The sequence below is a fragment of the Caballeronia sp. LZ043 genome, from assembly GCF_031451075.1.
GTDB lineage: Bacteria > Pseudomonadota > Gammaproteobacteria > Burkholderiales > Burkholderiaceae > Caballeronia.
On record NZ_JARUXT010000001.1, the window covers coordinates 2,716,500 to 2,773,107 of the forward strand.

General features: G+C 64.6%; 54 protein-coding genes, 1 tRNA gene and 2 riboswitches (1 of these 57 running past the window's edge). Of the genes, 24 read left to right on the forward strand and 31 right to left on the reverse strand.

Going from position 1 to position 56,608, the window contains the following annotated elements; all coding sequences use genetic code 11:
* From QCE64_RS12445 to fliE, 4 genes are all read right to left on the reverse strand, one after another.
* Positions 1-1,054 (reverse strand): flagellar hook-length control protein FliK (locus QCE64_RS12445; protein ID WP_310003968.1); only part of this gene is annotated, 1,054 nt, incomplete at its 3' end.
* A gap of 109 nt (positions 1,055-1,163) precedes the next feature.
* Positions 1,164-1,493, reverse strand: coding sequence for a flagellar protein FliT (locus tag QCE64_RS12450; RefSeq protein WP_309810684.1), 330 nt, complete (start codon positions 1,491-1,493; stop codon positions 1,164-1,166).
* 29 nt (positions 1,494-1,522) lie between these two features.
* The gene (gene fliS, locus QCE64_RS12455; protein ID WP_309810687.1) at positions 1,523-1,942 is read right to left on the reverse strand and encodes a flagellar export chaperone FliS; all 420 of its coding nucleotides are present in this window, start codon (positions 1,940-1,942) and stop codon (positions 1,523-1,525) included.
* A gap of 237 nt (positions 1,943-2,179) precedes the next feature.
* Positions 2,180-2,548 (reverse strand): flagellar hook-basal body complex protein FliE, encoded by a 369-nt coding sequence (gene fliE / locus QCE64_RS12460; RefSeq protein ID WP_310003970.1) that lies wholly within the window; start codon positions 2,546-2,548, stop codon positions 2,180-2,182.
* 297 nt (positions 2,549-2,845) lie between these two features.
* Between fliE and fliF the strand changes: the two genes are divergently transcribed.
* The 6 genes from fliF (at position 2,846) to QCE64_RS12490 (ending at position 9,832) form a co-directional block, all read left to right on the forward strand.
* Positions 2,846-4,621 carry a flagellar basal-body MS-ring/collar protein FliF gene (gene fliF, locus QCE64_RS12465; RefSeq protein ID WP_309919108.1) on the forward strand — a complete coding sequence of 592 codons (1,776 nt, stop codon included), beginning with the start codon at positions 2,846-2,848 and terminating at the stop codon, positions 4,619-4,621.
* Entirely contained in the window at positions 4,611-5,606 is a 996-nt protein-coding gene (gene fliG / locus QCE64_RS12470; RefSeq protein ID WP_309919111.1) for a flagellar motor switch protein FliG, read from the forward strand. Before fliF ends, fliG begins: the two co-directional genes overlap by 11 nt.
* Positions 5,593-6,285: a flagellar assembly protein FliH gene (fliH, locus tag QCE64_RS12475; protein WP_404984622.1), complete on the forward strand. Its 693-nt coding sequence runs from the start codon at positions 5,593-5,595 to the stop codon at positions 6,283-6,285. The genes fliG and fliH overlap by 14 nt, the downstream gene beginning before the upstream one ends.
* Before the next feature lie 65 nt (positions 6,286-6,350).
* Complete coding sequence (gene fliI / locus QCE64_RS12480; RefSeq protein ID WP_309811739.1) at positions 6,351-7,862, forward strand: flagellar protein export ATPase FliI; 1,512 nt, start codon at positions 6,351-6,353, stop codon at positions 7,860-7,862.
* Positions 7,863-7,926: 64 nt separating this feature from the next.
* Positions 7,927-8,382, forward strand: coding sequence for a flagellar export protein FliJ (gene fliJ / locus QCE64_RS12485; protein WP_309810704.1), 456 nt, complete (start codon positions 7,927-7,929; stop codon positions 8,380-8,382).
* A 37-nt stretch (positions 8,383-8,419) separates the two neighbouring features.
* Entirely contained in the window at positions 8,420-9,832 is a 1,413-nt protein-coding gene (locus tag QCE64_RS12490; protein ID WP_310003972.1) for a flagellar hook-length control protein FliK, read from the forward strand.
* A 132-nt stretch (positions 9,833-9,964) separates the two neighbouring features.
* On the opposite strand, the gene QCE64_RS12495 is transcribed toward QCE64_RS12490, so the two are convergent.
* Positions 9,965-10,915, reverse strand: a complete 951-nt coding sequence (locus QCE64_RS12495; protein ID WP_310003974.1) for a hypothetical protein — start codon at positions 10,913-10,915, stop codon at positions 9,965-9,967.
* Positions 10,916-11,219: 304 nt separating this feature from the next.
* Between QCE64_RS12495 and QCE64_RS12500 the strand changes: the two genes are divergently transcribed.
* The 10 genes from QCE64_RS12500 (at position 11,220) to QCE64_RS12545 (ending at position 17,790) form a co-directional block, all read left to right on the forward strand.
* Positions 11,220-11,579: a hypothetical protein gene (locus tag QCE64_RS12500; RefSeq protein WP_310003976.1), complete on the forward strand. Its 360-nt coding sequence runs from the start codon at positions 11,220-11,222 to the stop codon at positions 11,577-11,579.
* A 184-nt stretch (positions 11,580-11,763) separates the two neighbouring features.
* On the forward strand, positions 11,764-12,666 hold the full coding sequence (locus tag QCE64_RS12505) for a trypsin-like serine protease (RefSeq protein WP_310003978.1): 903 nt from the start codon (positions 11,764-11,766) through the stop codon (positions 12,664-12,666).
* A 237-nt stretch (positions 12,667-12,903) separates the two neighbouring features.
* Positions 12,904-13,392, forward strand: a complete 489-nt coding sequence (fliL, locus tag QCE64_RS12510; RefSeq protein ID WP_309810727.1) for a flagellar basal body-associated protein FliL — start codon at positions 12,904-12,906, stop codon at positions 13,390-13,392.
* A 24-nt stretch (positions 13,393-13,416) separates the two neighbouring features.
* Complete coding sequence (gene fliM / locus QCE64_RS12515) at positions 13,417-14,415, forward strand: flagellar motor switch protein FliM (protein WP_309898259.1); 999 nt, start codon at positions 13,417-13,419, stop codon at positions 14,413-14,415.
* Positions 14,408-14,842, forward strand: a complete 435-nt coding sequence (fliN, locus tag QCE64_RS12520; protein ID WP_309919123.1) for a flagellar motor switch protein FliN — start codon at positions 14,408-14,410, stop codon at positions 14,840-14,842. Before fliM ends, fliN begins: the two co-directional genes overlap by 8 nt.
* Complete coding sequence (fliO, locus tag QCE64_RS12525; protein ID WP_309919125.1) at positions 14,839-15,345, forward strand: flagellar biosynthetic protein FliO; 507 nt, start codon at positions 14,839-14,841, stop codon at positions 15,343-15,345. Before fliN ends, fliO begins: the two co-directional genes overlap by 4 nt.
* A 338-nt stretch (positions 15,346-15,683) precedes the next feature.
* On the forward strand, positions 15,684-16,391 hold the full coding sequence (gene fliP, locus QCE64_RS12530) for a flagellar type III secretion system pore protein FliP (protein ID WP_404987361.1): 708 nt from the start codon (positions 15,684-15,686) through the stop codon (positions 16,389-16,391).
* 10 nt (positions 16,392-16,401) lie between these two features.
* Positions 16,402-16,671 carry a flagellar biosynthesis protein FliQ gene (gene fliQ, locus QCE64_RS12535; protein WP_310003982.1) on the forward strand — a complete coding sequence of 90 codons (270 nt, stop codon included), beginning with the start codon at positions 16,402-16,404 and terminating at the stop codon, positions 16,669-16,671.
* A gap of 8 nt (positions 16,672-16,679) precedes the next feature.
* Positions 16,680-17,474 (forward strand): flagellar biosynthetic protein FliR, encoded by a 795-nt coding sequence (gene fliR / locus QCE64_RS12540; RefSeq protein WP_310003984.1) that lies wholly within the window; start codon positions 16,680-16,682, stop codon positions 17,472-17,474.
* 136 nt (positions 17,475-17,610) lie between these two features.
* Positions 17,611-17,790 (forward strand): hypothetical protein, encoded by a 180-nt coding sequence (locus QCE64_RS12545; RefSeq protein ID WP_310003986.1) that lies wholly within the window; start codon positions 17,611-17,613, stop codon positions 17,788-17,790.
* A 120-nt stretch (positions 17,791-17,910) separates the two neighbouring features.
* Here QCE64_RS12545 and flgL read toward each other — a convergent pair whose 3' ends face one another.
* The 12 genes from flgL to flgB all read right to left on the reverse strand — a co-directional run bounded on the left by flgL (position 17,911) and on the right by flgB (position 30,066).
* On the reverse strand, positions 17,911-19,146 hold the full coding sequence (flgL, locus tag QCE64_RS12550; protein WP_309919134.1) for a flagellar hook-associated protein FlgL: 1,236 nt from the start codon (positions 19,144-19,146) through the stop codon (positions 17,911-17,913).
* Positions 19,147-19,156: 10 nt separating this feature from the next.
* Positions 19,157-21,097 carry a flagellar hook-associated protein FlgK gene (gene flgK / locus QCE64_RS12555; protein WP_309919137.1) on the reverse strand — a complete coding sequence of 647 codons (1,941 nt, stop codon included), beginning with the start codon at positions 21,095-21,097 and terminating at the stop codon, positions 19,157-19,159.
* A gap of 350 nt (positions 21,098-21,447) precedes the next feature.
* On the reverse strand, positions 21,448-22,200 hold the full coding sequence (locus QCE64_RS12560) for a flagellar regulator YcgR PilZN domain-containing protein (protein ID WP_309919140.1): 753 nt from the start codon (positions 22,198-22,200) through the stop codon (positions 21,448-21,450).
* Between the two features lie 302 nt (positions 22,201-22,502).
* The gene (gene flgJ / locus QCE64_RS12565; protein ID WP_309919143.1) at positions 22,503-23,555 is read right to left on the reverse strand and encodes a flagellar assembly peptidoglycan hydrolase FlgJ; all 1,053 of its coding nucleotides are present in this window, start codon (positions 23,553-23,555) and stop codon (positions 22,503-22,505) included.
* A gap of 16 nt (positions 23,556-23,571) precedes the next feature.
* A complete protein-coding gene (locus QCE64_RS12570) occupies positions 23,572-24,699 on the reverse strand; it encodes a flagellar basal body P-ring protein FlgI (RefSeq protein WP_309919147.1) in 1,128 nt (375 codons plus the stop codon).
* Positions 24,700-24,701: 2 nt separating this feature from the next.
* The gene (locus QCE64_RS12575) at positions 24,702-25,409 is read right to left on the reverse strand and encodes a flagellar basal body L-ring protein FlgH (protein WP_310003989.1); all 708 of its coding nucleotides are present in this window, start codon (positions 25,407-25,409) and stop codon (positions 24,702-24,704) included.
* 76 nt (positions 25,410-25,485) lie between these two features.
* Positions 25,486-26,274 (reverse strand): flagellar basal-body rod protein FlgG, encoded by a 789-nt coding sequence (flgG, locus tag QCE64_RS12580; protein ID WP_309919153.1) that lies wholly within the window; start codon positions 26,272-26,274, stop codon positions 25,486-25,488.
* A gap of 35 nt (positions 26,275-26,309) precedes the next feature.
* Positions 26,310-27,062, reverse strand: a complete 753-nt coding sequence (gene flgF, locus QCE64_RS12585; protein WP_310003991.1) for a flagellar basal-body rod protein FlgF — start codon at positions 27,060-27,062, stop codon at positions 26,310-26,312.
* Positions 27,063-27,095: 33 nt separating this feature from the next.
* Positions 27,096-28,349, reverse strand: a complete 1,254-nt coding sequence (gene flgE, locus QCE64_RS12590; protein ID WP_309919155.1) for a flagellar hook protein FlgE — start codon at positions 28,347-28,349, stop codon at positions 27,096-27,098.
* 43 nt (positions 28,350-28,392) lie between these two features.
* On the reverse strand, positions 28,393-29,118 hold the full coding sequence (locus QCE64_RS12595; protein WP_309919158.1) for a flagellar hook assembly protein FlgD: 726 nt from the start codon (positions 29,116-29,118) through the stop codon (positions 28,393-28,395).
* A gap of 23 nt (positions 29,119-29,141) precedes the next feature.
* Positions 29,142-29,567 carry a flagellar basal body rod protein FlgC gene (flgC, locus tag QCE64_RS12600; protein ID WP_035499295.1) on the reverse strand — a complete coding sequence of 142 codons (426 nt, stop codon included), beginning with the start codon at positions 29,565-29,567 and terminating at the stop codon, positions 29,142-29,144.
* Positions 29,568-29,586: 19 nt separating this feature from the next.
* Positions 29,587-30,066 (reverse strand): flagellar basal body rod protein FlgB, encoded by a 480-nt coding sequence (gene flgB, locus QCE64_RS12605; RefSeq protein WP_309931312.1) that lies wholly within the window; start codon positions 30,064-30,066, stop codon positions 29,587-29,589.
* Positions 30,067-30,331: 265 nt separating this feature from the next.
* Here flgB and flgA point away from each other — a divergent pair, with 265 nt between their 5' ends.
* From flgA to flhA, 5 genes are all read left to right on the forward strand, one after another.
* Entirely contained in the window at positions 30,332-31,621 is a 1,290-nt protein-coding gene (gene flgA / locus QCE64_RS12610) for a flagellar basal body P-ring formation chaperone FlgA (RefSeq protein ID WP_310003993.1), read from the forward strand.
* Positions 31,622-31,811: 190 nt separating this feature from the next.
* Positions 31,812-32,138, forward strand: coding sequence for a flagellar biosynthesis anti-sigma factor FlgM (flgM, locus tag QCE64_RS12615; protein WP_404987363.1), 327 nt, complete (start codon positions 31,812-31,814; stop codon positions 32,136-32,138).
* Between the two features lie 112 nt (positions 32,139-32,250).
* The gene (locus QCE64_RS12620; RefSeq protein WP_309919168.1) at positions 32,251-32,685 is read left to right on the forward strand and encodes a flagellar protein FlgN; all 435 of its coding nucleotides are present in this window, start codon (positions 32,251-32,253) and stop codon (positions 32,683-32,685) included.
* Between the two features lie 206 nt (positions 32,686-32,891).
* Complete coding sequence (gene flhB / locus QCE64_RS12625; protein WP_309810790.1) at positions 32,892-34,100, forward strand: flagellar biosynthesis protein FlhB; 1,209 nt, start codon at positions 32,892-32,894, stop codon at positions 34,098-34,100.
* Complete coding sequence (gene flhA, locus QCE64_RS12630; RefSeq protein WP_309919173.1) at positions 34,097-36,202, forward strand: flagellar biosynthesis protein FlhA; 2,106 nt, start codon at positions 34,097-34,099, stop codon at positions 36,200-36,202. The genes flhB and flhA overlap by 4 nt, the downstream gene beginning before the upstream one ends.
* On the opposite strand, the gene QCE64_RS12635 is transcribed toward flhA, so the two are convergent.
* From QCE64_RS12635 to QCE64_RS12675, 9 genes are all read right to left on the reverse strand, one after another.
* Positions 36,203-36,676, reverse strand: coding sequence for a hypothetical protein (locus tag QCE64_RS12635; RefSeq protein ID WP_310003995.1), 474 nt, complete (start codon positions 36,674-36,676; stop codon positions 36,203-36,205). It abuts the gene before it with no gap.
* Positions 36,677-37,174: 498 nt separating this feature from the next.
* Positions 37,175-38,563: an L-serine ammonia-lyase gene (locus QCE64_RS12640; protein ID WP_309919179.1), complete on the reverse strand. Its 1,389-nt coding sequence runs from the start codon at positions 38,561-38,563 to the stop codon at positions 37,175-37,177.
* A 19-nt stretch (positions 38,564-38,582) separates the two neighbouring features.
* Positions 38,583-39,689, reverse strand: a complete 1,107-nt coding sequence (locus QCE64_RS12645) for an alginate lyase family protein (protein ID WP_404987334.1) — start codon at positions 39,687-39,689, stop codon at positions 38,583-38,585.
* A gap of 115 nt (positions 39,690-39,804) precedes the next feature.
* Complete coding sequence (gcvP, locus tag QCE64_RS12650) at positions 39,805-42,732, reverse strand: aminomethyl-transferring glycine dehydrogenase (RefSeq protein ID WP_310003997.1); 2,928 nt, start codon at positions 42,730-42,732, stop codon at positions 39,805-39,807.
* A gap of 60 nt (positions 42,733-42,792) precedes the next feature.
* On the reverse strand, positions 42,793-43,173 hold the full coding sequence (gene gcvH / locus QCE64_RS12655) for a glycine cleavage system protein GcvH (RefSeq protein WP_309810807.1): 381 nt from the start codon (positions 43,171-43,173) through the stop codon (positions 42,793-42,795).
* 87 nt (positions 43,174-43,260) lie between these two features.
* On the reverse strand, positions 43,261-44,385 hold the full coding sequence (gene gcvT, locus QCE64_RS12660; RefSeq protein ID WP_310004000.1) for a glycine cleavage system aminomethyltransferase GcvT: 1,125 nt from the start codon (positions 44,383-44,385) through the stop codon (positions 43,261-43,263).
* Positions 44,386-44,498: 113 nt separating this feature from the next.
* A riboswitch (glycine riboswitch) is annotated at positions 44,499-44,631 on the reverse strand.
* A gap of 9 nt (positions 44,632-44,640) precedes the next feature.
* Positions 44,641-44,743: riboswitch (glycine riboswitch) on the reverse strand.
* Between the two features lie 124 nt (positions 44,744-44,867).
* Positions 44,868-45,260, reverse strand: coding sequence for a hypothetical protein (locus tag QCE64_RS12665; RefSeq protein ID WP_309919186.1), 393 nt, complete (start codon positions 45,258-45,260; stop codon positions 44,868-44,870).
* The gene (locus QCE64_RS12670; RefSeq protein ID WP_310004001.1) at positions 45,257-46,048 is read right to left on the reverse strand and encodes a hypothetical protein; all 792 of its coding nucleotides are present in this window, start codon (positions 46,046-46,048) and stop codon (positions 45,257-45,259) included. The genes QCE64_RS12665 and QCE64_RS12670 overlap by 4 nt, the downstream gene beginning before the upstream one ends.
* A 169-nt stretch (positions 46,049-46,217) precedes the next feature.
* Entirely contained in the window at positions 46,218-47,261 is a 1,044-nt protein-coding gene (locus tag QCE64_RS12675) for an oxidoreductase (protein WP_309919191.1), read from the reverse strand.
* Positions 47,262-47,435: 174 nt separating this feature from the next.
* Between QCE64_RS12675 and QCE64_RS12680 the strand changes: the two genes are divergently transcribed.
* Complete coding sequence (locus QCE64_RS12680) at positions 47,436-49,523, forward strand: UvrD-helicase domain-containing protein (protein ID WP_310004002.1); 2,088 nt, start codon at positions 47,436-47,438, stop codon at positions 49,521-49,523.
* Positions 49,524-49,610: 87 nt separating this feature from the next.
* On the opposite strand, the gene QCE64_RS12685 is transcribed toward QCE64_RS12680, so the two are convergent.
* Positions 49,611-50,501 (reverse strand): c-type cytochrome, encoded by an 891-nt coding sequence (locus tag QCE64_RS12685; RefSeq protein WP_309919197.1) that lies wholly within the window; start codon positions 50,499-50,501, stop codon positions 49,611-49,613.
* A 350-nt stretch (positions 50,502-50,851) separates the two neighbouring features.
* Between QCE64_RS12685 and QCE64_RS12690 the strand changes: the two genes are divergently transcribed.
* Positions 50,852-50,927 (forward strand) — tRNA-Arg (locus tag QCE64_RS12690).
* 15 nt (positions 50,928-50,942) lie between these two features.
* On the opposite strand, the gene QCE64_RS12695 is transcribed toward QCE64_RS12690, so the two are convergent.
* Positions 50,943-51,935, reverse strand: a complete 993-nt coding sequence (locus QCE64_RS12695; protein ID WP_310004003.1) for an aromatic ring-hydroxylating dioxygenase subunit alpha — start codon at positions 51,933-51,935, stop codon at positions 50,943-50,945.
* A 308-nt stretch (positions 51,936-52,243) separates the two neighbouring features.
* Between QCE64_RS12695 and QCE64_RS12700 the strand changes: the two genes are divergently transcribed.
* Positions 52,244-53,257 (forward strand): GGDEF domain-containing protein, encoded by a 1,014-nt coding sequence (locus QCE64_RS12700; RefSeq protein WP_309919203.1) that lies wholly within the window; start codon positions 52,244-52,246, stop codon positions 53,255-53,257.
* Between the two features lie 60 nt (positions 53,258-53,317).
* Here QCE64_RS12700 and QCE64_RS12705 read toward each other — a convergent pair whose 3' ends face one another.
* The 3 genes in view from QCE64_RS12705 to flhF are tightly spaced (at most 18 nt apart) and all read right to left on the reverse strand, a layout consistent with a single transcriptional unit that may run on beyond the window.
* Positions 53,318-54,049: an RNA polymerase sigma factor FliA gene (locus QCE64_RS12705; protein WP_309898321.1), complete on the reverse strand. Its 732-nt coding sequence runs from the start codon at positions 54,047-54,049 to the stop codon at positions 53,318-53,320.
* 18 nt (positions 54,050-54,067) lie between these two features.
* On the reverse strand, positions 54,068-54,985 hold the full coding sequence (locus QCE64_RS12710; protein ID WP_310004005.1) for a MinD/ParA family protein: 918 nt from the start codon (positions 54,983-54,985) through the stop codon (positions 54,068-54,070).
* Positions 54,978-56,608, reverse strand: partial view of a flagellar biosynthesis protein FlhF gene (flhF, locus tag QCE64_RS12715; RefSeq protein ID WP_309931329.1) — the 3' portion only. Its footprint extends 181 nt past the window's final position; the window shows 1,631 of its 1,812 coding nt (coding positions 182-1,812); its start codon lies beyond the right edge, outside the window; the stop codon is at positions 54,978-54,980. Before flhF ends, QCE64_RS12710 begins: the two co-directional genes overlap by 8 nt.

Genomic DNA, 56,608 nt, shown 5'->3' on the forward strand with positions numbered 1-56,608 from the left:
AGACAGCCCCGCCTCCTGCGCGCGCCGCACGATCATCTCCGCGCCCATGCCGTAGCCCTTCGCGACCCCGCGCGGCGTCGTCCAGCGAGCGGTGATCCCGCGGTTCGCGGGCAATCTCCCACTCGAAGCGCGTGCCGGGCCAGGCTTCGCCCTGCCAGCGGAACTGCTGGTTCGCGAGCACGTCGAGCTGCTGGCGCACGACATTAAGCGTGGCCGGATGAATGCCCGCATCGGCCGACGCCTGCAGCGCCGAGTTGTGTTCGCTCGGCCGCGCGGCCGGGGCCGACGCGGCGCTCGTGCCGTATGCGTTGTTCGCGCCCTGTGAACTCGACAGCATCGCCGCCGGCGCATCGCGCACCGACGCGGCGAGCGCGGCCGCCTGCTGCGGCGTCTGCGGCGTCGCGACGCCGCGCGCGGGGAAATCGGGCAGATCGGGCAAATCGGGGGAATCCGCGGCGGCGGCTTGCGGCGCGCGGGCGTCGTCGAGGCCGGTGTCGCCGGTGGCGGCCGGGCTCAAGGCATCGCTGACGAAGTCGAGCGGCAAGGCGCGCGTGCGGGCGTCGACGCGCGCCTGCGGCTCGTTGCCGAGCGACGCGCTGCTGCGCTGGCCCGCCAGCCATTGCACGAGGTGCGATTCGTAGAAGAGTCCGCTTTCGTCGACGGTCTTCGCCAGTTCGGTGGCGAGCACGCCTGCCGGCAGCGGCGGCAGATTCTGCGTCGCGGCGCGCGCCGCGGCGACCGCGGCGGCGTTGGAGGAGAAAGCGGTGTCGAAGAGTCCGGTCGAAAGCGCCGCGAACGCGCTGGCGGGACGGGGCGGCGTCGGCCAGAGCGGGGCGTCGCCGGTGACGGGCGGCGTCGCGCCGCCGAAACGGGAAATCACGTCGAGCGTGCGCGCCACGCTGGAGAAAGCGGTCTGGGTGGACGGCGCCGGCGCCAGGCTGGCCTGCGGCGCGCCGCCGACGAGCGACGTATCGGCCGGCGTGCCCGTCTGTCCGACGCTCGCGCCGGTGACGCCGCTGCCGCTTACGCCGTTCGGCGCGCGAAGGGCGGACATCAGGAGCTCGGTTCGGTTGGCGAGCAAGCTTGCGATCGCAGTATCGAGTCCACTCATGCCCACATCCTCAAGTACGCTGTGACCGGCTTCCGGCCAGGCGCAGTTGCGCTCAGCGCAGTCCCATCATTTTTTTCAGTACGCGCGCCGGGCTGTTGACCGTGAACAGCGCGGACAGGCGCGCGAGGCTCGGCGACGTCAGGTCGCGGATCGCGGCGTCGTCGGCCAGGATCTTCTTGACGAGATCGAGCTTGCGGGCGCGGGCGCTTTCATCGAGCTCCGAGCCGGAATCCACGTCCTTCAGCTGCTCGATCAACTCGCGGTAGGTGCCTTGCAACGTCTTCAGTTCGCTCCATTCGCCGCCGCGCGCGGCCACGAGCATCTGGCCGGAAACCGCCGCAATGGCTTCGTAGTGGGCGAAATATTCTTGGGTCATCTTCATTCTTTCGAGGCAATCGACGCAGCCTTCCGTCATACGGGCGCCGCGGTCATTTGAGCCACTTCCGGTGCGATGCCCACCCACGCCTCTTCGAGCGTCGCGAGCAAGTTGTCGACTTCCACGAGCATCGTCTCGTCCTGCTTCAGGTTCGCTTCGAGCAGCCGGCGCGACATATACGTATACAGCGCGTCCAGCCGTTCGGCGATCTCGCCGCCCGCGTCCTTGTTGAGCGCCTGCTGCAAGCCGCTCTCGATGATGCTGATGGCCTTGCCGATCGCCATCCCCCGACCGCCGATGTTCTTCTGCTGGATGTGCATGCGCGCCTGCGCGATGGCCTGGCGCGCGCCCTGATACAGCATCGTGATCAGCCGGTGCGGGCTCGCTCCCATCACCCCTGTCTGGACGCCCACGCGCGCGTAGGCGTTGGCTCCGGCGTGTCCTGGGGAATACATCTCTTGCTTCTCCTTTTACGATGCCCTGCTGCGATCCGCTGTCTGTCCGGTTTCGGGCCTGCTGCAAACCGGCGCCGGCGCCCGATTCGCTCGCCGGGGCGAGCGAATCGTCGTTCGCCGTGCTGTTATGGGGGTTATCGGAGGAACGCGGCAAAGCTTTAGGACGCAAGGCTCAGGAGGCGGCGACAGGATCGGAAGAGAGACCGTGAACGGTTCGATTCCAGGCTTGACTGCGCGTCAGACCGAGATCTGCATGACGTCGTTATAGGCCGAGACGAGCTTGTTGCGCACCTGCAGGCCGAATTGCAACCCGACGTTCGCCTTCTGCATGTCCACCATCACGTCGTTCAGCGACACGTTCGGCGAACCGATTTCAAACGCATGCGCCTCGCCGAGCGCCTTGGTCTGGTTGTCACTGATCTTGTCGATCGAGGTTTTCAGCGCGTCGGCGAAGCTGCTCACGCTGGCCGCGCCCGACTGGCCGCCTGTGACGGCGCCCGTCGCCACGTTAGCAGCGCCCGCGGCGGACGTTCCGCCGGCGGCCTGCGACGCCATCGACTGGATGGAGGAGAGCGCGTCCGAGAGCGGATTGATCGGAAAGTTCATGTTGACTCCGGAAATCAGTGATAAGCCGGCGGACCGCGTCCGAAGGCGGGACGGCCCGCGCCGCACGGGAGCGGTGGCCTGGGTTCGGCGCCGCCATGACGGAGGTTCACCGAGTACGAAAAAGCTTAGCAGCGGGTGTCGTTTCAAAGCGCGGGAAGAACGGGGGAAACCCCGCTCTATTCGCTGAATCAAGTTGCAATCTTCTGCGGATAATCCCCATCGTTAAAAGTCCACTGCCGCCGTTCAAGAAGCCCGGCGGCCGCGGTGGAAGCGAAAGATTCGGAGCCTCGACGCTAAATGGAAACGCCCAATAACTCACTCATCACGCCCGATGCCAGACTGGGCCTGGCGGGCGCACAACCCGGCACAGCCGGAACGGCAGGCCCGGGCCTCGCAGGCGGCGCCGACTTCGGCGGCTTCGCGCAGCGCGTGCCGATGCTCAACCAGTTCCGCTCGAACCCGCGGGTGCCGCTGATCGTCGCCGTCGCCATTCTGGTGATGGTCGTCGCGGGCCTCGTCATGTGGTCGCGCCAGCCGGACTACCGCGTCCTCTTCTCCAATCTCTCGGACCGCGACGGCGGCGCAATCGTTGCCGCGCTCCAGCAGGGCAATATTCCCTACAAGCTCTCCGACGGCGGCGGCGCGATCCTCGTCCCGGCCGAGCAGGTTCACGAAACCCGCCTGCGCCTCGCGAGCCAGGGCCTGCCGAAGGCCGGTTCGGTCGGTTTCGAACTGATGGACAACCAGAAGTTCGGCATCAGCCAGTTCGCCGAGCAGGTCAACTACCAGCGCGCGCTCGAAGGCGAACTGGAGCGCACCATCGGGTCGATCTCGTCGGTGAAGTCGGCGCGCGTGCATCTGGCCATTCCGAAGCCCAGCGTGTTCGTGCGCGACAAGGAACTCCCGACCGCCTCCGTGATGGTCAACCTGTATCCGGGACGCGTGCTCGACGAAGGCCAGGTGCTGGCGATCGCGCACATGGTGGCGTCGGGCGTGGCGGACATGCCGGTCAAGAACGTCAATATCGTCGATCAGGACGGCAACCTGCTCACCAGCCAGAGCGTCGCCAACGGCCTCGACGCCTCGCAGCTGAAGTACGTGCAGCAGATCGAGCACAACACGCAGAAGCGCATCGACGCGATCCTCGCGCCGCTGTTTGGCGCCGGCAACGCCCGCTCGCAGGTCAGCGCGGACATCGATTTCTCGAAGCTCGAGCAGACCGCCGAAAGCTACGGCCCGAACGGCAACGCGCAGAACACCGCGATCCGCAGCCAGCAGTCGAGCGAATCGAGCGAAACCTCGGGCAGCGGCGCATCCGGCGTGCCGGGCGCGCTCTCGAACCAGCCGCCGCAAGCCGCCTCCGCGCCCGTCGATGCCGCCGCGTCCGGCGCAGCCGGCGCGGGCGCGAAGTCCACGCCGAAGAACGAGCGCAAGGACACCACGACCAACTACGAAGTGGACCGCACCGTGCGCCACTTCGAGCAGGCGACCGGCGGCATCAAGCGCCTGTCAGTGGCGGTGGTCGTGAATTACGAGAAGAAGGTCGACGCCAAGGGCAACGTGACGATGACCCCGCTCGCCGCCGACAAGCTCGCGCAGGTGCAGCAGCTCGTGAAGGACGCGATGGGCTTCGACGACAAGCGCGGCGACTCGGTGAACGTGGTCAACAGCGCGTTCTCCGCCGACCTGAACGTGACGCCGGACGTGCCGTGGTGGAAGACGCCGGAGTCGATCGGCATGGGCATCCAGGCGGCGAAGTACCTGGGCATCGGCATCGTCGGCCTGTTCCTGTACTTCAGCATGGTGAAGCCGGCGATGCGCCGTGCGTTCCCGCCGCCGCCCGAAATGGCGCCGTCGCTGGCCGCACCGGACGAACTCTCGCTGCTCGACGGCCCCGCGGCCGGCGGCGACAAGAAGGACGATGAAGACAAGGATGCCGAGGTGAGTCTCCTCGGTCACGAAAGCAAGAAAGCCAAATTCGATCGCAATCTCGACTACGCGCGCATGGTCGCGCGTCAGGACGCGAGAATCGTTGCGACGGTCGTCAAGAACTGGGTGTCCGATGAACGCTGAAGGCCTGAATAAAGCCGCGCTCCTGCTGATGTCGATCGGCGAGGAAGAAGCCGCCGAAGTTTTCAAGTACCTCGCACCGCGCGAAGTGCAGAAGATCGGCGCGACCATGGCGGCGTTGAAGAACGTGACGCGCGAGCAGCTCGACAACGTGCTGACCGAATTCGTCAGCGAGGCGGAGCAGCACACGGCGCTGTCGCTCGATTCGAGCGAGTACATCCGCTCGGTGCTGACCAAGGCGCTCGGCGAAACCAAGGCCGGCGCGCTGATCGACCGGATCCTGCAGGGCAGCGACACGAGCGGCATCGAAGGCCTCAAGTGGATGGACTCGGGCGCGGTCGCGGAACTGATCAAGAACGAGCATCCGCAGATCATCGCGACGATCCTCGTGCACCTGGACCGCGATCAGGCGTCGGAGATCGTCTCGCTGCTGACCGACCGCCTGCGCAACGACGTGCTGCTGCGCATCGCGACGCTCGACGGCATCCAGCCCGCCGCGCTGCGCGAACTCGACGACGTGCTGACCACCCTCCTCTCCGGCAGCGACAACCTGAAGCGCGCGCCGATGGGCGGCATCCGCACGGCGGCCGAGATTCTCAACTTCATGTCGAGCAACCATGAGGAAGGCGTGATCTCGAACGTCCGCGAGTACGACGCGGAACTCGCGCAGAAGATCATCGACCAGATGTTCGTGTTCGAGAACCTGCTCGACCTCGAAGACCGCGCGATCCAGCTGCTGCTGAAGGAAGTGGAGTCCGAGACGCTGATCGTCTCGCTAAAGGGCGCGCAGCCGGCGCTGCGCCAGAAGTTCCTGTCGAACATGTCGCAGCGCGCCGCCGAACTGCTTGCGGAAGACCTCGATTCGCGCGGTCCGGTGCGCGTGTCGGAAGTGGAGCAGCAGCAGCGCAAGGTCCTGCAGATCGTCCGCAACCTCGCGGAAAACGGCCAGATCCAGCTGGGCGGCAAGGCGGAGGATGCGTATGTCTGACGCCCGCGCGCACAAGGGCCCGGACAAGGCTCCGCTCTCGGCGTACCAGCGCTGGGAGATGGCGTCCTTCGATCCCGTCAACGTCAAGGTCGACAACAGCGCGGCGGAACAGGCCGCGCTCGAGACGCATCTGCGCCGCGTCGAGGAAGACGCGCACGCACAGGGACTCGCCAAGGGTCACGTCGCGGGCCAGGCGCTCGGCTATCAGGCCGGCTACGAACAAGGCCAGGCGAAGGGTTTCGAAGACGGCCGCAAGGAAGCGCTGGCGCAGGCCGCGCGTCTCGCCGAAATCGCGGACAGCTTCAAGACCGCGTTGCAGGCGGCGGATGCGGCCATCGCGGAAGCGCTCGCCGAACTGGCGGTCGATATCGCGCAACAGGTCGTGCGCCAGCATCTCGCGCTCGATCCGACCGCGCTGGTCGCGGTGGCGCGCGAGGTGATCGCGGCGGAACCGGAACTGTCGGGCGCGCCGACGCTGATCGTCAATCCGGCCGACATGCCGGTCGTCGATGCCTATCTGAAGGATGAACTCGAAGGCGCCGGCTGGACCGTGCGTCCCGACCCGATCGTCGAGCGCGGCGGCTGCAAGGCGCATGCGGCGACGGGCGAAGTCGACTCGACCAATGTATCGCGCTGGGAGCGCGTCGTGGCTGCCCTCGGGAGACACAAGCCGTGGTAAATCAACCCGCATCGTCGGCCGTGCATCCGCACGCACATTCGCACGCCCACCCGCACGCGCACCGCATCACGCAGGACGGCCTGAGCGCGCTCGAACAGGAACTCGCGCGCGCGTCGTTCGGCCCGCTCGCCGCCGATGAAGCCGCCGACGAGCCCACGCCCGAGGAACTCGCCGCGCGCACCATCGCCGAACTCGCCGATATCGCCGGCAATCCGCACATCGACGCGTGGCGCGACAAGCTCGACGCCCTGCGCACGCGCAGCGCGCTCGCCAAGCCGCTGCGTCCGTGCGGCCGCCTGACGCGCGCCGCCGGCCTCGTGCTCGAAGCGGTCGGCCTGAAGATGGGCGTCGGCTCCGAATGCATGATCGAGCTGCCGCCCGGCAGCGCGATTCCGAGCGCCGAAGCCGAAGTCGTCGGCTTCTCGGGCGACAAGCTGTTCCTCATGCCGACCACCGAAGTGGCCGGCCTGCTGCCGGGCGCGCGCGTCTATCCGCTCGAAAGCGCGCCGATCAACGATCCGATGGCGGGCGCCAAGCGCCTGCCGGTCGGCTGGGAAATGCTCGGCCGGGTGGTCGATGCATCGGGCCGTCCGCTCGACGGTCTCGGTCCGCTCAACGCGCGCGTCGACGCGCCGCTGTCCGCACCGGTCATCAACCCGCTGAACCGCGAGCCGATCCACAAGGTGCTCGACGTCGGCGTGCGCGCGATCAATTCGCTGCTGACCGTCGGACGCGGACAGCGCATGGGCCTGTTCGCGGGTTCGGGCGTCGGCAAGTCCGTCCTGCTCGGCACGATGGCGCGCTACACGAGCGCGGAAGTGATCGTGATCGGGCTGATCGGCGAACGGGGCCGCGAAGTGAAGGAATTCATCGAGCAGATCCTGGGCGAAGACGGCCTCGCGCGCTCGGTGGTGGTCGCCGCGCCCGCCGACGTCTCGCCGGTGCTGCGCATGCAGGCCGCCGCCTATACGACCTCGCTGGCCGAATATTTCCGCGATCAGGGCAAGCACGTGCTGATGCTGATGGATTCGCTGACGCGTTACGCGATGGCGCAGCGCGAGATTGCGCTGGCCATCGGCGAGCCGCCCGCGACCAAGGGTTATCCGCCGTCGGTGTTCGCGAAGCTGCCGGCGCTTGTCGAGCGGACCGGCAACGGCCCGGAGGGCGGCGGCTCGATCACCGCGTTCTACACCGTGCTCACAGAAGGCGACGACCAGCAGGACCCGATCGCCGATTCGGCCCGCGCGATTCTCGACGGCCACATCGTGCTGAATCGTTCGCTGGCGGAAGCGGGTCACTATCCCGCGATCGACATCGAACAGTCGATCAGCCGCGCCATGACCTCGCTCATCGACGACCGTCATCTCGAGCGCGTGCGCCTGTTCAAGCAGATGTTGTCGCGTTACCAGCGCAACAAGGACCTGATCAACGTGGGCGCGTACTCGAGCGGCCGCGACCAGCTGCTCGACCGGGCGATCGCGCTGTATCCGCGCATGGAGTCGTTCCTGCAGCAGGGTTTCAGGGAGCAGGCGCCATTCGAGCCGAGCATCGAAATGTTGAATCAACTTTTCGAATAGTTTTCGACTAGTATCCACTTTATTAGTCAGACAAAAACGAAAGACCATACGGGACCGTCACGCCATGTCCAAGAATCTGCCGATCAACACCCTCATCGAACTCGCGGGCGAAGAACTCGACGCCGCGACGAAGAAACTCGGCAAGCTCCAGCAGGAGCGAAACGACCTCGAAGCGCAGCTGAATTCGCTCATCACCTATCGGGACGAGTATCACGCTCGCTTCACCGCTTCGGCGCAGCAGGGCACCACGGCGCAGACGCTGCGCAATTTTCAGGCGTTCGTCGACACGCTCGATTCGGCGATCGCGCAACAGCGCACGGCGCTGTTGATGGCCGATCAGCGCATCGAAGCCGCCAAGCCGGACTGGCGCATGAAGAAGCAGAAACTCGGCAGCTACGAAGTCCTGGCCGCGCGCGGCGAGGCGATGCTTGCCAAAAAGGCGGCGCGCGTCGAACAGCGCGAAGCCGACGAACACGCGGCCAAGATCCTGCGCATGCGCGCCGAGCGCGCGTCGTCCTGACCGATCAAACATTCCCACCGATTTCCAGAGGCTACGCATGTCCTCCGTTTCTCTCCTTGGCGCGCTGTCGGGCGCCTCGTCTTCGAGCAAGACCACGGCGCAGCGCGTGGCGAGCGCGGGGGCGTCGTTCGGCCTGACGCTGCAGGGCATCACCGACCGCGCCAACGCCGACGCACAGGCCGCCCGCGCGCTGGCCGACTCGGCGCAGCAGTCGGACGACACGTCGAGCGTGCACGATGCGCCCAAGCCGGACGACCGGTCCGACGCGGCATCGAAGAGCGCCGACGCCACCGATGCGCAGGGCGCGTCGCAAACCAATCAAGCCGATGCGGGCGCGAAGACGGGCGCAGCGGCTCGTCCGGGCAAGTCCACGACGGCCGATGCATCGAAGCCGGCCGCGCAATCCGCAGGCTCCGCGCAGGATGCGGCGGCGGCCTCGCAGGCCAAAGCCAAGGCGCTCGCGGATGCAGCCAATGCCGACGATGACACTGACCCGACGCTCACGGGCCTGACCGATGCGGCCGCCGCCGCTGCGACGAGCGCCAGCGACGACACGAAATCCACCGACGGCACGCAAAAGAGCGGCGATGCGAAATCGGCGCAGGACGCCTTGCAGGCGGCGCTTGCTGCGCTGAACCAGCAGACGCCCGCCGCACTGCCGGTGAACGTCGCGACGGGCGCGGCCGGTGCGGCGCGCGAAGCCGGCAAGGAGGGGGACGAACAGACCGGTCTGTTCGCGAAGGGCGGCAAGGGCGCGGGTCTGATCGGACTGTCTTCGGCGGCAAATGCAAGCGCCGACGCCCACGCGGCTACCGCGCAGACCGATGTCGCGGCGCTCGCCGGCGGTCAGGCAGCGACGGCAATGCCCGCCGATGCCGCGACCGCCGCGTACAAGCAGGCAGCAGACGCCGCTGCCCACGCGGTGGCGATGCAATCGGCGACGGGCAGTTCGGCCTTGTCCGGCACGCAAGGCTCGATGGCGGCTTCCACCAGCGCAGCAATCGCGCCGCATGTCGGCGCTTCCGGCTGGGACGATGCGTTCAGCCAAAAGGTCGTGTTCGTGTCGAAGTCCGATCAGCAAAGCGCGGAACTGACGCTCAATCCGAAAGACCTGGGACCGCTGCAAGTCACGCTGCAGGTTTCCGAGAATCACGCGCACGCGTTGTTCGTGTCGCAGCATGCGCAGGTGCGGGAAGCGGTCGAAGCCGCGATGCCGAAGTTGCGCGAGGCAATGGAAGCGAACGGCATCAGCCTCGGCAGCGCGTCCGTTTCCGATGGCTCGGCGTTCGCGCGGCAGTCGCAGCAGCAAAGCGGTGACGGGCGTTCGGGATCTGGGAGCGGGCGTGGTACGAGCGGGATTGGCGGTGTCGGCGGTATCGACGATGGAGGCACGGCCAGCGTGACTGTGCCGGTACGGCGCACGGTAGGACTGGTCGATACGTTTGCGTGACCGGGCCAGGTCGCGTCGGGGTTGCGGCGCGACGCTTACTTCCAGCCCTCTCGATTGCTGCTGAAGTCGACAAACATCCGGTGATCAGTGAAGAAGCCGATGCCGATGATGGTTCTCTGCGACTTCGCGCGATCAGAAAACCGGGTGACAAAGGGCGGCCTCTCCTCCGCCCGATAGCTGTAGTTGAACGGCGAGTCCGCCAGCGTCAAGGTTTCCGCAGCGACTGCGGGAACGCCGCCCCTGGGGCACCGAGAATCTCATGATCGGCGTGCCGGAATCAAACAGGACCTTGGTCTTGAAACTCGCGCCGGAGTCGGAGTCGCTGATGGTGAAGCCGGCCACGTTGGGGACGCATGCCGTCACACCGTGGTCCGATCCAGTCATTCTACGGGGCGGCGGACAGATCAACGGTATGGATGCATAAGCTTGCTCGTCCGTCTCACTCAGTCCCACCGTCAACGCCGGTTGAAAACTGCATCCCGTCATCGTGGCGGTAATGGCGCATTTCGGATCGAGCGCCGCATTGCCGAGCGAGAAGCCCGCATTCACGCCTGCAGCGTCATTCAGGTAGCGCAGCACGCTCACGAAGTCGCAGCCGTTCGCATTGATGGACTGCAGCGAGCAGATGTTCAGGCTGCCAGATGGGGCGGCACCAGGTGCCAGGACAGCGCTGGCAGCGGGGTCGATACCGAACGTGCCGTGCCACGCCAGGTGCAGCGGTCGGCCATTGCTGTCGAGCGTTCTATAGCTGAACAGGACTGGCATCAGATTCGTGGTCAGTTCGCCATGCCCGCCGAACCTCACCGTGGCGAAACCGATATTGCCGTAGTCGGTGTGGGCGCCGCCGCCGAAGATCTTGGATACCTGCACATTGGTTACGGTGATGCCGTGATAAGTCAGCGTGTTCTGCCCGGGCGGAAACACGAATCCGTCGGTGCTGACCATGGTCACGGGAAATACGTCCTGTGCGTCGATGATCATGCCGGCCGAACCGGTGTCCAGCACCAGCGGGGATGGCGCTGGCAGGGTTTCTGAACCAAGTGCGATTACCGGAATGATGAGCCTGCTCTGTGGCTTGTCCAACGATCCGCCCAACAATGATCCGTAGACCGTCACCGCGGTCGGCTTCGTGACAGTGCTTCCGCCTGTCACACCCTGCACTGTGCCGGGCGCGTTCTGAACGGCTGGTGCTGACGCAGGCGCGGGCGCGGATGCTGGCGTCGGCGGCGACGTTGGTGCAGACGCGGGTTCCGATGCAGGCGCCGGTGCAGAGGCAGGCGTCGGTCCTGACGCAGGCGCAGTCGGACCGCTCGAAGTCGACGGCCCGGTGCTGGCGGCCTGCGGCGAGTTGCTGCTTCCGCCGCACCCGGCCAAGGCCAGGACGAGCATGAGGATCAAGGCGAAAAACGGCGTGCGTCCCGGTGCGTTTCTTTTCATGGTGGCGTTTAGTCAGCGTAGCAAGCTAATCAGAACCGGACGCCAGTCACGCCCAGACCGATTGCTTTCACGTTGCGGCCTATCAAAATCCGTCGCGCGTCTCAAATTAAAATGTTTCGAAAAATTTCAAGGCGGTAGCGGCGGGGAATTGTCGAACTCTCAATTCTTTTTTTTCCTTCAAGATAGAACAGAAGCTCGCCGATTTGATCGACTAGTCCGTTTGCTTGATCCGGTATTGGCGAACGCCTTTCACGCCCGTGCAATGGGCTTTTCCATATACTCATTGCTGTCGAAGGCGCTGCTCCAGTAACGCTCGCAGGCGCGATTGTTTCGAATCCGCATCGCCTGACGCATTCGTTTCTGCGTGGCGAATATTGAGCAGATCTAGAAAACCCATCTGATCCAAGGCGGCCCGAGAAAATCCTGACGTTTTGAAAGTGAAAGGCGCGCTTAAAATTGCGCCTGAATTGAATCAACCAAATACTCATTGACTCATGTTGAAATCAAGGCTCAAAGTATTTTCATTCATTGCATCCGCGTTATTTTCCGGATTAACGCACGCAGCCGCGACTGATTATGCAGGCGCTTACGTCAAGCTCAACGTCAATAACAGTTATCTTTGCGCGGGTGCGCTCGTCAGCAGTGACGTCGTGATTACCGCGGAGCATTGTCTGACCGAACCAAGCTCGGTGACATCGATCAGCGTGTCATACGGCAGCGCGTTCTCTTCTTCCCAGGAAGCCGCGTCCACTGCGGAAAACACAGGCTGGGTAAGAATCCCTGGCATCGATGTCGCGCTCATCAAACTGCAGCGTCCGGTCTCGTCGAGCGGGACGCAGACTCTGAAACTTCCCCAAAAGTGCCCGTCGCCCAAGATCTCGGATTTCGCGAACGATCCTGTGGTGGTGTATCGCCAGACGCCGCAGTCTCTGATCGTAGCCGGCGCCTTGCAGCTTTTCGGAGCCGCAATGTTGCCGCAGAGCGAATACGTCACAACACCGATTACCTTCAACAGCGTCGGCCCGAATTCTCTACTTGCGGGTACTTATTGGGCGGTGCAAACAGTCTGGTTCTATGGCGACTCCGGCGGACCGCTCGTCGATAGCAACGGCATCCTCGTGGGCACGGTCAGCAACGGCGGTCTGCCGCTGGAATACGCCGCCGCGACCTGTACGGTTTCAGACTACATCCAGGCTGGCATCACCGCGTTCGATGGAAACGCCTCGTCGGATCCGGCGACTACAACGACCCGCGCCGCTTCGGGCACCACGACCCAGTCGCCCTTCGGATCCGCACCGCAATCCACATCCGGCACGACGCAAAGCTCGTCATCGGCGCTCGCCAGCATCATCGAGGCGCTTGCCAACACCTTCTCCAGCCTGTGGAGCGGTTCGTGACGTCTGGCCGACCTGACCAGGCCTGAAGCGCGGGGCGGCCACGCACCGCCCCGCACCCTCCTCCCTTCCCCCAAATAGCCAAAAGTTTTCCGTCAAATCCCCGTTAACCGGTCTAACCACGCCCGACCCAAGGGCTCCATCAATCAGATGGAATAGCCCCTAATCCCCCCTCTGTTCGACCCATCGCTTTACACCGCGATAGCCAACAATTCACCCTATCGAAAGAGGCACGCATTCATGGCTACCACGACCGCAAACCAGCAACCCATCGTTCCCGCCAAGGGCGGCAAGTTCAAGAAGATCCTGATCATCGCCATCGGCGCGATGGTTCTGCTCGGCGCGGGCGCAGGCGGCGCCTACTTCTTCCTCGGCAAGAACCATGGCCCGGCCAAGCCCGCTCCGGAGCCGCCGCCCGTGTTCTTCCCGCTCGATTCGCTCACCGTGAACCTCCAGTCCGACGACGGCACCATGCACTACCTGCGCGCGGGCCTCACGCTCAAGCTGCACGACGAGAAAGTGCAATTGCTGGTCACCGAGCACATGCCCGAAGTCCGCAGCCGCGTGCTGCTTCTGCTTTCGGGCAAGCGTCCCGACGACCTCGCCACCGTCGACGGCAAGAAACAGCTCGCCAACGAACTGCGCGCCGCCGTCGAAACGGCCGCGAGCACCGCTGAAAAGCCGGTGCGCGTCGAGGAAGTGCTGTTCACCGAGTTCGTCGTTCAGTAACGCCGCATCAGCGAGTAAAAGTTCATGGGCCACGAAGAGTTCATGTCGCAAGAGGAGGTCGATGCCCTCCTCAAAGGCGTCACCGGCGAAATCGACCAGGTCTCCGACGAGACCAAACCCGTCGGCGTCCGTCCCTACAACATCGCGACGCAGGAACGCATCGTCCGCGGCCGGATGCCCGGCCTCGAAATCATCAACGACCGCTTCGCGCGCCTGATGCGCGTGGGCATCTTCAACTTCATGCGGCGTTCGGCGGAAATCTCCGTCGGTCCGGTGAAGGTGCAGAAGTACAGCGAATTCACCCGCAACCTGCCGATCCCGACCAACCTCAACCTGGTCCACGTGAAGCCCTTGCGCGGCACGTCGCTGTTCGTGTTCGACCCGAACCTCGTGTTCTTCGTGGTCGACAACCTGTTCGGCGGCGACGGGCGCTTCCATACGCGCGTCGAGGGACGCGAGTTCACGCAGACCGAGCAGCGCATCATCAGCAAGCTGCTCAACCTGGTGTTCGAACATTACGCGACCTCGTGGCGCAGCGTGAAGCCGCTCCAGTTCGAATACATGCGCTCGGAGATGCACACGCAGTTCGCCAACGTCGCGACGCCGAACGAGATTGTCATCGTGACGCAGTTCACGATCGAATTCGGCTCGACGGGCGGCACGCTGCACATCTGCATGCCGTACTCGATGATCGAGCCGATCCGCGACGTGCTGTCCTCGCCGATCCAGGGCGAAGCGCTCGAAGTGGACCGCCGCTGGGTGCGCGTGCTGTCGCAGCAGGTGCAGTCGGCGGAAGTGGAACTGACGGTGGACCTTGCTGAAATCCGCTCGTCGTTCGAGCAGTTGCTGAACATGCGCGCCGGCGACGTGCTGCCGATCGACATCCCCGAGCATGTGACGGCGAAGGTGGACGGCGTGCCGGTCATGGAATGCGGCTACGGAATTTTCAATGGGCAATACGCGCTGCGCGTGCAAAAAATGGTCAGCGCGAGCGATACGATGAAGGAAGGTGGATATGAGTGATCTGATGCAGGAAGGCACGTTGCCCGGTGCGGACGCCAAGGCCGACGACGCCATCATGGACGACTGGGCCAGCGCCCTCGCCGAACAGAACGGCAACGAAACGCCGGCGGTGGCTACGGCCGGCGTGTTCCAGCCCTTGTCGAAGGCCGCGGCGCCGTCCACGCGCAACGACATCGACATGATTCTCGACATCCCCGTGCAGATGACGGTGGAGCTCGGGCGCACGAAGATTGCCATCCGCAACCTGCTGCAACTCGCACAAGGTTCGGTCGTGGAACTCGACGGCCTCGCCGGCGAGCCGATGGACGTGCTGGTCAACGGCTGCCTGATCGCTCAAGGCGAAGTGGTCGTCGTCAACGACAAGTTCGGCATCCGCCTGACCGACATCATCACGCCGTCTGAACGCATCCGGAAGCTGAATCGATGAAACGCGTGGTCGCCGCGCTGCTTTTCGCCGCGCCTCTTCTCGTGCATGCCGCCGACATGAACGCGGTGAATCACGCCGCGCAGATCGCCTCGGGCGTCGGCGCGGGCACCGCGGTGCCGTCGCTCGGCTTCGGCGCCGTGTTGCAGACGCTCGTCGGACTCGCGGTCGTGATCGGCTTCGTGTTCGGCTGCGCGTGGCTCGCGCGCAAGTTCGGCTATCAGGGCGGCAAGCGCAGCGGGCTCGTGAAAGTGGTGGGCGGCGCGTCGCTCGGCAACAAGGAACGGGTTGCGGTGATCGAAGTGGGCGATACGTGGCTCGTGCTCGGCGCCGGTCCCGGCAACGTGCGCCTGCTGCACACGATGCCCGCCGGATCAGCGGACGCGGACGGCATCGGCGTCCCTGTTCCGGGCGCGGCACAAACCGTGTCCGGCGGCTTCGGCCAGCGGTTCCGCGACGCCCTCGCCGGCGAAGCGAACAAGCGCCTGCAGAAGTTCGTCAAGTAACGCGCAGGTCATCGGCATCGGGCGTGCTCCGCGAGGACCACGCCCGATGCGCGTTTACAGTCTCGCAGCCTCGTTTGCAATAGAACGAGTTAGCGCGGGTTTTCCCCTCTGTTCGCGTCATCGTCGCGCCCCCGGATAGTCAACAATTCAGCCTATCGAAAAAGGCAGGATTTCATGGCTATCACCTTCATCGTTTTCCACGGTCAGCGCTTCGTCGATGTCCTTGCGGGCATCGCGGGCAAGCGTCTCAAGCAGTTCGTCGGCGGGAGCAAGTAATGCGGGTCAGTCGCAACATCGTGCGCGGCGTGAAGCTCGCGCTTCCGGTCGTGATCGGTCTGATGCCGTATCTCGCCTTCGCACAAAGCACGGCGGGTCTCCCCGCGTTCAACACCAGCCCCGGCCCGAACGGCGGCACGACCTATTCGCTCAGCGTGCAGACAATGCTGCTGCTGACGATGCTCTCGTTCCTCCCCGCGATGGTCCTGATGATGACGAGCTTCACGCGCATCATCATCGTGCTGTCGCTGCTGCGCCAGGCGCTCGGCACGACGAGCACGCCGCCGAACCAGGTGCTCGTCGGCCTCGCGCTGTTCCTCTCGTTCTTCGTGATGTCGCCGGTGCTCGACAAGGCCTACAACGACGCCTACAAGCCCTTCTCCGAAGGCCAGATCACGATGGATCAGGCCATGACGCGCGGCGTCGCGCCGTTCAAGCAGTTCATGCTGAAGCAGACCCGCGAGGCGGATCTCGCGCTGTTCGCCCGCATCTCGCACGCCGCGCCGATGAACGGCCCCGAGGACGTGCCGCTGTCGCTGCTGGTGCCTTCGTTCGTCACGAGCGAGCTGAAGACCGGCTTCCACATCGGTTTCACGATCTTCATCCCGTTCCTGATCATCGACATGGTGGTGGCGAGCGTGCTGATGTCGATGGGCATGATGATGGTGTCGCCCACCACGATCGCGCTGCCGTTCAAGCTGATGTTGTTCGTGCTCGTCGACGGCTGGCAGTTGCTGATCGGCTCGCTCGCGCAGAGCTTCGTTTCCTGAGGATCGACAGATGACGCCCGAATCCGTCATGACGATGGCCCATCAGGCGATGTATGTCGCCTTGTTGCTGGCCGCGCCGCTGCTGCTCGTCGCGCTGGTCGTGGGTCTGGTGGTGAGCCTGTTCCAGGCCGCCACGCAGATCAACGAATCGACGCTCTCGTTCATTCCGAAGCTGATCGCGGTGGCGGTCACGCTGGTGATCGCCGGGCCCTGGATGCTCTCGACGCTGCTCGACTACATGCGTCACGTCTTCACCATCACGCCCGTGATCACGGGCTGAGCGCCTCGATGTTCTCCGTCACCTATGCGCAACTGAACGGCTGGCTCACGGCATTCCTGTGGCCGTTCGTGCGCATTCTCGCGCTGATCGGCACGGCGCCGGTGCTGAGCCACATGGCGATCCCGATGCGCGTGAAGATCGTGCTGGCCGCGTTCGTCGCGCTGATCATCGCGCCGACGCTCGGCGCCATGCCGCAGGTGACGGTGTTCTCGTCGGCGGGCATCTGGATCATCGTCAACCAGTTCCTGATTGGCGCGGCCATCGGCATGACGATGCAGGTTGCATTCGCCGCTGTGGATGCGGCGGGCGAGTTCATCGGCCAGCAGATGGGCCTCGGCTTCGCGATGCTCTACGATCCGCGCGCCGGCGGCAATGCCGTGGTGGTGTCGCGCTATCTCAACACGCTGGCGATGCTCGCCTTCCTCGTCTTCGACGGCCATCTGCAGCTGGTCAGCGCGCTGGTCTCCACATTCCAGAGCGTGCCGGTGGATGTGAACGTCGTGGCCTCGGCCGCGCATGCGCAAGGCTGGCGCGTGCTGGTGGGTTATGGCGCCAGCGTCTTCTCGACGGGCTTGCTGCTCGCGCTGCCGATCGTCGCCGCGCTGCTCACCGCCAATCTCGCGCTCGGCATTCTGAACCGGGCCGCGCCGCAGATCGGCATCTTCCAGGTCGGCTTTCCGGTGACCATGCTGGTCGGCTTGTTGCTGCTGCAACTCATGGTGCCGAACCTGATGCCCTTCTTCCAGCGCATCTTCGACGTGGGGCTCGGGCAAATCGGGCGAATCGCCGGCGCGATGCACTGACGCACGCATCGACATGTTCCGGCTCATGCCGTCAGGCAACGATATCTCGGAATTCCCGTAACGCCTTCGACGTTGGATCGCTGTAGTCTGCCGCCTGACGAAATTTCTATCGTCCAATTCTTATAAGGAAGCAGTCATGCACCAACGTCATTCAGTCACGATGCAGAAGATCGATCGAAGCCAGCTTCGCTATTCGCTGGTGTCGGGAGGCGCGGCGAAGACCACCAACGCCGTCACGCAGAGCAACATCGACGGGAACAACGTCATCGTGCTGCAGGGCGAAGTCTCTCGAGGCAATTCGAAATCCCGCGTCTGATCGCTCCCTGGTCCGGCAGGCGGGGTTAAGAGCGCACCCGCCTGTCGCGCGCCAATAAAAAAGGAGCATCGCGCTTCCGCGATGCTCCTCAAGATCAAGGTCCGGCAAAAGCCGCCCCAATCAACTCCCGATGTAATCGAACAACGACATCTTCTGGATCTGCGAGAACGCCATCTGGGCTGCTTGCAGCGAGGTCTGCGTCAGCTCGTACTGGCTGATCGCCGACACCAGGTCGATGCTCGTGAGATTGGCGATGTCGCTTGCCGTCTGCGTCTGGCTGGTCTGCATCGACGTTTGCGTCGATTGCACTTCCTGTTCACGCCCGCCCACGACCGTCTGCGCCGCCAGCACATTATTGAACGTGTTGTTGACCTTGGTTCCGGCCGTGCTCAATGCGTTCGTCAGCGCAGCTTGCGCGCCCGGCGTGCCGGTCGGCTGCTTGAGCGCCGCCACGATGTTGTCGAGCGTCGCGAAGATATCGTTGTTATCGGTGGCCGCCGGCTGCACGCTGAACGTGTCGCCGTCGCCCGGCGTGCCGTCGATGGTCACGCTCTGGCCGCCCAGCTTGATGTCCGTCTTGCCGGTATAAGCCACGTTGGTCGGCAGCGTGTTGTCGGGCGGCGTGGATTCGACCGAATAGGTCGTCGTGCCGTCCGTTTGCGACACCGCGAAGGTGATCTTGTATTGGCTCGCATTGCCGGCGTTGCTGGCGTCGGTCACGCTCACCGCGCTGACCGTGCCGGTACCGGTGTTCTGGCTGCCGGCGCTCGAGACGGGATCGCTTTCCGTCGGCGAGACGCTCTGGAAAATCGACACGCCCGTGTCGCCCACCGAAATCGAACGGCCTTCGCTGATCTGCACCGAGCGCTGGCCGAAGTCGCCCGAATAGGTCGTGCCGACACCCGACGAATTGTTGGTGAACGGCGCCGTGCTGCCCTTCAGGCCGGAGAAGATGTAGTTGCCGTTGCTGTCCGTGGTGTTCGCGAGACCGAAGAGCTGATCGCGCAAGCCCTGGATCGCGGTCGCGACCGAGGTGCGGTCCGCATCGGTGAGCGAACCGTCGCCGGCCTGCACGATCTTGGTCTGGATGCTTTGCAGGACCGTGCTCACGGTGCCGAGCGTGGAGTCTTCCTGTTGCAGCGAGGACAGCGCGGTCGTCTGGTTCGTGCTGTATTGCGCGAGCGCGCCGCTCTTCAGGGTCAGCTGCACGGCCTGGGCGGCGCCGAGCGGATCGTCGGACGCCGTGAGGATGCGCTTGCCCGACGAGATCTGCTGATACATCGACGCGAGCGTGCTTTGCTGGTCGCTCATCGAAGCGACGTTCATGTTGAAGTACTGGGAACTGGAAATACGCATCGCGTTTGCCTCAGTTGAACATGCCGAGCAGCGACTGGAACAGCGTCGCGGCGGTCTGGATCACCTTGCTGTTCGCTTGATAGAGCTGCTGATACTGAATCAGGTTGGCCGCTTCCTCGTTCAGGTTCACGCCCTGCACCGATTGCTGCGCCGTCGTGGCTTGCGAGAGCAGCGCGGTCTGCGCCGTGCTCGTCGCCTTGAGCTGGTTGGTCTGGTTGCCGATCGTGTTCACGTAGTTCGCGTACGAGCTCGTAAGCGTGTCGGTGCCGCCGTTGAACGACTTGGTCGAGACCAGGTTGGACATCGCGAGCGCGTTGCTGCCGTCGCTCGTGCCGCCCTTGTTCTGCGCGATCGTGAACGCGTCGTTGTCCTTCGGCGTGCCGCTGATGGTGGCGGAGATGCCGTTCGCCGTGACCGTCATGCCGTTCGACGCGTTGTACGGAATGGTCGTGCCCGCCGTGTAGCTGGTGCCGCCGACCGTCACATCGACGCTCGACGTGAAGCCGCCCGCCGACGCGCTGTACGTGAGCTTGATGTCCGACGGCATCGAGTAGCCGGTCGTGACCGTCGCCGACGAGATCGTCGCCGTGCCGGTGTTCGAGCTGCCCGCCGAGGTCACCGCCGGCGAAGCCGCGGCCACTGCGGCGCCGTTGGTCGTCGTGAGCTTGAACGCGTCGAGTGCGGCGCGCGTCGGCTGGATCGTGAACGAGTCGCCCTGCTTCACATCGGCGGCGGCCGGCACGGTGATCTTCAGGCCGTTGATGGTCTTGTCGGTGCCGGGATCGATCGTGCCGAGCGAGTTGCCGGTTGCCGGATCGGTCACGTTGAAGGTGGTGCCGTTGTAGGTGACGGCGAAGTCGTTGGTCGGCGGCTGCGTGCCGTCGACGATCGACGCGCTCACGGTGCCCGTGCCCTGGTTGCGCGCGTTGGTGACGATGTTCGGGCTGCCGGCCGCGAACAGGTCCGTGCCCTGGACACCGTTGAGGTCGAGGCCGAGCTTGTTCTGGCTGTTCAGCTGGCTGCTGAAGCTCGTGGCGATGGCGCCGAGCTGCGCTTCGGCCGGGTCGAGGGTCTGCGAGCGGAACGAAATGAGGCCGCCGACCACGCCGCCCGTGAGGGCCGAATCGTCGATGTACTGGGTGTTCGCGGGCGTCTGCGGCGAGCCGTCGCGGCTCTGGAAGGCGACGGTCAGCTCGCTCGGATCCGACGGCGAATTCACCGTTTGCAAGCCGTATTGCGTATTGCCGACGACGAGCGGCTGCCCGTTGCCGATGAACACGTTGTAGCTGTTGCCTTGCGACACGACCTGCACGCCGATCATCGAACTGAGGTTCGTGACGAGCTGATCGCGCTGGTCGAGCAACTGGTTCGGCTGCTGGCCGCCCGCCGTGGCGACGTCGATCTGCTTGTTGAGATCCGCGATCTGCTGCGAGTAGCTGTTGATCTGCGAGACCGCGCTCGTCAGCTGCGTGTTGACGCTCTGGCGCAGCTGGTCGTATTGCTCGCCCGCCGAATTGATCTGGTCGGCGAGCGTCTGCGCGCTGCTCATCAGCGACTGACGCACGGCGGTGCTGCTCGCCGAGTTCGCGACGGACTGCAGGCCGGAGAAGTAATTGGTGATGCCCGTTGCGATGCCCTTGGTCGGATCGCCCACGAGATTGTTGAGCTGCGAGATCAGCGAGTAGTACGTGCTCGCCGCGCTGCTCGACGCCTGCGTGTTGTTGACCTGGGTCGTCAGGTACTGGCTGTATTGACGCGTGACGGTCGTCGCCTGCACGCCATTGCCGAGATAGCCGGAACCGGTGTATTGGCCGGCCGCTTCCTGGTACTGGACCTTTTCGAGCGTATAGCCGGGCGTCGCGGCATTGCTGATGTTCTGACCCGTCGTCGTCAGGCCCCACTGGGCCGCATTCAGACCCGAAAGACCAATGCTGAAAATATTATTGGACATGCGTGAATCCTGTTGAGGCGGCGTGGAATCGAGCGCTGCCGCATGATTGCCTTGTATATCGGCCGGACGCCGGGGAAATTGAGCTTCACGCGTGGCTCGCATCGGGTTATCGGAGTGATCTTGAATTCGATGCAAACGCTGGACGCTTGTCGCGATGGGAAATTATCGACGGCCGATGTCAATCGCTATTGAGCGAAGAGCGCGGAGTTTACAGGTCAATTCTGCTGATTCGACGTGCGGTCGTTCAGATGGCCCATGAAAGACGATGCCCCTGGGCAAGACGGCAGTTGCCTGCCGCCCCGCACAGGGGCATGGAGCTGAATTACTCAGCCAGTTACGCCGCGAACGCGTTACTTCGCCAGCGAGCGCCGCTTCATCTCGAGCTGCGTGATCAGCCGTTGCAGCGTGTTTTCCGCCGATCCCGGCATCGACGTGAACTTGAAGCCGATCGTATAGCGGCGATCACCCTTGGGCGTCGTCGATTCGCGATGCGACACCAGCATCATGTCCAGCGTGACCTTGCCGTTCGCGCTGAAATGCAGTTCGGCATCTTCCAGCACGATGCCCATCTCCAGTCCCGCGACACGCTCATCCGTCGTGCGCAGCGCGACGCCGCCCAGCGAAAGGTCGTGCACCTCGAAGCGGAAACGCTCCCCGTCCGGAAGCACGCCCGTGCAGATGTAAGGATCGAGCACCGGCGCTTCGACGCGGAAGTACTCGCGCCGCTGCATGTAGTAGAGCACCGTGGGGAACTCGACTTCGAACGCGGGCCGGCCGTCGAAGACGGTTTCGCGCGGCCGGGCCGTGGTGAACTCGACGCGCACGCCTTCGGGCGCCGCATGAAAAACGAGCTTTTGTGCCGCCAGCACGCCGCGATTCTGTTCCGCGACGCCGCCCCAGTCGAAGGTGAAGCGATGCGCCGTCACATCGACGTCAAGCAGGCGGGTGACGATCTGGCCGTCGCCGTATTGCGCGGTGAGGAAGTCACCACGATTGGCGAGATTGCGCAGCGCAACGCCGATTTCCAGCGGATTGCGCCGTCCGAAATCAACGATCGGTGCAACATCATCGTCGGCAACGTCATGTTTTTGATTGGTGTTCATGGTGCTGGCCGTATTCTCTGTGCTCGCGCATTGCCCTTATCCCCGAACGCCGCGCGTCGCTCCAGGCCCCTATTGGTCCGGAACTTCGATTATTCAGGTTAGCGGCTTGCAGTTTTAAAAGTTTAGGGTTTGCCGGCGCAAAAAGTATGTGGTGCGCCGTCCCTTCGAACGTAAAACGTTTGCCGTCGCCCCAAGGCCGAACAATTGCATCTCGCCAGGATGTAGACGACAAACGCCGCCTTCCCAGCAAGAAGGCGGCCGCAACCATCGGGTGATTGAGCGCGAAGCCGCGCCCTGTTGCGTCAGACGATCTGTCGCATGATCGAGATGAGTTTCTTCGCGTATTGCGGATCGGTCGCGTAACCCGCTTTCTGCATGCCGTGCGCGAAGCCGGCCACGTCGCGGGACGCCTGGATCACCGGCGCGTAACGCGGGTTGGTGCTGATGACGCTGGCGTAGTCGGTCAGCGCGTGCTCGTACGAATCGTAGGCGCGGAACTTCTCCACGACCTTCTGCGGCCGGCCGTTCACGTATTCGGTCGTGACGGCATTGACCGTCTTGCCGGTCCAGTCCTTCGTCGCCTTGATGCCGAAGATGTTGTGGCTCGTCGAGCCGTCGGCGGCCTTGATCTCGCGCTTGCCCCAGCCGGATTCCAGCGCCGCCTGACCGATGATGAAGCGCGCCGGAATGCCCGTCGCCGCGCTCGCGGCCTGCGCCGGCGCAGCCAGACGGTCGACGAACGCATTGACCTTGTCCGAACCGTTGCCGCGCGCGGGCGGTTCGAGCGAATCCGCCGCCGAGTAGCCGCGGCCGGCGAGCGTGCTGTTCTTGTTGGCTTGCGCCGCCGCATACGCCTTCGCCATGGCGTTCATGGCCGCGAGATTGCCCGCGTTGGCATCGAGATCGCCGCCGCCCGACATGCCGCCGAGCGCCTGCATCGCGTTCATGGAGCCTGCCGCGCCGGCGCCGCCCGCGGCGTTCGCGCCGGTCTGCGTGCCGGAATTGCGCATGAGCTGCTTGAGCATCATGTCCGCGACGCCAATGCCCTTCGACGACATCTGCTGCGAAAGCTGCTGGTCGAGCATCGACGTGAACGACTTCGTATCGTTCGATTCGAACGGGCTGTCGGAAGGCGTCGCATCGCGCATGCTCTTCAGCATCATCTGCGTGAAGACGGCGTCGAACTGCTTCGCTGCTTCCTTGAGTCCCTGCTGCGGATTCGCGCCGGCCTGCGCGCGCAATGCGTCGAAACCTTGCGTGTCGAGCGCGAAACGGTTCGAGAGATTCGAGAGTCCGCCGCTCGTATCGGTCGATGCCAGCGCGCTGCTGGCGATTCCGTTCGGGTTCGCGTTCATGGGTTCTTATTCGTTATTAGATGATTTCGAGGTCGGCGCGCAAGGCGCCGGCGGCCTTCATCGATTGAAGGATCGAGATGAGGTCGGCCGGCGTCGCGCCGAGCGCGTTGAGCGCCTTGACGACTTCGGCGAGATTCGCGCCTGCGTTCAGCATCTTGAGCGCGCCGCTGTCCTGCTTGAGCTGGATCGACGACTCCTTCGCCGCCACCGTCTGCCCGTTCGAGAAGGCATTCGGCTGGCTCACTGCCGTCTTCGTGTTGATGACGACCGACAGATTGCCGTGCGCCACGGCGCAGTTCTGCAGCGTGACCATCTGGTTCATGACGATGGAGCCGGTGCGGGCGTTCAGGATCACCTTCGCGGCGGCCTGCGCCGGATGCACGTCGATGTTCTGCAACTGCGCCATGAAGGACACTTGCTGGCTCGGGTCCTGCGGCGCGCGCAACTGGATGGTGCGGCCGTCGAGCGCGAGCGCGGTGCCCGCGCCGAACAGGTTGTTGACCGCAGCGACGATGCGCTGCGTCGTGTCGAAGTCCATTTCACGCAGTTCCATCTGCATGACGCCGCCCTGCTGCTGCAATGCCGAAGGCACCGCCCGCTCGACGATCGCGCCCGCCGAGATGCGGCCCACCGCCAGCTGGTTCACCTGGACCTTGCTGCCGTTCGCGCTCGCGCCCGCGCCGCCGACGACGAGGTTGCCCTGCGCCATCGCATACACCTGGCCATCGGCGCCCTTCAGCGGCGACATCAGCAAGGTGCCGCCGCGCAGGCTCTTGGCATTGCCGAGCGAGGACACCGTGACGTCGATCGCTTCGCCGGGGCGCGCGAACGGCGGCAGCGTCGCGGTCACCATCACGGCGGCGACGTTCTTCAACTGCATGTTCTGCGTGGTGGCCGAGTTCACCGTGATGCCCAGGTTGCCGAGCATGTTGGTGAGCGACTGCGTCGTGAACGGCGTCTGCATGGTCTGGTCGCCGGTGCCGTCGAGGCCGACGACGAGACCATAGCCGATCAGCGGGTTGTCGCGCACGCCCTGGAACGAGACGAGGTCCTTGAGACGTTCGGCATGCGCGTGCGGCACGGCGCCGAGCGCGACGACGGCTGCGGCGAGCGAGAACGAGATGAAACGAAGAAGCGGATTCATGATCAGAACGGCGCGACGTTGAGGAAGAAGCGTTGGAGCCAGCCCATGTTCTCCGCTTCGTCGATGTAACCCTTCGCCGAGTATTCGATCTTCGCGTCGGCGACTTGCGTGGAGTAGACGGTGTTGCTGCCCGAGATGGTCGTCGGGTTGACGACGCCCGAGAAGCGCACGAATTCGTTGCCCTGGTTGATGAGCATCTGCTTCTCGCCGCTCACCATCAGGTTGCCGTTGGGCAGGACTTCCGTGACGGTCACGGTCAGCGTGCCGCTGAACGTGTTGGCCGCGCTGGCGCCGCCCGTTGCGGTGAACTTGTTGGCGCCGGTGGCCGAGAGCGTCGTGTTGTTGAACAGGCCGCCGAAAATGCCCGGCGTGGTCGGCACGGCGAAGGCCGCGTTGCTGCCGCGGTTGGTGTTCGCCGCCGAGGACTTCGTCGCGTTGACGTTTTCCGAGATCACGATGGTCAGGATGTCGCCCATGTTGCGCGGCCGCTGGTCTTCGAACAGCGGGCGGCCCGCATAGCCGGCGTTGTAGATCGCGCCGGGCGAACGCGTGCCGGTGGGCGGCTGCGGCGGACGCGCGGTCATCGGCTGCTGGATGATCGGCTCTTTCGGCACGAGGCCGCATGCGCCGAGCGCCGCGCCGAAGGCGGCAACCGTGGCGAGGCGCGAGGCATGGAGCGAAGCGCGCGCGATGAGGTGAAATGACGACATCGTGATAACTCGTATGAAGCGAAAGATGCGTCAGTGTGACGTCATCTTTCCGATTCTCATCCGTCGAATAAAGGGGTTAAACCTGCATTTGCGAGAGCGTCTGCAACATCTGGTCGGACGTGGTCACGGCCTTGCTGTTGATTTCGTACGCGCGCTGGGTCTGGATCATGTTCACCAGTTCCTGCACCACGTTGACGTTCGACGCTTCCACATAGCCTTGCTGCAACGAGCCCGCGCCGTTCAGGCCCGGTTGTGACACGTTCGGCGCGCCCGAGCTGCCCGTCTCAGAGAACAGGTTTTCACCGCGCGCTTCGAGGCCGGCCGGATTGATGAAGGTCGCGAGCTGGATCGCGCCGACCGTCGTGCTGGCCGACGTGCCCGACTGCGTGATCGACACCGTGCCGTCCGAACCGATCGTGATCGACGTCGCGTTCTGCGGAATCGTGATCGCCGGATTCACCTGATAGCCGCTCGACGTGACCAGCTGGCCCTGCGCATTCGTCTGGAACGAGCCGTCGCGCGTGTAGGCGGTCGTGCCGTCGGGCATCGTCACCTGGAAGAAGCCCTGGCCGTTGATCGCGACGTCCTTCGAGTTGCCCGTCTGCTGCAGGTTGCCCTGCGTGTACAGCCGTTCCGTCGCGATCTGCTGCACGCCGGTGCCGAGCTGCACGCCCGAGGCGAGTTCGGTCTGTTGCGTCGAATTCGCGCCTGGCTGGCGGGTGGTCTGGTACAGCAGGTCCTCGAACACCGCGCGCGAACCTTTGAAGCCGTTCGTGCTCACGTTGGCGAGGTTGTTCGAGATGGTGTCCATCTGCGCCTGCTGCGCATTCATGCCGGTCGCGGCGATGTAGAGAGAGCGATTCATGTTCTTTCGTGTCCTGTGGTGCTGGCGTGCGCCGCTTAGCTGAAGTTGAGCAGCTTGTTGGCCGACTGTTCGTTCTGGTCGGCCGATTCCATCAGCTTCGTCTGCATCTGGAATTGCCGGGCGTTGGTGATCATCGAGACCATCGCGGAGACGGGGTTCACGTTGCTGCCCTCGAGCGCGCCGCCGGCCACGACGACATTCGGGTCCGCGTCGGCGGGATCGCCGGTCGCGGTGCGGAAGAGCCCGTCGTCGCCGCGCGTGAGCGTCGCCGGATCGGGATTGACGAGCTTCAGCTGATCCACCACCGCGATCGCCGTCGGCGGGTCGCCCGGAATCAGCGCCGAGATCGTGCCGTCATGACCGATTGTCACTTCGGCGCCCGGCGGGATCGACAGCGGACCGCTGTTGCCGATCACCGGCAGGTCGCTCGCGTTGACGAGCTGGCCGTTCTGATCCACGTGCAGGTTGCCCGCGCGCGTGTAGGCCTCGCTGCCGTCCGCCGCCTGCACGGACAGCCAGCCCTGGCCCTGGATCGCGACATCGAGCGGATTGCCGGTCTGCTGGACCGGCCCCGCCGAGTAGTCCGCGGTGGGCGTCGACGACAGCACGAAGGTGCGCGTCGAGCCGTCGGCGGACTGGTTCTCGAACGACATCGGCACCTGGCGGAACGCAGCGAGTTGCGCCTTGAAACCCGTGGTCGACGTGTTCGCGAGGTTGTTCGCCACGACGGCCTGTTGTTCGAGCGCCTGGCTGGCGCCGGTCATCGCGGTGTAGATCAGACGGTCCATGAATCGCTTCCTTCGAGCCTATGCGTGCGCTGCTTACAGGTTGATCAGCGTCTGGTCGACGGTCTGCTGCGTCTTGATCGTCTGCGCGTTCGCCTGATAGTTGCGCTGCGCGGTGATCAGGTTCACGAGCTCGCTCGTCAGGTCCACGTTGGAGTTCTCCACCGCGCCGCCCTGCAGCGTGCCGTGGTTGGTCGAGCCGGGCACGGCGATTTGCGCCGCGCCCGACGCGGCGGTCTGCGCGTACACGTTGCCGCCCAGGTTTTGCAGGCCGTTCTGGTTGTTGAAGTTGGCGATGGCGATCTGGCCGAGGGCCTTGGTTTCACCGTTCGAATAGTTGCCCGTCAGCATGCCGTCGGTGCCGACCGTGAAGCCCGTCAGTTCGCCCGTGCTGTTGCCGTCCTGGTGCAGATTCGTGATGCCGCTCTTGGCGCCGTACTGGGTCGTGCCGGTCAGGTCGAGCGTCAGGGTCTGCGTGCTGTTGCCGGTCGGATCCGCGCCGTTGGGGATCGTGAAGGTGAACTGCCCCTTGTTGGCCGAGGTTACGCCGCCTGCGGTGTTCGCAGCCGTGCCGGTCAACGTGCCGGTGGAATCGAACGACACTGCGCCGAGATCCGTTGTCTGCGAGACAGGGTCGCCGTAGCCCGCATAGGCTTCCCACGTGCCGGTCTGGGTCTTCGTGAAGTACACGGACACTTTCTGCGTGCCGCCCAGCGTGTCGTACACATCCACCGAAGTCGATTCGTTGTAGGTGTTGCCGTTGGTCGGATCGAAGTTGAGCGTCTGGTTCGTGTCCTGCGAGTTCAGGTTGAACGCGGCCGTGATGCTCTTCGTCGCGGTCGGCTGGATGTTCGCCGTCGGCACCGACAGGGGAACCGTGCTCGCGCTGTTGACCACGCCGGACGAATCCGCCGCATAGCCCATCAGTTGCAGGCCCGCCGAGTTGACGATCTTGCCGCTGTCATCGAGGTGGAACACGCCGTTGCGCGAGTACACCACCGAGCCGTTGTTCGACAGCTGATAGAAACCGTTGCCGTTGATGGCGACATCGAGTGCCTGGTTGGTCGTCGTGATCGTGCCTTGCGAGAACTGCTGCTGCACTTCCGCCAGACGCGTGCCGATACCGATCTGGTTGCTGACGGCCGTGGCCATCGAGTTGGCGTACATGTCGGCGAACTGCGCCGAGCCCTGCTTGAAGCCGACCGTGTTCGAGTTGGCGATGTTGTTGCCGATGACGTCGAGGTCGCTCGATGCGGCGCCCAGACCGCTCAGTGCCTGTTGATAGCTCATGTGTTTCTCCGTGACGAGTTCGCGCTCGTCCTAAAAATTGAATTTAAAGAATCGAGGCGACGCTCGAGAGCGCCACGGTGGAACCGTTCGAAAGCTTGAGGCCCGGCGCGCCGCCGGACATCTGCACGACGCTCTGGACCTGCGCGGCCGACAGCGTCGTGGCCGTGGCCTGCTGGCCGTTGATCGTGCCTTGCGCGGTGATCGTGTAGGAGCCGTCGGCGAGCGTGGCGCCCTTCGAATCGACCGGCGTCCAGCCCGTCACCGGCACGACGCCCGCGCCCTGCGCGCCGAGGTCGAGCGTGTTGACGATCTGGCCCGAGGCGTTCTTCACGACGATCTGCAGGTCGCTCACATCGTTCGCCAGCTGCACGCCGAAGCTCGACGACTTGCCGCTCGCCACCGTCACGTCGCTGCCGGAGGACAGCACGTTGGAACCGATCAGCAGCGCGGCCTGCGTCTGCTGGCCGGCCGACAGCTGCGCGGCAAGCGACGACAGCGACGTATTCAACTGGCCGATGCCCGTCACCGTATTGATCTGTGCGAGCTGCGAGGTCATCTGCGAGCTGTCGGCGGGATTGGTGGGGTCCTGGTTCTTCAACTGCGTCACGAGCAGCGTGAGGAAGGTGTTCTGCAGGTCCGACGCCGATTGCGCGCCGGTCGCCGAGGTCGACGAAGACGTCGACGAACTCGACGACGCGCCGTTCATGGTGTCGAGCAGCGTCTGCGACACCGTGGTGCCGTTGCTGCCGATGGTTGTGCTGGTCGTCACGTTGCGTTCCTTGGATGTCTGTATCAGGTTCCGATGGTCAGGGTCTTGAGCATCAATTGTTTGGCGGTGTTGAGCGTTTCGACGTTCGCCTGGTAGGAACGCGACGCGGAAATCATGTTGACCATTTCCTGCACGGGGTCGACGTTGGGCAGCGTCACATAGCCGTCCGCGTTGGCCGCGGGGTTGCTGGGGTCATAGCTGGTCTTCATCGGGCTCGGATCGTCGATCACGCCGGTCACCTGCACGCCGCCGACCTGCTGGCCCGACGCGGTGCGCGCGCCGCCGAGCGGATCGACCGCGAACACGACCTGCTTCGCCTTGTACGGCTGGCCGTCCGGGCCGGTCGTGCTGTCCGCGTTGGCGAGGTTCGACGCGGTGACGTTCAGGCGCTGCGCCTGGGCGGACATCGCCGAGCCGGCGACGTTGAAGATGTTCATCAAAGAGGGCATGGTCTTTCTCCTGTCGTGCTTAGCTGTTCGACGTGATCGCCGACAGCATCGACTTGATCTGCGACGACAGCACCGTCATGCCGGCTTCGAAGTGCAGCGCGTTGTCGGCGAACTGCACGCGTTCGGCGTCGAGGTCCACGGTGTTGCCGTCCAGCGAAGGCTGGCTCGGCACGCGGTAGGCGAGCTTGCCGTAGTCGTCCGTCGAGCCGCCGGATGCGGCGAGCGTCGACGTGCCGCTCATGTGGCCTTGCGAAGTCACGGCCAGCGACGCGCTCGAGCTGAGGCTGACGGGCTGCGCCATCTTCAGCGTCGAGCTGTTCGACGCCGTGCCGTTCTGCTTCAGTGCGCCCGCGAGCGCGCTCGAGAATTCGACGTCGCGCGCCTTGTAGCCGGGGGTGTCGGCGTTGGCAATGTTCGACGACAGCAATTCCTGCCGGTACGCGCGCACGTCGAGCGCTTCACGGCCAAAGGCGAATTCCTTGTCGAGTCTGTCTAGCATTCCGGTTTCTCCTGTCGGCAGCGCCGAGGCCTTTTTGCATGACACGCATCTTAGGAGCGGCGCACAAGAACTAATCCGACGAATAACCGGGAAACGCGGCCTCTATTCGACGCTTGCACGCGCCCGCCGATATCTAGAATGCGTTTCGTGGCCGATGGCGGGCGTGCTGTGCTTCCCGTCCGGTTCCAGGCAGTTGCCGTGCAGTGCGCGGCTCGATTTATTCAGGCAATGCCGCGTTCAGTGCGCGGCGTCAGGGAGAGAAGGGATGAGCAGGTCCGCCAAGCGTGCATCGAACCCTACGGCTCGCGCCGCAGCGACGTTCACGCGCCGCACGCTGTGCGGGCTGGCGGGCGTCTCGCTACTGATGGCCGTCGCGGCGGGCGCATCCGCGCAGCAAAGCGACGGCATGATCGTCATTCCCGGCAATGCCGAGACCAATCCCGCCGCGACCGCCGACATGGCGAAGAACCTGGCGCCTGCCGCGCGGGTTTCGACGCCCGCGCCCTTGAGCGCCAGCGGTTATCGCGCAGCGACTCGCGCCGCCGACGCCGCGATGCGCAACGCCGCGCTCGAACTGGAAGTCCACGCCGACGCCGCCGATGATTCCATGAACGACGCCGGCATGATCGTGATTCCCGGCCCGGGCGAAGCGAAGCCGCCGGCCGCCGCCGCTCCCGTTGCGACGCGCGTCGCGGCTCCGGCGCTTGCCAAGGCGCCCGCTGTGGCCGCCTCGCGCGACGTGATGCCGGTAGTCGTCACGCGCGATGACGCCGCGGCTGGCCGAGCCGTCGATCCGCGACCGGTTGCGGCCGGCGTGGCGACGCCCGTCGCAGGGGCAGCCGCTTCGCCGATGCAGCGCGTCAGCTTCAAGCCTGCCGCCGCAGCGGCACCCGCGGCAGCGACGCTTCCGCCCGCGCCCGGCGCGCCCGCCACGATGCAGGACGGCGAGTCGATTCGCGCGGCCGCGCTGAACTTCCTCCAGCAACAGGCAGCCGGCTTGCCCGGCAAGGTCGACATCACGGTCACGCCGGTGTTTCCGCGCGGCCTGGCCGCGTGTTCGTCGCTCGATCCGTTCATGCCGACCGGCGCGCGCCTCTGGGGCCGCATGACGGTCGGCGTGCGCTGCGTCGGCGAACGGCCGTGGACGCTGTATGTCCAGGCGCGCGTGTCGGTCAACGCCACTTACTATCTGGCCGCGCGTGCGATCGCGCCCGGCGAAGTGCTGACCAACGCCGATCTGATCGCCCGCGACGGCGACCTCACCGCGATGCCGCAGGCCATCGTCACCGATCCGGCGCAAGCTGTCGGCGCAGTGGCGCTGTCGCGTGTGCCGGCAGGTTTGCCGCTGCGCACCGACATGCTGCGCGCCGCGAGTTCGGTGTCGATCGGACAGACCGTGCATGTGGTCACGGGCGGCGCCGGCTTTTCCATTTCCGCCGACGGCACCGCGATGAACAACGCGGCGCCCGGCCAGCAAGTACGGGTGAAAACTGCCGGTGGCCAGATCATCACCGGCGTCGTGAAGGACAGCCAGACGGTGGAAGTGTCCCTCTGAAGAGGGCGGTTTGCATGATGTGTTCGGTCCCCCACGTATGTTTCATTTTGTTGCAATTCGCGTCGATGCCCGCTGCATAAGGGTTTCCGGGCGATGAGCACGGCGAACACCAGTTGGCGCTCCTGAGGCAGGGTCAAGTTTTCGGGCACCCTGACCGATAAAGGACTCAACACGTTCGGGAATGGACATCGTGAAAATCGAATCGAATAGCAACACCACTCTGGCAGGCCTTCAAGACACCCTGCAGCGCGCGTCGCAGAACGACGCCAAAGGTGCCGCGAGCACCGTGCAACAAGCGGGCGCAAACCCGGCAACGAATTCGAAAGTGAGCTTGTCGTCCTTGTCGACGGACCTGCGCGCATCGAACGGCTCGGACATCGATACGGCGAAAGTCGAGTCGATCAAGGCCGCGATCCGCGACGGCAGCCTGACGATGGACCCGGCCAAGATCGCCGACGGCATTCTGAGCACGGCGCGCGATCTGCTGCAAACGAGAACCCCGCCGACCGGCGGCTGAACGCAGTGAGCTCGACTCGCCTGTCATGGATGGACAGGCGCGTCATGGCGGCGGCGTTCGCGGACCGGGCGGCTTTTTAAAACCCGCTTTTCAGCGTATCCAGCGAGCCGCAATGAGAGACGCCCTGCTTGCCACCATCACCGAAGAAGTCGCTGCTGTTCAGGCCTTCGAATCCCTCCTCGCCGACGAGGAAAAAGCGCTGATCGCCGCGCAGCCGCTTCCGGCGCTTCCCGGCATCATCGAGAACAAGACCGCGCTCACCGAACGCATCTCCAGTCTCGAAAAGACGCGCGACGAACATCTGAATGCATTGGGCTTTCCGGCCGGTTTCATCGGCATGGAAGCCGCCGCCGCCGGCGATGCCGCGATTGCCGAGCAATGGGCGCTGCTCACCGCCGCCGCCCGTCGCGCGAAACAAGGCAACAACAATAACGGCGTGCTGATCCGCACGCGCATGGAATACAACCGCAAGGCGCTCGCCGCGATGCAGGTTGCGCCGTCGCGGGCCGGGTTCTACGGCCCGGACGGCCGCGTGCCGGGCGCCTGATCCGGACATTGGTAGCCTTCAGAACGGCGCGTGTCTCATGCGGGACACGCGCCGCTTTCTTTTCCGCGCTTTCATCTAGCGAATAACCCCCTTTTCCCCGGCCTTATCCTCCGATGGCCGCTCGACGCCTTCCGCAATAATCCCTGACATCGAAAAGCGGCTTCGTGCCGCTCGCACGGATTGGACACGGAACGGAGCAAGGCCCGGTGGCAGAAGAAAGCGATCTCGAAAAAACCGAATCAGCCACTCCCAAGCGCCTGGAAAAGGCGCGGGAGGAAGGCCAGGTTGCGCGTTCTCGTGAACTCGCTTCCTTTGCGCTGCTGGCGGCGGGCTTTTTCGGGGTCTGGGGCTTGTCCGGCCCGATCAGCGGGCATTTGCAGTCGGTGTTGCGGGGTGCTTTCACGTTCGATCATGCCACCGTGCTCGACACGCGTCAGATGATGATCGGGGCCGCGAACGCCGGCAAGGAAGGCATGCTGGCCGTGCTGCCGGTCCTGCTGCTCACGTGCTTCGCCGCGCTGGCCGCGCCGATGGCGCTCGGCGGCTGGCTGCTCACCACCAAGCCACTCGCGCCGAATTTCGGCCGCCTCAATCCGGTAAGCGGGCTCGGCAAGATCTTCTCTTCGCAGGGCCCGGTGCAGCTGGGCATGGCGATCCTGAAAACGGTCGTGGTCGGCGGCATGGCGGGCTCGGCAATCTGGAGCCGCCGCGCCGAAGTGCTCGACCTTCTGACCAAGCCGCTCAGTCTCGCGCTCGCCGATGCCATGCACCTCATCTTCGTGTGTTGCGGCATGGCGATCGGCGGATTGTTTCTGGTCGCGGCCGTGGACGTTCCGTACCAGCTGTACTCGCACGCCAAGAAGCTGCGCATGAGCAAGGAAGAAGTGAAGCGCGAGCACAAGGAGAACGAAGGCGACCCGCACATCAAGGGCAAGATTCGTCAGCAGCAGCGTGCGGCCGCGCGTCGCCGGATGATGCAGGCGATTCCCACCGCCGACGTGATCGTGACGAACCCGACTCACTTCGCGGTCGCGCTGAAGTACACGGACGGCGAGATGCGCGCACCGAAGGTCGTCGCGAAGGGCGTGAATCTCGTGGCCGCGCGCATCCGCGAACTGGGCCGCGAAAACAACGTGCCGCTGCTCGAAGCGCCGCCGCTGGCGCGTGCGCTGTATCACAACGTCGAGATCAATCGCGAGATTCCGGGCGCGCTGTATGGCGCGGTGGCGCAGGTGCTGGCGTGGGTCTACCAGCTGAAGCGCTACAAGGAAGACGGCGGTATCAAGCCGGACCAGCCGTCCGATCTCGACGTACCGAAGGAACTCGACAAAGGCGGCGTTTCCGACGCCGACGCCGATCAGGAAGCTGAAGAAGCCCTGACCGGCGACAACCCTGACAATGGAGCCGCCGCATGAACGCGCGCGCTGGATTTTTCGCCAAACGGCCTGACGCGCTGGGCACGCAGAACCTTCGAGCCCTCGCCGGCCCGATCCTGATCTGCATGATCCTGGGCATGATGATCCTGCCCTTGCCGGCGTTCCTGCTGGATCTGCTGTTCACCTTCAACATCGCGCTCGCGGTGATGGTGCTGCTCGTCAGCATGTACACCCAAAAGCCGCTCGACTTCGCGGCGTTCCCGAGCGTGCTGCTGTTCTCCACCTTGCTGCGCCTGTCGCTGAATGTCGCGTCGACGCGTATCGTGCTGCTGGAAGGCCACACCGGTCCGGATGCGGCCGGCCAGGTGATCGAGTCGTTCGGTCACTTCCTGGTGGGCGGCAACTTCGCGGTGGGTATCGTCGTCTTCGTGATTCTGATGATCATCAACTTCATGGTGATCACGAAGGGCGCGGGCCGGATCGCCGAAGTGGGCGCGCGCTTCACGCTCGATGCCATGCCCGGCAAGCAGATGGCCATCGACGCCGACCTGAACGCCGGCCTCATCAACGAGGAAACCGCGAAGAAGCGCCGCCAGGGCGTGGCGCAGGAAGCCGAGTTCTACGGTTCCATGGACGGCGCGAGCAAGTTCGTGCGCGGCGACGCCATCGCGGGCTTGCTGATCATGGTGATCAACGTCGTAGGCGGGCTGATTGTCGGCATGCTCCAGCACGACATGGACTTCAGCCACGCGGCGACCAACTACACGCTGCTGACCATCGGCGACGGCCTCGTGGCGCAGATCCCTTCGCTCATCATCTCGACGGCAGCCGGCGTGATCGTGTCGCGCGTCGCGACCGAGGAAGACATCGGCACCCAGCTGACGGGACAGTTGTTCCAGAATCCCCGCGTGCTGATGATTACGGGCGTGATCATCGGCATCATGGGCCTGATCCCCGGCATGCCGCACTTCGCGTTCATGCTGCTCGGCGGCGGCCTGATCTATGCCGCGCGCTCGATGAACAAGCGCGCCGAAGCGAAGAAGAAAAGCGCCGTCACCGATGTCACACCGCTCGCTGCAAGCGCGGCGGCCACCTCGGCCGAGAATGCGGAAGCCAGCTGGGAAGATGTCGCGCTCATCGATCCGCTCGGACTGGAAGTGGGCTATCGCCTGATTCCGCTCGTCGACAAGAACGCCGATGGCGAACTGCTCAAGCGCATCAAGGGCATCCGCAAGAAGTTCGCGCAGGAAATCGGCTTTCTGCCGCCGGTCATTCATATTCGCGACAATCTCGAACTGCGCCCGAACGGCTACCGCATTGCGCTGAAGGGCGTGGAAGTGGGCGTGGGCGAAGCGTTCCCGGGACAGTGGCTCGCAATCAACCCCGGCCAGGTTTCGGCGGCACTGCCCGGCGCCCAGACGCAGGACCCGGCGTTCGGCCTGCCGGCGGTGTGGATCGACACCAATCTGCGCGAGCAGGCTCAGGTGTACGGCTACACGGTGGTGGATGCGAGCACGGTGGTCGCGACGCACCTGAATCATCTGGTGGTCACGCACGCGGCCGAATTGCTCGGACGCCAGGAAGTGCAGGCGCTGCTGGAGCGCATCGGCAAGGACACGCCGTCGCTCACGGAAGACCTCGTGCCGAAGGTGATTTCGCTGACGACGCTGCAAAAGGTGCTGCAGAATCTGCTCGACGAAAGCGTGCCGATCCGCGACATGCGCACCATTCTCGACGCGCTTCAGGAACACGCTCCGAAGCTTTCCGACGCTCACGACCTGACTGCCGCGGTGCGTCTTGCGCTGGGCCGCGCGATCTCGCAGCAATGGTATCCCGGCAACGACGACCTCCAGGTGATGGGACTCGATCCGACGCTGGAGCGCGTGTTGTCGCAGGCGTTGTCCACCGGCACGAATCCGGGACTGGAGCCCGGACTCGCGCAGACGCTGATGAACTCGACCCAGAACGCGATGATGCGTCAGCAGAACCTCGGACTGCCGCCGGTGCTGCTGGTGCAACATTCGCTGCGCGCGATGCTTGCGCGCTTCCTGCGCCGCAGCCTGCCGCAGCTGAAGGTGCTGTCCTATGCCGAAGTGCCCGATACGCGCAACGTGAAGGTGGTCAACCTGATTGGCGCGTAATCAGACGACGGTGAATCTGCGCTCCTGCGCCGACGTGTCCGAGATATACAGTCTGAGCGGATGGCCCTCGTCATCCAGATCCGCTTTCGCAAGGAAGCAGATGGAATGGCGGGAAGCCATGGCCTCGACGTAGCGGTTCTTAGGGCGGTTGAACGCGGGATCGACCACGATGGCGGGAAGCCGCGCACTGCCTCCTTCGAGCGTGACCCGGCACGCGCCGGTGGTCATGTCGAACTGCGAAATCACGCCGACATAAGTCTCGAGATGCTCCGAGAGCTTGCGTCCCGCGTGTGCAAAAGTCCGCTTGTGCGTGCGATTCAGGCTCATGAAACACGCGCCATCCAGGTGGAGGTCGATGCGCTCGCATGAGCGCTCGATAGGACTCAGCGCCTGACGCGCGGCGGGTTGCAGGATGTCGGTGAGCTTGTCGATGGAGGCCATCATCTTGTCGACCGTCGTGGCCAGTCTGGTCATGTTGAGTTCGTTGCTCAGCATCGACCGTTGCAATGCTTCATTCAGGTATTTCATATTGCCTTGATCGCGTCGGGATAGAACGTACTGAATCACGGCGGCAAGCACAGCGCCAAACGCACCAGACCACAGTTCCTTGCTCGTTGCCATGCTTTTCACCATTGCCAGGACTTCGAAACAATGATGCTCGTCTACCGGGAGCGAGACGACACTGACATCGAGTGCATCGAAGTGAAAGGGCAGTCTACCCGTCGCGAGCACGCTCGCACATAGCGAAATGACGCGCGCGAAGCCTTGAATCGATTCTCCCAGCTGATTCAGATCTATCTCATGCGCGATAGCATCATAGCCTTGATAGCGAACGCTGAGAATGCACAGTTTGTTTTCGATGTTGCCACGTGCGACGTCAAGCATTGTTTGCTCCGCATGCCAGTTATGACGTCATGCTAAGCAACTGAGGCGGATTCGAACATCCACCGAACGGCCAGCTTGCGCCGGGCCTCAACACTCGACAATATTCACCGCAAGCCCGCCGCGCGACGTTTCCTTGTACTTGGTCTTCATGTCGGCGCCGGTTTCGCGCATGGTCTTGATCACCGAATCGAGCGAGACATAGTGCGAACCGTCGCCGCGCATCGCCATGCGCGCCGCGTTGACGGCCTTCACCGAGCCCATGGCATTGCGTTCGATGCAGGGAATCTGCACCATGCCGCCCACCGGATCGCAGGTGAGCCCGAGGTTGTGCTCCATGCCGATTTCCGCTGCGTTCTCCACCTGCGCGGGCGTGCCGCCGAGCACGGCCGCGAGGCCGCCCGCCGCCATCGAACACGCCACGCCCACTTCGCCCTGGCAGCCCACTTCCGCGCCCGAAATCGACGCGTTCATCTTGTAAAGGATGCCGATAGCCCCGGCCGTCAACAGGAAGTCGATGATGCCCTGCGGGTTCGAGCCAGGCACGAAGCGGTCGTAATAGTGCAGCACGGCCGGGATGATGCCGGCTGCGCCATTGGTCGGCGCGGTCACGACGCGTCCGCCTATCGCGTTTTCCTCGTTCACCGCGATCGCATAGAGGTTGATCCAGTCGATCATCGACAGCGGATCGCGCAGCGCCAGCTCCGGCTTGCTCGCCAGCGCCTTGTACAACTGCGGCGCGCGGCGCTTCACCTGGAACGGTCCGGGCAGATGCCCTTCGGCTTCGGGATTGCCGATGCCGCAGCCCCGCGCGACGCAATCCTGCATCACGTCCCAGATGCGCAGCAGGCCCGCGCGGATCTCGTCCTCGCTGCGCCAGACGCATTCGTTTTCCCACATCAGCCGGGCGATGGAGTGCCCCGACTCAACGCACATCCTCATCAATTCGTCGCCGGTCTGGAACGGAAACGGCAATTGCTCGTGCGCCGTCAGCACCGCGGTATTCGCCGCGCCCGCCGTCACCACGAAACCGCCGCCCACCGACAGATAGGTGGCCTCGCGCAGCAACGCGCCGCTTGCATCGAACGCGTACAGCTTCATGCCGTTCGGATGCTCGGGCAGTGCCTGCCGGTAGAACGCGATGTTCTCCCTGATCGTGAAGGGCAGCTTGTGATGGCCGAGCAGCGCCAGTGTCTTCGACGCGCGCACCTGGTCGAGACGCGCCGAAATCGTGCCGGCATCGACGGTATCGGGCGCGTCGCCCATCAGGCCCAGCATCACGCCGCGATCGGTGCCATGGCCCTTGCCGGTCGCGCCGAGCGAGCCGTACAACTCGCATTTCACCGACGCCACCGCGTCCAGCAGCGCGTCGCGCTCGAGCCCCTGGGCGAACAACAAGGCCGCGCGCATCGGACCGACCGTGTGCGAGCTCGACGGTCCGATGCCAATCTTGAAGAGGTCGAATACGCTGACTGCCATGACTGCTCCTGCGTGAGAGTTAGCGCGCCGGCAGCGGCAGACACACCGCGAGCCACGCGGGCGGCGTCGGCGCGAGCCGCAGCGCCACCGGCGCGTAGCGGCCGTCGAGACGCGCCGCCAGATGAAAGAGTTCTGCCGCGTTTTTAGGATCCCACGGACCCGAGAAGCCCGGCAAACCGGCCTCGCGGCGCTTGGCGTCGAAAGGGACGGTCGAACGCACGAATTCCTCGTGCGTCTTCGTGCCGAGCGCATACGGCGTGAGCCAGTTGAGCGCGACAGCGAGCGTCGCCCCCGACTGCGCGCGTTCCGGCAGCCAGTTGCGGTTGTGGCGGCGCGCGGCCAGCGCCGCCGTGACGAGCGGCTGAAGGTCGTAGGTCACGTAGTGAAGCGCATCGCGTTCGGCGAAATCGACCGTCGAGCCATCCGGCGCGATGTTGTCGCCGATATGCTCGACGAACAGCCGCTGCGCCGCGTTGATGAGCTTGCGGTCGTCGATGGTGAACGCGCCCATCGCCACCAGTTTCACGCGATGACTCTGCCAGTTGTTGCGATACGTGCCGGTGAGCGGACGCGGCTGCTTGTCGATGTCGTTGATGTAACCGGTCACGAGCTTCGTGATGAAGGCGTTCGCGGCATTGCGCGTCTTGACCGGCAGCGCGCTCGCCGTCAGGTCGTAGGCGAGGATCAGCGACTCGAAGTTGGTCTCGTCGATCGGGTTGAAGCTCGGCTGATACGTGGTGGTCCACGCGAACAGGAAACGGTCCACCAGACGCAGGTACCGCTCGTCGCCGGTGGCGCGCCAGGCGAGCGCCGCGTCGCGCATCAGGCTTAAGTCCTTCTCGGCCTCGATGCTCTCGTCGCGAATGCCCTCGTGCGGCAACGTGCCCTCGGTGTGCAGCTTCGCGCGCGCCTTCGGCTGGTCGTTGACGTGTGACTGAACCATCTTCACGAGCGCCCGCACGCCGGGATCGGCATTGGTGCGCTCGCTCGTCTGCATCGCGGGCGCGGCGCAGAAGTTCATCGCCGCATGCGCAGCCGGCGCGGCCAGCGTCAGCGCGCACAGCACAGCCAGCCGTTCGCGTGGCCTGAAACGGCCTTCGTTCACCTCTCGCACCTTCGGCGCCATGCGTACTCCTTGATTGGCTTGGGTCCGGGGTGTGATGTTAGCCGTTCTGACGCGCACCGCAAAACCGCCCGACAATGCTTGACCATTCGGGCGGCTCGCCGGCTCTAGGCCGTACTCATTCAGCGTAATCCGAAATCGGTACGCATGAACACATCAGGTTGCGGTCGCCATAGGCGTTGTCCGCGCGGCCCACTGGCGACCAATACTTGCGCGTCACCAGCGACTTGAGCGGATACGCTGCCGCCTCGCGCGTGTACTTGTGGTCCCACGCGTCCGCCGTGACGACTGCGGCGGTGTGCGGCGCGTGTTTCAGCACGTTGTCGTCGCGATCGGCGCGGCCTTCCTCGACGGCGCGAATCTCTTCACGAATGGCGATCATCGCGTCGATGAAGCGGTCGAGCTCTTCCTTCGATTCGGATTCGGTCGGCTCCACCATCAGCGTGCCGGGGACCGGGAAGCTCATGGTCGGCGCGTGGAAACCGTAGTCGATCAGGCGCTTGGCCACGTCTTCCACCGAGATGCCGCTGGATTCCTTGATCGGACGCACGTCGAGAATGCACTCGTGCGCGACGAGCCCGCCCGCGCCGCTGTACAGCACCGGATAGTGCGGCGCGAGGCGCTTCGCGACATAGTTGGCCGCGAGGATCGCGCTTTCGGTGGCGGCCGTCAGGCCTTGCGCGCCCATCATCGCGATGTACATCCAGGAGATCGGCAGGATGGCAGCCGAGCCATACGGCGCCGACGACACAGCGCCGATGCCCGCTTCGTCGCGCTGGTAGCCGGTCGAGACCTGATTGGGCAGGAACTTGGCCAGATGTGCGCCGACCGCGACCGGACCCACGCCCGGTCCGCCGCCGCCGTGCGGAATGCAGAAGGTCTTGTGCAGGTTCAGGTGCGAGACGTCGCCGCCGAACTGGCCGGGCGCGCACAGGCCGACCATCGCGTTCATGTTGGCGCCGTCCACGTACACCTGGCCGCCGTGCGCGTGCACGATCTCGCAGATTTCCCGCACATTGCGCTCGAACACGCCGTGGGTCGACGGATACGTGATCATGATCGCCGCGAGATTCGCCGAATGCTTTTCGGCCTTCGCCTTCAGATCGTCGATATCGACGTTGCCGTTCGCATCGCACGCCACCACGACGACCTGCATGCCGGCCATTTGCGCCGACGCCGGATTCGTGCCGTGCGCCGATGCCGGGATCAGGCACACACTGCGATGACCTTCGCCGCGCGACTCGTGATACGCATGAATGATCAACAGGCCGGCGTACTCGCCCTGCGAGCCGGCGTTCGGCTGCAAGGACACCGCCGCGTAGCCCGTGCATGCAACCAGCATCTGTTCCAGCTGATCGATCATCGTGCGATAGCCGACCGTCTGTTCGGCAGGCGCGAACGGATGAATCTGCGCAAACTCGGGCCACGTGACCGGCAGCATTTCCGACGTGGCGTTGAGCTTCATCGTGCAGGAGCCGAGCGGGATCATCGTGCGGTCGAGCGCGAGATCCTTGTCCGCGAGGCTGCGCAGATAGCGCAGCATTTCATGCTCGGAATGGTGTCGATTGAAGACCGGGTGCGTCAGGTAGTCGCTCGTGCGCTGCAGTTCGGCCGGCAGTGAAACGGACGCAGCTTCGTCGAGCGCGTCGATGTCGAACGTTTCGGTCTTGCCCGCGACTTCCGCAAACAGCGCGAACAGCTTCAGCAAGTCATCGCGCGTCGTGGTTTCGTCGAGCGACACGCCCACGCACGTCGCGCTCACGCGGCGCAGATTGACGTGCGCGGCGTAGGCGGCCTGATGCAGCGCGGTCGTGCTGGCGCCGCTTTCGATCGTCAGCGTGTCGAAGAAGGATTCATTGGCCAGCGTATAGCCCAGCTTGCGCAGACCGCCCGCGAGGATGGACGCGACCCGGTTCACCCGTTGCGCGATCGTCCGGAGACCCTGCGGGCCGTGATAAACCGCGTACATGCTCGCCATGATCGCGAGCAGCGCCTGCGCCGTGCACACGTTCGAGGTCGCTTTTTCGCGGCGGATATGCTGTTCGCGCGTCTGCAGCGCGAGACGCAGCGCGGAATTGCCCTGCGCGTCGACGGTCACGCCTACAAGACGGCCCGGCATCTGGCGCTTGAATTCGTCGCGCACCGCCATGAAGGCGGCATGCGGGCCGCCGAAGCCGACCGGCACGCCGAAGCGCTGCGTATTGCCGATGGCCACGTCCGCGCCCCACTCGCCCGGCGGCGTGATGAGCGTCAGCGCGAGCAGATCCGCCGCCGCGATCACATGACCGCCCGCGGCGTGAATCGCTTCGGCGAGCGCGCGGTAGTCGTGCACGTCGCCGTTCGCGCCCGGATACTGGAGCAGCACGCCGAAGGCATTCGCACTCGCGGCGTCCGCGGCGGGACCGACCTTCACTTCGATGCCCGCCGGCTTCGCGCGCGTCTTCACCACTTCGATGGTCTGCGGCAGGACGTCGTCGGCGACATAGAACACGTTCGACTTCGGCTTGCCCACGCGTTGCAGCAGCGTCATGGCTTCCGCGGCGGCGGTGGCTTCGTCGAGCAGCGATGCGTTCGCCATCGCAAGGCCGGTCAGGTCCATCACCATCTGCTGGAAGTTGAGCAGCGCCTCGAGACGGCCTTGCGAGATTTCCGGCTGATACGGCGTATAGGCCGTGTACCACGCCGGGTTTTCGAGCACGTTGCGCAGGATCACGCCCGGCGTGTGCGTGCCGTAGTAACCCTGGCCGATGTAAGTCCGGAACACCAGATTCTCGTCCGCCAGCTTGCGCAGCGACGCGAGCGCTTCCGCCTCGCTTTTCGGCTGCGTGAACGCGCCGAGCGGCAACGTTTCCTTGCGGCGGATCGATTCAGGAATCACCGCGTCGATGAAGGCCGCGCGCGAGGCGAAGCCAAGCGCGTCGAGCATCGCGCGCTGGTCTGCTTCATCGGGGCCGATGTGCCGTTCCGCAAACGCGTCGTGGCGTTCGAGCGCGGCGAGTGACAGGGAGGTGCGGTTCATCAGGCGATCCGGGTGTTCGAGCTTCATGAGAATTCCTGCGAGAAGCGGCTTTCCTCGAGGAAAACCGCCTTCGTCCAAGTGAGAAAGTTATTCGCCGATCGACTGGCCGTAGCCCGCGGCGTCGAGCAGCTTGTCGAGACCGTCATTGCTGGACGGCTTGATCTTGAAGAGCCAGCTTTCGTACGGCGCGCCGTTGACCTGGTCCGGCGCGGCAGCCAGCGCGTCGTTCGAGGCGACGATCTCGCCCGACACCGGCGCGTAGATGTCGGAGGCGGCCTTCACCGATTCGATGACCGCAATGGCATCGCCCGCCGCGACGCTCTTGCCGGCTGCCGGCAGTTCGACGAACACGATGTCGCCGAGCGCTTCCTGCGCGTGATCGGTGATGCCGACGGTCAAGGTGCCGTCGGACTCGGTGCGGACCCATTCGTGCGATTCGGTGTATTTCAGATCGGCCGGGATGCTCATTGGATGCTCCTTGCGTGATGCGTTCGTGAGGTTCTTGATCGGAGGAAACGGGCGCAGCGGCTTGATGCCTTGTCTGATGCACTTGCCTCAGGACAGATCCACGAGGACCTTGCCGTTGCGCACGAACGGAAGTTTTACCACGCGCGCCGGGACTTGCTTGTCACGAATCACGACCTGCACCGTGTCGCCGGCGGCAACGGCGGCGGGCACGCGCGCAAACGCGATCGACTCCTGCATCGACGGCGAAAACGTGCCGCTCGTGATCTCGCCTTCACCGTGCTGCGACAGCACTTTCTGGTGGGCGCGCAGCACGCCGGCCGCGCGGCCGTTCTCCTTCATCAGCACCAGTCCGACGAAGTTCGCCTGCGCGCCGTTTGCTTCCAGCGCGCTGCGGCCGACGAAGTCGCGCTCGCTTTTGAGATCGACCGTCCAGGCGAGGCCGGCGTCGAGCGGCGAGACGGTGTCGTCCATGTCCTGGCCGTAGAGATTCATGCCGGCTTCCAGGCGCAACGTGTCGCGCGCGCCGAGCCCGGCGGGCTTCACGCCGGCATCGCGCAGCGCGTTCCACAGGGCTTCGACGTGCGTCGCGGGCACGACGATCTCGAAACCGTCTTCACCGGTATAGCCGGTGCGCGCGAGCATGACTTCGCCGAATGCCGTCGACGGAAAGCGGACCGCGTTGAACGGCTTGATCGATTCGGTTTGTGCGCGGGCATCAGGCAGCACGTGCCAGACTTTTTCGCGGGCGTTCGGACCCTGCACGGCGATGATCGCCAGATCGCGGCGCGGCGTGATGGAGAGGTTGAACTCGCCTGCGGCGTTCAGTTGCCCGAACCAGGCGATGTCCTTCTCGGCGGTGCTCGCATTCACGACGACGCGAAAGCTCGTCTCGGAGAAGTAATAGACGATCAGGTCGTCGATGACGCCGCCGTCGCCGTTGAGCAGGCAGGAATAGAGTGCGCGGCCGGGTGTCGTGAGTTTGTCGACGTTGTTGGCGAGGGCGTACTTGAAGAAGTCGCGGACGGCTTCGCCCTCGAAATCGACGACGCGCATGTGGGAGACGTCGAACATGCCGGCATCGGTGCGGATGGCGCGATGCTCGTCGATCTGCGAACCGTAGTTGACGGGCATGTCCCAGCCGCCGAAATCGACCATGCGCGCGTTCAGCGCGAGATGGGCGGCGTGCAGGGGCGTGTGTTGAAGGTCGGTCATCGGGGCCTCGGTTCGCGAAACAAAAAAGGCCACGCAGCGCACTATTCGCCTGCCGGATGAGCCTTTCGTGCTGTCGAACAGCGCGCAAGGCTTATGCCGCGACGATTGCGATGCGTGACCCCTCTGTCCTCGGTACCTGAGAGATTGCGCGAACCGTGCACGGTCGTGCTGCGGTTCATCGCGCGCCCCTTCGGTGGGCAACTGGCTTCGCTATAGAAGCCGCTGCCGCTCTCCAGAGTGCGAGGAAATGATTCCTCGACGCCGTCGGTCCTTTTGCCTGAGAGTTTGCGGGTATGCCCCTTCGGCGGCGCGGCGACACTGCCTGAGCAGCGGCCACGCGCTCTCCCGACGCGTGCGGCAGAATTTACGCGACCGAATTGGGGTTGTCAAACTGATCCGGGGGCGGAATGGGTGGGGGCGGACATTTGGGGGCGCATCAGGATGGCGCTCGGCCGTTGGGGCGACGCAGGCGCCGCTGCCGATCAGGAAACGGCGGCCTGAGTGCGTTCGACGTGCGCCCGGAAAGCGTCTGCCCGAGGGACAAACGCACGGCAATTTGCCAGAAGGTCCGTGGCCTGAGACTGTGTGAACGATTCAGCGAGCCGATAGTCCGCATCTGTCCTCACGCGCTTGAGATCGATCAGTGAATAGGCCAGCGATCGTCCTTTCATGCCGCCTGCCTTGAGTCGCTCAGTGAGCTTGACGTGCCCACCACAAAGCTGCGGATTGGGGGGCAGGCAATGATCCGCCACGACGAGCGCCTTGTGGTAGGCGGCGTAATAAGCGCGCGAGGCGCCCGCGCGCCATTCACATTCGTGACTGCCCGCCGACAACTGTTCCGCCAGCGTCAATAGATCATCGACTTCGATACTCACCGTTCAACCTCGATGGACAAACCTGCCGGTATATAGGACGCAAATGGGCGGCACGCGAAAGTGATGGCTTCAGGATGAGCGTTCTCGAAGCGTTCGGTCAACGTGTCCGCTATCGCGCAATTCACGCTGGCGCAACGGCTTGCGGATTGATCGACGAAGAGCTCGTATCGCATGGAATGGTCCGGATAAACCACGACGGTGGTTTGTCTTATGACACAGTCTTCCTCGCAGATGGCCGCGATGGCCGATTCCAACAGAGCCAGGCGTAGCTCGATGCCGACATTACTTTTCTGAAGCCGCTCGACAATTCCCTCGATGGATACAAAAAATGCATCGACTTCAGTGAGTGCGCTGTGATTTTCCTGAGCAAGAACGATCCTTGCCGCATCTTCGAAATGCAATGCTCCGAAAAGCACACGCGCAGCATTCACCTTGAACCGAGCGTCATCGCCTGCGTTCGCGACTACCCGGCGCGCATAATTGACAGCGAGACGCGGCATGCCGACATTGTTCAAGAGCGAGGCCGCATTGCCCAGAATCATCACATCGTGTTTCGCGAGTGCCTGAGCGGCTTCGATACACCGTATGCACTGGCTCCGGTCGCCGCGCAGAAATGCGGCAAATGCCAGAATCAGCCAGCACATTTCCCGCTGCTGCGCACCCCTTTCAAGAAGCGCTTGGGCATCTCGCTCAATACGCCTTATCCGGAAAGCATTGCCATTCGTCGTGATCGTCATGTCGATCACTTCGCTGAGCCATTCCGTCGTGGCGAGTTTTGGAAGATTCAAGGACGACTGCTCCGGATTTCCGATTCATGATCTGCGCTGATACTAGCAGCGCAATCGAACCAAACCGCCATCTCGAAAAAAATCAGAAATAACGCCTGCCGGAATACACGAAAGGCGCGAAGCAGGCAGCAATGCCGCCCGTTTCACGCCTTTCGATTATCCCCCGCCCTCACGCCCTCACAAACGCCACGCTCCGCCCTTCGCGATCGCTCTGCATCGCCAGCTCGATGATCGTCATCGTATCCACCGCGTCCTGCGGCGATACGGGGAACGGCTTGCCATCCTGGATTGACGCCGCCAGCGCCCGGTAGAACTCGATGTACGCGCCATCCTTCGTTGCGAATTCATGGCGCAGATCGTGATCGCCGTCCACTTCGCGCAGCAGGCCCGGTGGGTTCTTGCCGAACTCCGGATTGCCCGGCCGCATGCCGGCCCGCAATTGATCTTCCTGCGTATCCAGCCCGCTCTTCACGTAGCTGCCGCGCGTGCCGTGAACCGCAAAACGCGGCGGCTCGAGCGCCGCGAGCGCGCTTGCGTGCAGGATCACTTGCTTGTCGTCGTAGCCGAGCACGAGATGTACGTAATCCGGTGCATGCGCGTGATCGCGATGCGTCTTGACGAACGCCGTCACCGTCTCCGGTGCGCCGAACAAGGTCAGCGCCTGGTCGATCAAATGCGGCCCCAGATCGAACAGCAGACCGCCGCCGCGCGCCGCTTCCTCGCGCCAGCGTTGCGGAACCTTGGGGCGGAAGCGGTCGAAGTGCGATTCGTAGTGCGCGATGCGCCCGAGCCGCCCGCTTTCGATCAAGCCGCGCAACGTCATGAAATCGCCGTCCCAGCGGCGATTGTGGAACGGGGCGAACAGCAGCCCCTTCTGGCGGGCAAGATCGGCAAGCGTGCGGGCATCGGCGGCGCTGAGCGTGACGGGTTTGTCGACCACCACATGCTTGCCCGCCGACAGCGCGCGGTGCGCGAGGTCGAAGTGCGTGTCGTTCGGCGTCGCGATGACGACGCACTGAAGGCCCGGAACGGCCAGCAGCGCGTCGAGGTCCGCCACGATTTGCGCGTCGGGATAGTCGGCCTGTGCGCGCTCGGCCTGGCTGGTCGCGATGGCGGTCACTTCGGCGCGGCCGCAATGCTCGATGACGGGCGCGTGAAACGTCGCGCCGGCGAGGCCATAGCCCATTACGCCGACTTTCAGTGCTGAACTCATGCGGGCATCCTGTCGTGGAAAGCGGTTTGATATTGTGGCACGCCCGCAGCCCGTGCTTCACGCCCTCCGACCGTAAGCAGGGCCGGAACCGGGCGCTTGGCATCGTGTTAACATCGCGCACTCCTTCATGCGGCGGCTGCATGCCGCGCGCCTCAGAATCCAAAGCCCAGAACGATGTCCGCAGGTCTGAACGCCGCGCAAAACGAAGCCGTGCGCTATCTCGATGGTCCCTGTCTCGTGCTCGCCGGCGCAGGCAGCGGCAAGACACGCGTGATCACGCAGAAGATCGCGCATCTGATCGAGGGGCGCGGCTTCGAGCCGAGGCACATCGCCGCGCTCACGTTCACGAACAAAGCCGCGCTCGAAATGCGCGAGCGCACCGCCAAGCTGCTCGAAGGCAAGACGCTCACGGCACCGGGCAAGGAAGGCCGCCGGATTCCTGTCAATCAGTTGACCATCTGCACGTTTCACTCGCTCGGCGTACAGATCATGCGGCAGGAGGCGGAGCACGTCGGCCTGAAGCCGCAGTTCTCGATCATGGACTCCGACGATTGTTTCGGCATGGTCCAGGAGCAGCTCGGCACCACGGACAAGGGGCTGATCCGCAAGATCCAATCGATCATCTCGCTGTGGAAGAACGCGATGGTGTCGCCCGATCAGGCGTCGGTGCTCGCCAGCAACGAGGATGAACATCAGGCAGCGATTGTCTATCGCAGCTACGCGGCCACGCTGCATGCCTATCAGGCGCTCGATTTCGACGATCTGATCCTGCGCCCGGCGCAACTGTTCGCGCAGAACGAGCAGGTGCGCGACAAGTGGCAGAACCGTCTGCGCTACCTGCTGATCGACGAGTACCAGGACACCAACACCTGCCAGTACGAACTGGTGAAGCTGCTGGCCGGACCGCGCGCCGCGTTCACGGCCGTGGGCGACGACGATCAGGCCATCTACGGCTGGCGCGGCGCGACGATCGAGAATCTCGCGCAGCTCGGCAAGGACTTTCCGAAGCTGCACGTCATCAAGCTGGAGCAGAACTATCGCTCGACGGTGCGCATCCTGACCGCGGCGAACAACGTCATCGCCAACAATCCGAAACTGTTCGAGAAGAAGTTGTGGTCCGAGCACGGCATGGGCGACACGATCACCGTCACCGGCTGCAACGACGAAGAGCATGAGGCGGAATCCGTCGTGTTCCGGCTCTCGGCGCACAAGTTCGAGCGACGCACGCAGTTCCGCGATTACGCGATTCTCTATCGCGGCAACTTCCAGGCGCGCATCTTCGAACAGGTGCTGCGCCGTGAACGCATTCCGTATGTGCTGTCGGGCGGGCAATCGTTCTTCGACAAGGCCGAGATCAAGGATCTGATCGCGTATCTGCGGCTGATCGCGAATCCCGACGACGATCCTGCGTTCATCCGCGCGATCACGACGCCGCGCCGGGGCGTCGGCAACACGACGCTCGAAGCGCTCGGGGCGTTCGCGGGCGCGGCGAAGGTGTCGCTGTTCGAGGCCGTGTTCATGGGCGGCATCGAGGCGCGTCTGTCGGCGCGGCAGGTCGAGCCGCTGCGCACGTTCTGCGAGTGGATACGCCGGCTGTCCGACCGCGCCGCGCGCGATCCGGCCAGCGAAGTCCTCGATGACATGATGGAGGCCATTCACTACGAGTCGTATCTCTACGATGCCTACGATGAACGGCAGGCGCAGTCGAAGTGGCAGAACGTGCTCGAGTTCCTCGAATGGCTGAAGCGCAAGGGCACCAAGCCCGAAGCCGCGCCGGGCACGGAGCAGACCGGCTTCGACACCGCCGACGGTCTCGCCGACGAAGGCAAGAACCTGCTCGGACTGATCCAGACCGTCGCGCTGATGTCGATGCTCGAAGGCAAGGAAGAGGATCCGGATGCGGTGCGCCTGTCGACGGTGCATGCGTCGAAGGGGCTGGAGTATCCGCACGTGTTCCTGGTGGGTGTCGAGGAAGGCATCATGCCGCATCGCGGCGGCTCGGACGAAGACACGCCCGTCGATGATGCGCGCATCGAGGAAGAACGCCGTTTGATGTATGTCGCGATCACGCGGGCGCAGCGCAGCCTGCATCTGAACTGGTGCAAGAAACGCAAGCGGGCGCGGGAGACGGTGGTGTGCGAACCGTCGCGCTTCATTCCCGAGATGCTGCTCGACGACGCGCCGCCGCCGACTGCCGATGAAGCGCCGCTGTCGCCGAAGGACCGGATGGCGATGCTCAAGGCGATGCTGCAGAAGAGCTGATCGCCGCTGTCGGGTTCATTCAGTGCATTCGAAAAAAACCCTGCGACACTCGCGTGCGCAGGGTTCTTTGCTTTGCGGCCTGGCCTCTTACTTCGACGCGTTCACCATGTAGTCGACGGCGGCCTTGACATCGGCGTCCGGCGCATTCGATCCGCCCTTCGGCGGCATCGCGCCCTTGCCGTGCAGCGCGTAGTTGTAGACGGTGTCCATCGGCTCTTTCAGACGCGGCGCCCAGGCAGCCTTGTCGCCGAACTTCGGGGCGCCGAGCACGCCGGCCGCGTGACACGCCTGGCAGACCTGCTCGTAGAGCGCCTTGCCGGCTTGCGCGGCGTCGGCGCTTTGGGCGCCCGCGGCCGGAGCCGGCGCGGCCTGCGGTACCGACGCCAACGCGGCGACGGCGGCTGCGGCCTGTGCGTTGTCGTTGGAACTCGCGGCCGCCGGTGCGGAAGCAGCGCCGGCTGCGCTTGCCGCGGCGCCCGGCGCCGGTTGCGCGGGTTCCGCGAACTTGGCGCCGCCGTTGTTTGCCATGTAGACGACAGCGCGCGCGATTTCGAAGTCGCTGTAGTCGTCGGGATTCGTGCCGCCGCGGGCGGGCATCGCGCCCTTGCCGTTGAGCGCGTTGTGCAGCAGCGTGTCGTAGCCTTCGCTGATGCGCGGCGCCCACGCGCCGGCATCGCCGAACTTGGGCGCGCCGGCGGTGCCGGCGGCGTGACAGGCGGAGCAGACGGCCTTGAAGACTTCCTCGCCGGTTTTGTAGACGCGCGGGGCATTGGCGTCGCGGACATCGACCTGGGCGGCGGGCGCGATGCGCTCCTTCACGGAGGCTTCGATATCGGTGCCTGCGCCGGTGCGCGTCGAGTTGTTCACATAGACGGCGAGCAGAATGATGATGGCGACTGGAATGCCGAATCCCGCAATGATCGCGACGATGAGTTGACCAGGCGTCTTGATCGGGGCTCCGTGGGGTGCTTCGCTCATGCTTGTCTCGTCTCCCGTTTTTTGGTGTGAGTCGGTTCAGTGACAGCGTGACAGCTACCGCATGCATTGCCTTGGCGCTCAGACCGTGCGCCGAGACAAGCCGTGGGGAAAGGCTCGGTCGATTATAGACGGAACGTTTGGACGGCGGCACAGGGCAGCAGCACGACCGGACGGGCGTTTACCCGAATCGTGTGATGCTTGTGGCGCACGCGGGCATTGAGATTGCACCGCCGCGCGATGGACGGAGTCATGGAAAACAGGTATCCTCTCGGATTCGCGTGGGCCTTGCAGCTGGCTTTCTTTGAGCCGCTTGCCTTGTTACCTTGTCAAATAAGCAGCCCACCGCCGATGCGCCCGTAGCTCAATGGATAGAGTACTGCCCTCCGAAGGCAGGGGTTGCTGGTTCGATCCCAGCCGGGCGCACCAATCTCAAGCCCCCCGCTACCCCCCACCCGTCGTCCCCCATCCGAACTCCAGTTCCGCCAGCCATCTCCGGTAAGCCACCGACATCCGGTCGCACTTCTGATGCAACTCCGCATCGAGTTCCAGCGGCAAGCGCTTCGGCCATTGCGATTCGACGATCGGCGTGTCCTGCAGCAGGATCTCCATATTGAAGTCATAAAGCTCCCGATCGCTGTGCGTCGAGTCGTCTTCATGAACGGAGACGAGCCACGCCCGCGTTTCCGTCTCCGACACCGGCGACGCCACCAGCATGATGTGCAGCGCGCCCTGCCCGCCGGCGGCCATCTTCGTGAGGCTCGCAATCAACGGCCGCCTGACGCGATACACATAGTCGATCATCGCGCCGTCGTCCTGCCCCGGCATGCCGGCTGGTTGCCAGTAACGGCACTGCCGCGCTTCGAGACCGCCATCGACCGGAACGACTTCGTAATCGGGCACCTCGGTATGCGCCTGCTCGCCCAGAATCCCCGCGTGCACGAAAGAGAAATGGGCCATGTCGAGAAAATTCTCGACCACTCTCGGCGCCGATGACCTCACCGTCTGCGGTGCGAGATTGATGCGACGCCCGCCGGGCACATCGGCATCCGGATAAAAATCGAGCGCATACTCGGGCTCGCCGAAACACATCCAGACCACGCCGTACTTTTCGTCGCTGACAAAGGTCGTCGCGCAGGCGCGTTTCGGCGGACGCAGTGCGGGATTCGACGGGATATGCAGACACTGCCCCTCGATGTCATACCGCCAGCCGTGATAGGGACACGTGATCCAGTCGCGCGATACCGATCCGAGCGACAGTTGCGCCCCGCGATGCGGACAGTAGTCGCGCCACACATGCGCCGCGCCGAGACTGTCCCGCCACACGACGATGCGCTCATCCGCGACGATGAATCCTCGCGCCCCGCCCTCCGGCACGTCCTCACTGTTGCAGACCGCCAGCCATTCGCCTTGCAGGGAAGAAGCGTTGTTGTGCATTGTCATCAGCCGTAAGCAGGAAGACCGGGAAGAGTCAAAGAGTCCGCATTCGCCCCAACCGATCCTGCAGCGAGATCGCAAAAAGTAGCAGAATAGCGGGTCGCGCGACGGTGCAACCCGATGCACACCTTCACAGCGCCTCCCGCGACCGGGCCGCACATACGAGACAGCAGCACACCATAACAGCAAGAAATCACCAGCCAGGGGTTCATATGGAGCAGGCGCATCAACCGGCACGCCGGATCCAGGCTTTCATCGGGTCCGGGCACCGGAGTCCCGAACGGGAGCAGGCCACGCTTCGTGTCTGGATGGGAACAGCGGTGCTGCTCGCGTATGGCCTCTTCGCTTTGTGGCGCCCGTCGCACGATGCGTCGATGGTCGTGCGGCTCGTCGCCCTCTATGTGTCTTACGGCGCCCTGACGCTATTGGTCGTGAGCCGCGCGAGCGCCATGTCCGGAACGCGCCTGACGCTCACGACCATCGCCGATCAGGCCTTGCTCGGACTCGCGCTCGCGGCTGGCGGCGCCAGCGCGCTGCCGCTCATCTGGGTGATGTTCTGGTTCCTGATCGGCTCGGGATGCCGGTATGGCAAGCGCACGCTCGCGGTGTCCTGTACGACGGCGCTCATCGTGGTGATCGCGCTCGGCCTCGGGCAACCTTGGTGGCATGCCAACCTGCCGGCCGCGATCGGCCTGGGATTGAGCGTGCTGGGGGCTTCGGTGTATCTGAGCGTGCTCGTCGACCGGCTCGGCAAGCTCAATCTGGATCTCGCGCGCCAGGCGTCCACCGATCCGCTCACCGGCCTCTCGAATCGCTATGCGCTGGAGAAGATCGTCAATCGGGCGATGGCCGCGCCACCAACCAGCCAGGACGGCCACGACGCCGATGACGCCACCGCCCTGCTGCTGATCGACCTCGACGGTTTCAAGGAAGTGAACGACACCTACGGACACGCCGTCGGCGATGTGCTGCTGCAATCGTTCGCGCATCAACTCGAGGCGCGCCTGCGCAGGACCGATACCATCGCCCGGCTCGGCGGCGACGAATTCGTCGTGCTCGCGCATCAGGTGCGGGACCGCTCGGCGGTGCTCGCCGTGGCCGACAGCATCCACTCGGCGCTCGCCGCCATCACGTCGGTGCAGGAGCGGGCGGTATCGGTATCGGCGAGCATCGGCGCCTGCCTGCTGTCCGGCGCGACGATCGCGCGCCCGTCCGACATGAACACCGTGCTGCGCGCCGCCGACCGCGCCATGTATCGCGCCAAGAGTCTGGGCGCCGGCAAGACCGTGTTCGCCGAAACCCACGATTTCGAAACCAGCTAAACAAATGGCCCGCATCGCTGCGGGCCATTCGTCTCATGCGTCACGCGTCGAACGTCAGACTTACGCTTCGGCGCCGGTCCACGCCTGCTCGCGCAGCTTCGTGCGCAGACGCGCCACGGCCTGGCTGTGCAGCTGGCACACGCGCGACTCGCTCACTTCCATTACCGCGCCAATCTCGCGCAGGTTCAGGCCGCGCTCGTAGTACAGGCTCATCAGCAGCTTCTCGCGTTCCGGCAGCCGGTCGATGGCTTCGATCAGCGCGCCGCGCAGGCTGTCGTCCATCAGCGCGGACAGCGGATCCGAACGGTCGACGCAATAGCGGTCGAGGAACGGCTCGTCATCGGCGGAACGGTCGAAGTCTTCGTAATAGATCAGCTGCGCGCCGTGCAGGTCCTGCAACATCGACTGATATTCGTCGAGCGGCATCTTCATGTGTTCGGCGATCTCGGTCTCGCTGGCGGACCGGCCGAGGTTCTGCTCGACCTTGTGCACCGCCGATTCCACTTCGCGCGACGTCTTGCGCATGCTGCGCGGCAGCCAGTCGTTGGCGCGCAGCTCGTCGAGCATCGCGCCGCGAATCCGCTGGCTCGCATACGTCTCGAACTGCGCGCCCTGGTCTTCCTTGTAGCGGCCGGCCGCGTCCAGCAAGCCGATCATGCCGGCCTGGATGAGATCGTCGAGATCGACGCTCGCCGGCATCTTGGCGACGAGCTGAAGCCCCAGCCGGCGAACGAGCGGTGCATATTTCGTCAGCGTTTCGGACTGTGAGAGTTTGCCTTGGGCGTTATACATCTTGGTCACCTATCTTGATCACATCGACGCCGTGCTGCTCATGGCCATTTCGTGAAGCGCGGCCGCACGATGCGCCGTCTCCCGTCCGCCCTGCTCAGAGTCGCCAACCGGAATTCGCGCGTCCGCCTGGCCGTTCGCCGCACGCGCATACGGCGCGGGGCGCATCGGCCAGTGCAGGAGCTCCGCCGCAATCGCGCGGTAGTCGCGTGCCGCGGCCGTGGCCGGGAATGCTTCGACAGCGCAGCGTGAGAGTTCCTTTGCCCGAGCGACGCGCGCATCCTCGGACACATATCCCGCCTGCACCAGCGACACAGCCAGATACCGGCTTGCGACGCCCGACAGGTTGTCGAACGCGACCGCCGCATCGGCCGGGTTCTGCACGTGATTGATCAGCACGCGGAACTGGCCGATCGCATGGGCGTAGTGCAGACGCTTCATGCACGCATACGCCTCGGTGATCGCCGACGCGGCCACCCGCGTCACGACGAGAAAGTCATGCGCCTGCGCCGCGAGCGACGAGAGCGCGCCATACCGGTCCAGCTGCGCGTCGATCAGCACGATGTCCGCCGGACCGTCCAGCAACGCACGGCATTGCGCGGCGTCATGGCTGATGCGTTCATCACGCGGCGCCGCGAGCAGCGAAAAGCCGAACGGCGTGCGCCCGGCGGCCTCCGCGAGCGTGCTGCGGCCCGTCATCACCGCGGCAGCCGCGCCTGCATCCTCGATGCCGGTGAGTCGGCTGGCCGACGCCGCGTTGCGGTGCTCGTCGATCACAAGCACATCCTTGCCATGTACCGACAGCGCCGCGCCGAGATTCACCACCGTCGACGTGCAACCGATTCCCGCCGGGCCGCCCACGACCGCCACCACACGCGAGCCAGCTCGCGTGAGGAGCCGTCGCAGACCTTCTGCCTGGTCGAGCACGAACTTATCCAAAGTGCACCCCATGCATGTCGGTCGAGGCACGCGCGGACAGCGCGGAGAGCAGCGCGGGGACTTCTTCTTCGTTCGGCACGAACGGCGAGCCGTCGCGCGGAATGCAGAACGCGCTCTTGATGAGAAAACGCTTGGTCGCGACGTACAGGTTCTCCGGCACTTTCTGTCCGGTCGAGACGTAATGCACCGGCAGCTTGTAGCGGATCACCGTGTCGAGCACGCCGCCGAGATTGGTGGCTTCATCGAGCTTGGTCAGGATGCAGCCCGCGAGCGGCGGCTGGTCCGGCGCGCTCTTGTAGGCCTGCACGACTTCGTTCAGCGTGTCGCCGTGGCTCGTCGCGTTGAGCAGCAGGATGCGCTGCACCGGATGGCCCGCGCCGCACAGCATCGCAATCTGGTCGGAGACCATGCGGTCGCGCTGGCTCATGCCGATCGTGTCGATCAGCACGATATGTTTGTTACGCAGTTCGGACAGCGCCAGTTGCAGGTCGGCGCCGTCCTTCACCGCGTGCACCGACACGCCCAGGATCTTGCCGAAGATGCGCAGTTGCTCGTGCGCGCCGATCCGGTAGCTGTCGGTCGTGAGCAGCGCGACCTTGCTGGCGCCGAAGCGCATCACGCAGCGCGCCGCAAGCTTCGCCGTGGTGGTCGTCTTGCCGACGCCCGTCGGGCCCATCAGTGCGAACACGCCGCCGCGCTCCATCAGCGCGTCTTCGCTGTCCATCACCGGAATGTTGTTTTCGAGGACTTGCTGCACCCATTCGAGCGCGCCTTCGACAGTCTCCATCTCCGGCATGTTGTCCATCACCATGCGCACGAGCTGCGCCGAGAAACCGGCCGAGAACAGGCGCTTGGTCAGCGCGCCGCCCGTCGGGTTGCGGCGCTGGCGCTCGCTCCACATCAGGCCGGCGAAGTGCTCTTCCATCATCTCGCGCATCGACGAGAGTTCGTTCATCACCGTGTCGTTGACGACCTGCTGCATGCGCGCCCGGATCGCCTCGGTCACGACCGCCGCCGCATTCGCGGGCAGGCCTTCGAAGACGCTTTCCGGCGTGGCGGGCGCGGCGCCCGGCGCCGGCGTTTCAGCGTGCGGCGCGCTCGTGTTGATCTTGTGCGCAGCGCGGCGGGCTGCGACCTGCGCGGCTTCGCGCGCCCAGTCGGGCGTTTCGACCTTCTGCTGCACGGCCGGCTGCGAGACCGGTTGTGAGACCGGCTGCGGCGCCGCTTCGGCCCGGGCCGGCTGCTGCTGACGCAGCGCAAACTTGCCGGCTTCGGATTCGGTCGACCGGGCGGTCGACTGGACCGGCGCCTGCGACAGCGTCGTCACCGGCACGCCCATGCCGCGCGCAATCGCGGCCGACGGCGTGAGCGGGCGGTTCGACGGCATCGACGCCTGTTGCGCCAGGCGCTTCGCATGCTCGATCAGCCACGGGTTGGTGTCGGCCATCGTGCGGGACGTGTCGTCGGCGGAGGATGCGAAGTCGTCTTCGTCATCGGCACTCGCGCCGAACACGGAGGAAAACACATCGCCGTTCACGTAGGGGTTCGTGGCTGCCTGCTGTTTCACCGGGATCGCTGCCGCCGCCGCGGCCAGCGCCGCGCGCGACGCGCCGCCCGAACGCA

What these genes read in the sequence shown, in the direction of transcription:
- fliM (WP_309898259.1), top strand. Translation starts at nt 13,417, where the DNA reads ATGGGCCACGAAGAGTTCATGTCGCAAGAGGAGGTCGATGCCCTCCTC.
- fliN (WP_309919123.1), top strand. Translation starts at nt 14,408, where the DNA reads ATGAGTGATCTGATGCAGGAAGGCACGTTGCCCGGTGCGGACGCCAAG.
- flgJ (WP_309919143.1), bottom strand. Translation starts at nt 23,555, where the DNA reads ATGAACGCGAACCCGAACGGAATCGCCAGCAGCGCGCTGGCATCGACC.
- QCE64_RS12490 (WP_310003972.1), top strand. Translation starts at nt 8,420, where the DNA reads ATGTCCTCCGTTTCTCTCCTTGGCGCGCTGTCGGGCGCCTCGTCTTCG.
- QCE64_RS12500 (WP_310003976.1), top strand. Translation starts at nt 11,220, where the DNA reads ATGAGGATCAAGGCGAAAAACGGCGTGCGTCCCGGTGCGTTTCTTTTC.
- gcvH (WP_309810807.1), bottom strand. Translation starts at nt 43,173, where the DNA reads ATGAGCATCCCGGCCGATCTGAAATACACCGAATCGCACGAATGGGTC.
- QCE64_RS12640 (WP_309919179.1), bottom strand. Translation starts at nt 38,563, where the DNA reads ATGGCAGTCAGCGTATTCGACCTCTTCAAGATTGGCATCGGACCGTCG.
- fliL (WP_309810727.1), top strand. Translation starts at nt 12,904, where the DNA reads ATGGCTACCACGACCGCAAACCAGCAACCCATCGTTCCCGCCAAGGGC.
- flgB (WP_309931312.1), bottom strand. Translation starts at nt 30,066, where the DNA reads ATGCTAGACAGACTCGACAAGGAATTCGCCTTTGGCCGTGAAGCGCTC.
- QCE64_RS12700 (WP_309919203.1), top strand. Translation starts at nt 52,244, where the DNA reads ATGGGAACAGCGGTGCTGCTCGCGTATGGCCTCTTCGCTTTGTGGCGC.
- flgG (WP_309919153.1), bottom strand. Translation starts at nt 26,274, where the DNA reads ATGAATCGCTCTCTCTACATCGCCGCGACCGGCATGAATGCGCAGCAG.
- QCE64_RS12570 (WP_309919147.1), bottom strand. Translation starts at nt 24,699, where the DNA reads ATGAATCCGCTTCTTCGTTTCATCTCGTTCTCGCTCGCCGCAGCCGTC.
- QCE64_RS12545 (WP_310003986.1), top strand. Translation starts at nt 17,611, where the DNA reads ATGCACCAACGTCATTCAGTCACGATGCAGAAGATCGATCGAAGCCAG.
- QCE64_RS12505 (WP_310003978.1), top strand. Translation starts at nt 11,764, where the DNA reads ATGTTGAAATCAAGGCTCAAAGTATTTTCATTCATTGCATCCGCGTTA.
- flgC (WP_035499295.1), bottom strand. Translation starts at nt 29,567, where the DNA reads ATGCCCTCTTTGATGAACATCTTCAACGTCGCCGGCTCGGCGATGTCC.
- QCE64_RS12645 (WP_404987334.1), bottom strand. Translation starts at nt 39,689, where the DNA reads ATGGCGCCGAAGGTGCGAGAGGTGAACGAAGGCCGTTTCAGGCCACGC.
- flgL (WP_309919134.1), bottom strand. Translation starts at nt 19,146, where the DNA reads ATGCGTATTTCCAGTTCCCAGTACTTCAACATGAACGTCGCTTCGATG.
- flgK (WP_309919137.1), bottom strand. Translation starts at nt 21,097, where the DNA reads ATGTCCAATAATATTTTCAGCATTGGTCTTTCGGGTCTGAATGCGGCC.
- flgF (WP_310003991.1), bottom strand. Translation starts at nt 27,062, where the DNA reads ATGGACCGTCTGATCTACACCGCGATGACCGGCGCCAGCCAGGCGCTC.
- QCE64_RS12620 (WP_309919168.1), top strand. Translation starts at nt 32,251, where the DNA reads ATGAGAGACGCCCTGCTTGCCACCATCACCGAAGAAGTCGCTGCTGTT.
- fliH (WP_404984622.1), top strand. Translation starts at nt 5,593, where the DNA reads ATGCGTATGTCTGACGCCCGCGCGCACAAGGGCCCGGACAAGGCTCCG.
- fliP (WP_404987361.1), top strand. Translation starts at nt 15,684, where the DNA reads ATGCCGTATCTCGCCTTCGCACAAAGCACGGCGGGTCTCCCCGCGTTC.
- QCE64_RS12695 (WP_310004003.1), bottom strand. Translation starts at nt 51,935, where the DNA reads ATGCACAACAACGCTTCTTCCCTGCAAGGCGAATGGCTGGCGGTCTGC.
- QCE64_RS12560 (WP_309919140.1), bottom strand. Translation starts at nt 22,200, where the DNA reads ATGAACACCAATCAAAAACATGACGTTGCCGACGATGATGTTGCACCG.
- fliQ (WP_310003982.1), top strand. Translation starts at nt 16,402, where the DNA reads ATGACGCCCGAATCCGTCATGACGATGGCCCATCAGGCGATGTATGTC.
- fliF (WP_309919108.1), top strand. Translation starts at nt 2,846, where the DNA reads ATGGAAACGCCCAATAACTCACTCATCACGCCCGATGCCAGACTGGGC.
- flgE (WP_309919155.1), bottom strand. Translation starts at nt 28,349, where the DNA reads ATGAGCTATCAACAGGCACTGAGCGGTCTGGGCGCCGCATCGAGCGAC.
- flgA (WP_310003993.1), top strand. Translation starts at nt 30,332, where the DNA reads ATGAGCAGGTCCGCCAAGCGTGCATCGAACCCTACGGCTCGCGCCGCA.
- flhA (WP_309919173.1), top strand. Translation starts at nt 34,097, where the DNA reads ATGAACGCGCGCGCTGGATTTTTCGCCAAACGGCCTGACGCGCTGGGC.
- QCE64_RS12680 (WP_310004002.1), top strand. Translation starts at nt 47,436, where the DNA reads ATGTCCGCAGGTCTGAACGCCGCGCAAAACGAAGCCGTGCGCTATCTC.
- QCE64_RS12675 (WP_309919191.1), bottom strand. Translation starts at nt 47,261, where the DNA reads ATGAGTTCAGCACTGAAAGTCGGCGTAATGGGCTATGGCCTCGCCGGC.
- fliS (WP_309810687.1), bottom strand. Translation starts at nt 1,942, where the DNA reads ATGTATTCCCCAGGACACGCCGGAGCCAACGCCTACGCGCGCGTGGGC.
- QCE64_RS12685 (WP_309919197.1), bottom strand. Translation starts at nt 50,501, where the DNA reads ATGAGCGAAGCACCCCACGGAGCCCCGATCAAGACGCCTGGTCAACTC.
- QCE64_RS12450 (WP_309810684.1), bottom strand. Translation starts at nt 1,493, where the DNA reads ATGAAGATGACCCAAGAATATTTCGCCCACTACGAAGCCATTGCGGCG.
- QCE64_RS12635 (WP_310003995.1), bottom strand. Translation starts at nt 36,676, where the DNA reads ATGACCAGACTGGCCACGACGGTCGACAAGATGATGGCCTCCATCGAC.
- fliO (WP_309919125.1), top strand. Translation starts at nt 14,839, where the DNA reads ATGAAACGCGTGGTCGCCGCGCTGCTTTTCGCCGCGCCTCTTCTCGTG.
- fliG (WP_309919111.1), top strand. Translation starts at nt 4,611, where the DNA reads ATGAACGCTGAAGGCCTGAATAAAGCCGCGCTCCTGCTGATGTCGATC.
- fliR (WP_310003984.1), top strand. Translation starts at nt 16,680, where the DNA reads ATGTTCTCCGTCACCTATGCGCAACTGAACGGCTGGCTCACGGCATTC.
- fliE (WP_310003970.1), bottom strand. Translation starts at nt 2,548, where the DNA reads ATGAACTTTCCGATCAATCCGCTCTCGGACGCGCTCTCCTCCATCCAG.
- gcvT (WP_310004000.1), bottom strand. Translation starts at nt 44,385, where the DNA reads ATGACCGACCTTCAACACACGCCCCTGCACGCCGCCCATCTCGCGCTG.
- gcvP (WP_310003997.1), bottom strand. Translation starts at nt 42,732, where the DNA reads ATGAAGCTCGAACACCCGGATCGCCTGATGAACCGCACCTCCCTGTCA.
- QCE64_RS12575 (WP_310003989.1), bottom strand. Translation starts at nt 25,409, where the DNA reads ATGTCGTCATTTCACCTCATCGCGCGCGCTTCGCTCCATGCCTCGCGC.
- fliJ (WP_309810704.1), top strand. Translation starts at nt 7,927, where the DNA reads ATGTCCAAGAATCTGCCGATCAACACCCTCATCGAACTCGCGGGCGAA.
- QCE64_RS12705 (WP_309898321.1), bottom strand. Translation starts at nt 54,049, where the DNA reads ATGTATAACGCCCAAGGCAAACTCTCACAGTCCGAAACGCTGACGAAA.